The 55,870-nt window shown below is 68.4% G+C and carries 52 protein-coding genes and 3 pseudogenes (1 of these 55 cut by a window edge); 23 read left to right on the top strand and 32 right to left on the bottom strand.

Annotation, left to right across the window (positions count from 1 at the left end; genetic code table 11):
• Positions 1-155, bottom strand: partial view of an O-acetyl-ADP-ribose deacetylase gene (locus AB0K21_RS09540; RefSeq protein WP_343964425.1) — the 5' portion only. 364 nt of this gene lie to the left of the window's left edge; the window shows 155 of its 519 coding nt (coding positions 1-155); its start codon is at positions 153-155; its stop codon lies off the left edge, out of view.
• A 201-nt stretch (positions 156-356) separates the two neighbouring features.
• On the opposite strand from AB0K21_RS09540, the gene AB0K21_RS09535 reads away from it, so the two are divergent.
• Positions 357-1,367 (top strand): GNAT family N-acetyltransferase, encoded by a 1,011-nt coding sequence (locus tag AB0K21_RS09535; RefSeq protein ID WP_343964427.1) that lies wholly within the window; start codon positions 357-359, stop codon positions 1,365-1,367.
• A 25-nt stretch (positions 1,368-1,392) separates the two neighbouring features.
• Here AB0K21_RS09535 and AB0K21_RS09530 read toward each other — a convergent pair whose 3' ends face one another.
• The gene (locus AB0K21_RS09530; RefSeq protein WP_343964429.1) at positions 1,393-1,749 is read right to left on the bottom strand and encodes a helix-turn-helix domain-containing protein; all 357 of its coding nucleotides are present in this window, start codon (positions 1,747-1,749) and stop codon (positions 1,393-1,395) included.
• A 96-nt stretch (positions 1,750-1,845) separates the two neighbouring features.
• Here AB0K21_RS09530 and AB0K21_RS09525 point away from each other — a divergent pair, with 96 nt between their 5' ends.
• Complete coding sequence (locus AB0K21_RS09525; protein ID WP_343964431.1) at positions 1,846-2,727, top strand: NAD(P)-binding domain-containing protein; 882 nt, start codon at positions 1,846-1,848, stop codon at positions 2,725-2,727.
• Between the two features lie 126 nt (positions 2,728-2,853).
• Here the strand turns inward: AB0K21_RS09525 and AB0K21_RS09520 are convergent, their stop codons facing one another.
• From AB0K21_RS09520 to AB0K21_RS09510, 3 genes are all read right to left on the bottom strand, one after another.
• On the bottom strand, positions 2,854-5,394 hold the full coding sequence (locus AB0K21_RS09520; protein WP_364149026.1) for a PEP/pyruvate-binding domain-containing protein: 2,541 nt from the start codon (positions 5,392-5,394) through the stop codon (positions 2,854-2,856).
• The gene (locus tag AB0K21_RS09515) at positions 5,391-6,140 is read right to left on the bottom strand and encodes a helix-turn-helix domain-containing protein (protein WP_364149024.1); all 750 of its coding nucleotides are present in this window, start codon (positions 6,138-6,140) and stop codon (positions 5,391-5,393) included. Before AB0K21_RS09515 ends, AB0K21_RS09520 begins: the two co-directional genes overlap by 4 nt.
• Before the next feature lie 385 nt (positions 6,141-6,525).
• A complete protein-coding gene (locus AB0K21_RS09510; RefSeq protein ID WP_364149022.1) occupies positions 6,526-7,458 on the bottom strand; it encodes an NADP-dependent oxidoreductase in 933 nt (310 codons plus the stop codon).
• Positions 7,459-7,565: 107 nt separating this feature from the next.
• Between AB0K21_RS09510 and AB0K21_RS09505 the strand changes: the two genes are divergently transcribed.
• Complete coding sequence (locus tag AB0K21_RS09505; RefSeq protein ID WP_343964439.1) at positions 7,566-8,240, top strand: helix-turn-helix domain-containing protein; 675 nt, start codon at positions 7,566-7,568, stop codon at positions 8,238-8,240.
• A gap of 123 nt (positions 8,241-8,363) precedes the next feature.
• Here the strand turns inward: AB0K21_RS09505 and AB0K21_RS09500 are convergent, their stop codons facing one another.
• Together AB0K21_RS09500 and AB0K21_RS09495 are read right to left on the bottom strand one after the other, a co-directional pair.
• On the bottom strand, positions 8,364-9,275 hold the full coding sequence (locus AB0K21_RS09500; protein ID WP_343964441.1) for a MerR family transcriptional regulator: 912 nt from the start codon (positions 9,273-9,275) through the stop codon (positions 8,364-8,366).
• A 214-nt stretch (positions 9,276-9,489) separates the two neighbouring features.
• The gene (locus AB0K21_RS09495) at positions 9,490-10,005 is read right to left on the bottom strand and encodes a DUF4240 domain-containing protein (RefSeq protein WP_343964443.1); all 516 of its coding nucleotides are present in this window, start codon (positions 10,003-10,005) and stop codon (positions 9,490-9,492) included.
• 299 nt (positions 10,006-10,304) lie between these two features.
• Between AB0K21_RS09495 and AB0K21_RS09490 the strand changes: the two genes are divergently transcribed.
• Positions 10,305-10,679: a hypothetical protein gene (locus AB0K21_RS09490; protein ID WP_364149019.1), complete on the top strand. Its 375-nt coding sequence runs from the start codon at positions 10,305-10,307 to the stop codon at positions 10,677-10,679.
• A gap of 239 nt (positions 10,680-10,918) precedes the next feature.
• Here the strand turns inward: AB0K21_RS09490 and AB0K21_RS09485 are convergent, their stop codons facing one another.
• From AB0K21_RS09485 to AB0K21_RS09465, 5 genes are all read right to left on the bottom strand, one after another.
• Positions 10,919-14,722, bottom strand: a complete 3,804-nt coding sequence (locus AB0K21_RS09485; RefSeq protein WP_364149017.1) for a beta-ketoacyl synthase N-terminal-like domain-containing protein — start codon at positions 14,720-14,722, stop codon at positions 10,919-10,921.
• A 21-nt stretch (positions 14,723-14,743) separates the two neighbouring features.
• The gene (locus AB0K21_RS09480) at positions 14,744-15,787 is read right to left on the bottom strand and encodes a ketoacyl-ACP synthase III family protein (RefSeq protein ID WP_364149015.1); all 1,044 of its coding nucleotides are present in this window, start codon (positions 15,785-15,787) and stop codon (positions 14,744-14,746) included.
• Positions 15,788-15,806: 19 nt separating this feature from the next.
• On the bottom strand, positions 15,807-16,058 hold the full coding sequence (locus AB0K21_RS09475; protein ID WP_364149013.1) for a phosphopantetheine-binding protein: 252 nt from the start codon (positions 16,056-16,058) through the stop codon (positions 15,807-15,809).
• Positions 16,055-17,065 carry a ketoacyl-ACP synthase III family protein gene (locus AB0K21_RS09470; RefSeq protein WP_343964453.1) on the bottom strand — a complete coding sequence of 337 codons (1,011 nt, stop codon included), beginning with the start codon at positions 17,063-17,065 and terminating at the stop codon, positions 16,055-16,057. Before AB0K21_RS09470 ends, AB0K21_RS09475 begins: the two co-directional genes overlap by 4 nt.
• Before the next feature lie 394 nt (positions 17,066-17,459).
• A complete protein-coding gene (locus AB0K21_RS09465) occupies positions 17,460-18,746 on the bottom strand; it encodes a cellulose binding domain-containing protein (RefSeq protein WP_343964455.1) in 1,287 nt (428 codons plus the stop codon).
• A 583-nt stretch (positions 18,747-19,329) separates the two neighbouring features.
• On the opposite strand from AB0K21_RS09465, the gene AB0K21_RS09460 reads away from it, so the two are divergent.
• The 3 genes from AB0K21_RS09460 (at position 19,330) to AB0K21_RS09450 (ending at position 20,545) form a co-directional block, all read left to right on the top strand.
• Positions 19,330-19,548: a hypothetical protein gene (locus AB0K21_RS09460; RefSeq protein ID WP_343964457.1), complete on the top strand. Its 219-nt coding sequence runs from the start codon at positions 19,330-19,332 to the stop codon at positions 19,546-19,548.
• Between the two features lie 108 nt (positions 19,549-19,656).
• On the top strand, positions 19,657-20,259 hold the full coding sequence (locus AB0K21_RS09455; protein WP_343964459.1) for a GtrA family protein: 603 nt from the start codon (positions 19,657-19,659) through the stop codon (positions 20,257-20,259).
• Positions 20,260-20,383: 124 nt separating this feature from the next.
• Complete coding sequence (locus AB0K21_RS09450) at positions 20,384-20,545, top strand: DUF6879 family protein (protein ID WP_343964461.1); 162 nt, start codon at positions 20,384-20,386, stop codon at positions 20,543-20,545.
• 151 nt (positions 20,546-20,696) lie between these two features.
• Here AB0K21_RS09450 and AB0K21_RS09445 read toward each other — a convergent pair whose 3' ends face one another.
• A complete protein-coding gene (locus AB0K21_RS09445; protein ID WP_343964463.1) occupies positions 20,697-21,602 on the bottom strand; it encodes an alpha/beta hydrolase in 906 nt (301 codons plus the stop codon).
• 113 nt (positions 21,603-21,715) lie between these two features.
• Between AB0K21_RS09445 and AB0K21_RS09440 the strand changes: the two genes are divergently transcribed.
• A complete protein-coding gene (locus AB0K21_RS09440) occupies positions 21,716-22,405 on the top strand; it encodes a winged helix-turn-helix transcriptional regulator (RefSeq protein WP_343964465.1) in 690 nt (229 codons plus the stop codon).
• Between the two features lie 143 nt (positions 22,406-22,548).
• Here the strand turns inward: AB0K21_RS09440 and AB0K21_RS09435 are convergent, their stop codons facing one another.
• A complete protein-coding gene (locus tag AB0K21_RS09435) occupies positions 22,549-22,896 on the bottom strand; it encodes a hypothetical protein (RefSeq protein WP_364149010.1) in 348 nt (115 codons plus the stop codon).
• Positions 22,897-23,302: 406 nt separating this feature from the next.
• Between AB0K21_RS09435 and AB0K21_RS09430 the strand changes: the two genes are divergently transcribed.
• A complete protein-coding gene (locus AB0K21_RS09430) occupies positions 23,303-23,920 on the top strand; it encodes a DUF6461 domain-containing protein (protein ID WP_364149008.1) in 618 nt (205 codons plus the stop codon).
• Positions 23,921-24,127: 207 nt separating this feature from the next.
• Positions 24,128-24,406: a hypothetical protein gene (locus tag AB0K21_RS09425; RefSeq protein ID WP_364149006.1), complete on the top strand. Its 279-nt coding sequence runs from the start codon at positions 24,128-24,130 to the stop codon at positions 24,404-24,406.
• Positions 24,407-24,570: 164 nt separating this feature from the next.
• On the opposite strand, the gene AB0K21_RS09420 is transcribed toward AB0K21_RS09425, so the two are convergent.
• The 3 genes from AB0K21_RS09420 to AB0K21_RS09410 are packed head-to-tail and all read right to left on the bottom strand — an operon-like array spanning position 24,571 to position 25,822.
• A complete protein-coding gene (locus tag AB0K21_RS09420) occupies positions 24,571-25,014 on the bottom strand; it encodes a hypothetical protein (RefSeq protein WP_343964473.1) in 444 nt (147 codons plus the stop codon).
• Positions 25,014-25,433 (bottom strand): helix-turn-helix transcriptional regulator, encoded by a 420-nt coding sequence (locus AB0K21_RS09415; protein ID WP_343964475.1) that lies wholly within the window; start codon positions 25,431-25,433, stop codon positions 25,014-25,016. The genes AB0K21_RS09420 and AB0K21_RS09415 overlap by 1 nt, the downstream gene beginning before the upstream one ends.
• 26 nt (positions 25,434-25,459) lie before the next feature.
• Positions 25,460-25,822, bottom strand: coding sequence for a hypothetical protein (locus tag AB0K21_RS09410; RefSeq protein WP_364149004.1), 363 nt, complete (start codon positions 25,820-25,822; stop codon positions 25,460-25,462).
• Between the two features lie 387 nt (positions 25,823-26,209).
• Here AB0K21_RS09410 and AB0K21_RS09405 point away from each other — a divergent pair, with 387 nt between their 5' ends.
• From AB0K21_RS09405 to AB0K21_RS09395, 3 genes and pseudogenes are all read left to right on the top strand, one after another.
• Positions 26,210-26,725 (top strand): DUF6879 family protein, encoded by a 516-nt coding sequence (locus AB0K21_RS09405; RefSeq protein ID WP_364149002.1) that lies wholly within the window; start codon positions 26,210-26,212, stop codon positions 26,723-26,725.
• Positions 26,706-26,906: pseudogene (locus tag AB0K21_RS09400) on the top strand (helix-turn-helix transcriptional regulator); the annotation flags it as partial. The gene AB0K21_RS09405 and the pseudogene AB0K21_RS09400, both read left to right, overlap by 20 nt.
• A 54-nt stretch (positions 26,907-26,960) precedes the next feature.
• Entirely contained in the window at positions 26,961-27,563 is a 603-nt protein-coding gene (locus AB0K21_RS09395; RefSeq protein ID WP_364149405.1) for a DUF5753 domain-containing protein, read from the top strand.
• A gap of 38 nt (positions 27,564-27,601) precedes the next feature.
• On the opposite strand, the gene AB0K21_RS09390 is transcribed toward AB0K21_RS09395, so the two are convergent.
• The 5 genes and pseudogenes from AB0K21_RS09390 to AB0K21_RS09370 all read right to left on the bottom strand — a co-directional run.
• Positions 27,602-28,777, bottom strand: coding sequence for a hypothetical protein (locus AB0K21_RS09390; RefSeq protein ID WP_364149000.1), 1,176 nt, complete (start codon positions 28,775-28,777; stop codon positions 27,602-27,604).
• Between the two features lie 185 nt (positions 28,778-28,962).
• Positions 28,963-29,136, bottom strand: a pseudogene (locus AB0K21_RS09385) (IS5/IS1182 family transposase); the annotation flags it as partial.
• Positions 29,137-29,168: 32 nt separating this feature from the next.
• Positions 29,169-29,576, bottom strand: a complete 408-nt coding sequence (locus AB0K21_RS09380) for a hypothetical protein (protein ID WP_343964485.1) — start codon at positions 29,574-29,576, stop codon at positions 29,169-29,171.
• A gap of 242 nt (positions 29,577-29,818) precedes the next feature.
• On the bottom strand, positions 29,819-30,124 hold the full coding sequence (locus tag AB0K21_RS09375) for a hypothetical protein (protein WP_343964487.1): 306 nt from the start codon (positions 30,122-30,124) through the stop codon (positions 29,819-29,821).
• A gap of 183 nt (positions 30,125-30,307) precedes the next feature.
• Positions 30,308-30,691, bottom strand: a pseudogene (locus tag AB0K21_RS09370) (ATP-binding protein); the annotation flags it as partial.
• Positions 30,692-31,137: 446 nt separating this feature from the next.
• Between AB0K21_RS09370 and AB0K21_RS09365 the strand changes: the two are divergent.
• Both AB0K21_RS09365 and AB0K21_RS09360 read left to right on the top strand, forming a co-directional pair.
• Entirely contained in the window at positions 31,138-31,995 is an 858-nt protein-coding gene (locus tag AB0K21_RS09365; RefSeq protein ID WP_364148998.1) for a helix-turn-helix transcriptional regulator, read from the top strand.
• The gene (locus tag AB0K21_RS09360) at positions 31,992-32,228 is read left to right on the top strand and encodes a DUF397 domain-containing protein (RefSeq protein ID WP_343964493.1); all 237 of its coding nucleotides are present in this window, start codon (positions 31,992-31,994) and stop codon (positions 32,226-32,228) included. Before AB0K21_RS09365 ends, AB0K21_RS09360 begins: the two co-directional genes overlap by 4 nt.
• 149 nt (positions 32,229-32,377) lie before the next feature.
• On the opposite strand, the gene AB0K21_RS09355 is transcribed toward AB0K21_RS09360, so the two are convergent.
• The gene (locus AB0K21_RS09355) at positions 32,378-33,346 is read right to left on the bottom strand and encodes a hypothetical protein (RefSeq protein ID WP_343964495.1); all 969 of its coding nucleotides are present in this window, start codon (positions 33,344-33,346) and stop codon (positions 32,378-32,380) included.
• Between the two features lie 194 nt (positions 33,347-33,540).
• On the opposite strand from AB0K21_RS09355, the gene AB0K21_RS09350 reads away from it, so the two are divergent.
• Both AB0K21_RS09350 and AB0K21_RS09345 read left to right on the top strand, forming a co-directional pair.
• Positions 33,541-33,843 (top strand): nucleoside triphosphate pyrophosphohydrolase, encoded by a 303-nt coding sequence (locus tag AB0K21_RS09350; RefSeq protein ID WP_343964497.1) that lies wholly within the window; start codon positions 33,541-33,543, stop codon positions 33,841-33,843.
• A gap of 219 nt (positions 33,844-34,062) precedes the next feature.
• Positions 34,063-35,610 (top strand): SDR family NAD(P)-dependent oxidoreductase, encoded by a 1,548-nt coding sequence (locus AB0K21_RS09345; RefSeq protein WP_343964499.1) that lies wholly within the window; start codon positions 34,063-34,065, stop codon positions 35,608-35,610.
• A 206-nt stretch (positions 35,611-35,816) separates the two neighbouring features.
• On the opposite strand, the gene AB0K21_RS09340 is transcribed toward AB0K21_RS09345, so the two are convergent.
• From AB0K21_RS09340 to AB0K21_RS09330, 3 genes are all read right to left on the bottom strand, one after another.
• Positions 35,817-36,548 carry a hypothetical protein gene (locus tag AB0K21_RS09340; RefSeq protein ID WP_364148995.1) on the bottom strand — a complete coding sequence of 244 codons (732 nt, stop codon included), beginning with the start codon at positions 36,546-36,548 and terminating at the stop codon, positions 35,817-35,819.
• Positions 36,549-36,608: 60 nt separating this feature from the next.
• Positions 36,609-37,139 (bottom strand): hypothetical protein, encoded by a 531-nt coding sequence (locus AB0K21_RS09335; RefSeq protein WP_364148993.1) that lies wholly within the window; start codon positions 37,137-37,139, stop codon positions 36,609-36,611.
• Positions 37,140-37,320: 181 nt separating this feature from the next.
• Complete coding sequence (locus AB0K21_RS09330) at positions 37,321-37,854, bottom strand: GNAT family N-acetyltransferase (RefSeq protein WP_364148991.1); 534 nt, start codon at positions 37,852-37,854, stop codon at positions 37,321-37,323.
• Positions 37,855-38,123: 269 nt separating this feature from the next.
• Here AB0K21_RS09330 and AB0K21_RS09325 point away from each other — a divergent pair, with 269 nt between their 5' ends.
• Positions 38,124-39,089 carry a GNAT family N-acetyltransferase gene (locus AB0K21_RS09325; RefSeq protein WP_364148989.1) on the top strand — a complete coding sequence of 322 codons (966 nt, stop codon included), beginning with the start codon at positions 38,124-38,126 and terminating at the stop codon, positions 39,087-39,089.
• 87 nt (positions 39,090-39,176) lie between these two features.
• Here the strand turns inward: AB0K21_RS09325 and AB0K21_RS09320 are convergent, their stop codons facing one another.
• The 5 genes from AB0K21_RS09320 to AB0K21_RS09300 form a co-directional block, all read right to left on the bottom strand.
• Positions 39,177-39,596 carry an ester cyclase gene (locus tag AB0K21_RS09320; protein WP_343964507.1) on the bottom strand — a complete coding sequence of 140 codons (420 nt, stop codon included), beginning with the start codon at positions 39,594-39,596 and terminating at the stop codon, positions 39,177-39,179.
• A 367-nt stretch (positions 39,597-39,963) separates the two neighbouring features.
• Entirely contained in the window at positions 39,964-41,382 is a 1,419-nt protein-coding gene (locus tag AB0K21_RS09315) for a S28 family serine protease (protein ID WP_364148987.1), read from the bottom strand.
• A gap of 224 nt (positions 41,383-41,606) precedes the next feature.
• Positions 41,607-43,922 (bottom strand): M64 family metallopeptidase, encoded by a 2,316-nt coding sequence (locus AB0K21_RS09310; protein WP_364148985.1) that lies wholly within the window; start codon positions 43,920-43,922, stop codon positions 41,607-41,609.
• Positions 43,923-44,081: 159 nt separating this feature from the next.
• Positions 44,082-45,503, bottom strand: coding sequence for a S28 family serine protease (locus tag AB0K21_RS09305; protein WP_364148983.1), 1,422 nt, complete (start codon positions 45,501-45,503; stop codon positions 44,082-44,084).
• 124 nt (positions 45,504-45,627) lie between these two features.
• Complete coding sequence (locus AB0K21_RS09300; protein ID WP_343964516.1) at positions 45,628-46,530, bottom strand: putative sugar O-methyltransferase; 903 nt, start codon at positions 46,528-46,530, stop codon at positions 45,628-45,630.
• Between the two features lie 729 nt (positions 46,531-47,259).
• Between AB0K21_RS09300 and AB0K21_RS09295 the strand changes: the two genes are divergently transcribed.
• From AB0K21_RS09295 to AB0K21_RS09275, 5 genes are all read left to right on the top strand, one after another.
• The gene (locus AB0K21_RS09295) at positions 47,260-50,022 is read left to right on the top strand and encodes a LuxR C-terminal-related transcriptional regulator (RefSeq protein WP_343964518.1); all 2,763 of its coding nucleotides are present in this window, start codon (positions 47,260-47,262) and stop codon (positions 50,020-50,022) included.
• Positions 50,023-50,049: 27 nt separating this feature from the next.
• Complete coding sequence (locus tag AB0K21_RS09290; protein WP_343964521.1) at positions 50,050-51,276, top strand: class I SAM-dependent methyltransferase; 1,227 nt, start codon at positions 50,050-50,052, stop codon at positions 51,274-51,276.
• Positions 51,269-52,267 (top strand): NAD-dependent epimerase/dehydratase family protein, encoded by a 999-nt coding sequence (locus tag AB0K21_RS09285; RefSeq protein WP_364148980.1) that lies wholly within the window; start codon positions 51,269-51,271, stop codon positions 52,265-52,267. The genes AB0K21_RS09290 and AB0K21_RS09285 overlap by 8 nt, the downstream gene beginning before the upstream one ends.
• Positions 52,268-52,416: 149 nt before the next feature.
• Positions 52,417-53,022: a dTDP-4-dehydrorhamnose 3,5-epimerase gene (rfbC, locus tag AB0K21_RS09280; RefSeq protein WP_343964525.1), complete on the top strand. Its 606-nt coding sequence runs from the start codon at positions 52,417-52,419 to the stop codon at positions 53,020-53,022.
• Between the two features lie 71 nt (positions 53,023-53,093).
• Positions 53,094-54,581: an NDP-hexose 2,3-dehydratase family protein gene (locus tag AB0K21_RS09275; RefSeq protein ID WP_343964527.1), complete on the top strand. Its 1,488-nt coding sequence runs from the start codon at positions 53,094-53,096 to the stop codon at positions 54,579-54,581.
• Here AB0K21_RS09275 and AB0K21_RS09270 read toward each other — a convergent pair.
• On the bottom strand, positions 54,547-55,656 hold the full coding sequence (locus AB0K21_RS09270; protein ID WP_343964529.1) for a DegT/DnrJ/EryC1/StrS family aminotransferase: 1,110 nt from the start codon (positions 55,654-55,656) through the stop codon (positions 54,547-54,549). The two genes, AB0K21_RS09275 and AB0K21_RS09270, sit on opposite strands and share 35 nt — an antisense overlap.
• Positions 55,657-55,870 lie beyond the last annotated feature (214 nt).

The raw sequence follows: 55,870 nt of genomic DNA, 5'->3' as shown, positions 1-55,870 counted from the left end.
CGCAGGTCGCGGCAGGCGGCCAGGATCGCGGGACCACCGCGCCGGTGGATGGCCCCGTCGACTCCGCCGCCGCCCAGCAGCGAGGAGTTGGCGGCGTTGACGACGGCGTCGACATCCTGAGCGGTGATGTCCCCCCGGACCAGCGTGATCTCCATGAGGTCGAGTCTGCCGGAAGAACTCCGACCTCGGCCGAAACAACCGAACTCCTCGGTCGTTTCGGTACTGCTCGGCCTTCGTGATTCCAGGAGAGGTCAGGGGCGCGACGTTGCCGGGATGGCGGGCCTGTCCGGGGAGTCTGGCCAGGTGGGCGGCATTTATCCCGTTGAGTTCTCGGAGACGATCTGTAGGTTGTCAGCATGTCTTCGTCGCTTCGCCTGGAGAAGGTCACCGCGGACAATGTCGAGGCAGCGTGCCGGCTGAAGGTGCGCCCCGACCAGGAGGAGTTCGTGGACCCGGTCGCGTGGTCACTCGCCGAGGCGTACGCGCGACCTGAGGTCGCCTGGCCTCGACTGATCTTCGACGGTGAGCAGCTGGTGGGCTTCGTCATGGGCTTCTTCATGGTCCGTTTCAACCCGGACGACCCGGATGACACGCCCCGCTGCGGAATCTGGCGGCTGAACATCGCCGCCGACCAGCAGGGGCGGGGATATGGCCGCTTCGCGGTGGAGTCCGTGTGCGAGGAGGTCCGCGGACGTGGACAGAACCGCGTGACGGTGACCTGGGCTCCGGGAGAGCGCGGGCCCGAGCGCTTCTACCTCCGGCTCGGCTTTCGCCCGACCGGTGAGAAGAGCGGCGATCAGGTCGTCGGCGAGCTGGCCCTGACCGGGCGCCGAGATGGATTCCAGACGGGGCCGGCCGAGGTTCGTCGTCTGACGACCGAGGACTGGAGGACGTTCCGTGATGTCCGGCTCGCGGCACTGGCGGACGCACCGGAGGCCTTCTCCTCCTCGCTCGGGCGGGAACAGGCGTACGACGAGGCACGGTGGCGTGCCGGGATGCTGCCGGAGCGCGGGGTGAAGGCGGTCGCGGTCGTTGACGGCCGGGTGGCCGGGGTCGTCGGCGGCTGGGTGCCCGAAGGCCGGGGTGGGGCGGTCGAGGTGTACGGCATGTGGGTCGATCCGGCCGCGCGGGGCGCCGGGATCGGTGCCCTGCTCGTCGAGGAGGTCGTCGCGTGGGCCGCCGAGCACGGACATCGGAGGATCCAGCTGTGGGTGGTGGACGGCAACGACGGGGCTGACCGGCTGTACCGGCGCCTGGGTTTCGAGGCCACCGGCGAGTCCGAGCCGCACACCAACGACCCCGGCCTCCACGAACGGCTGATGGTCCGCATGCTCGCCGCCCGGCCTCAGGTCCATCACGGCACCTGAGGGGCGAGGGCGGAACAGACGCCGCCTAGTGCGGGACGTGCTGAGGGTCCTCCACATTGTCGAGTATGTGCTCCCGTCCCCATGCGCCGAGCGGCGCCAGCGCCCCGTTGAGCGAGACGCCAAGCGAGGTCAGCGAGTATTCGACGCGGGGCGGCACCTCGTCGTACACCTCGCGGTGCACGATGCCGTCCGCCTCCAACTCCCGCAGATGGGAGGCGAGCACCTTCTCGGTCACTCCTGGCACCAGCCTGCGCAGCTCACCGAAGCGGCAGGCCCGTTCGTCGAGCGCCCAGAGGATCAGCACCTTCCACTTGCCGCCGATCACGTCCATCGCCGCGTCGATCCCACACACGTACGCCCCCGGCCTCCGCGCGACCACCATGGTTCACCTCTCCCGCCTGCTCACTCACCCCAGAGTAACCACGCACCTCAAAGTGCGTACTTGATCGATTCGGCGCGTGCGGCAAGTCTGACCTGCATGAACGACAACACCTCTGAGAAGTCCCGGCTCACTCTCCTCGGGCTCGGCGCCATGGGCACCGCGCTCGCCCGTGCCTGGCTCGCCGCCGGGCATCCGCTGACCGTCTGGAACCGTACCTCCAGCCGGGCCGAGCCGCTCGCCGCCGAGGGCGCGACGGTCGCCGTAACGGTCGCCGAGGCGGTGACCGCGAGCGATCTCGTGGTCATCTGCCTGCTCGACGACGCCTCGGTCGGCGAGGCCCTGGCCGACGCCGATCTGACGGGCAAGGACCTGGTCAACCTCACCACCGGCACCCCCGCCCAGGCCCGCGCTCGCGCCGAGTGGGCCGAGAGGCGTGGCGCCCGCTTCCTGGACGGTGGGATCATGGCGGTCCCGCCGATGATCGGCGCGCCGGAATCCGGCGGCTATGTCTTCTACAGCGGATCCCGTGCCCTCTTCGATGCCCGCCACAGCGCACTGGCCATCCCGGCCGGCACCGTGTACGTCGGTGAGGATCCCGGCTTCGCCGCCCTCCACGACGTGGCGTTGCTGAGCGCGATGACCGGGATGTTCGCCGGCATCTCGCACGCCTTCGCACTGATCCGCAAGGAGGACATCGCACCGAAGGACTTCGCCCCTTTGCTGGTCGATTGGCTCACCGCCATGGCCCCCTCCGCGTACGAGATCGCCGGCCACCTGGAGAGCGGCGACTACACCAGAGGCGTGGTCTCCAACCTCGCGATGATGGTCGAGGGCAACTCGACGCTGCTGCGCACGGCCGAGGAGCAGGGGGTCAGCGCCGAGCTACTGACCCCGTTCACGGCCTTGATGGAACGCCGCCTCGCCGGCGGCCACGGTGATGAGGGCACTACAGGCGTGATCGACCTGCTCACTCGCTGAGGTGCTTCGCCTCCCCGCGACGGGGAGACGACCTCCACGGGGCCGGGCGTGTCCGGCGAAGCACGGGGCGGACCAGCTGGAACACCCGCTCGGCCACGGAGCAGGCGGCGCCGGCGACTCCGGAGATCACGGGGGCGGTGCCAGCAGTTCGACCGTGCCGCGCTCGCCGTCGACCCGGATCCGGTCGCCGTCGCGCAGGCGCATGGTCGCGTTGCCGGTGCCGACCACGGCCGGGATGCCGAGCTCGCGGGCGACGATCGAGGCGTGCGACAGGGGCGCGCCCATGTCGGTCACGACCGCGGCGGCACGGGGGAACATCGGTGTCCAGCCGATGTTGGTCAGCGTCGTCACGAGGATCTCGCCCGGGGCGAGCCGGTCACCGTCCTCGGGACCGGAGATGACGCGGACGACCCCCTCGACGATGCCGGGCGCACCGGGGAAGCCGGTCACCGTCTCGCTCACCGGGGCGCCGTCCCCTCGGGCGTCGAAGATGTCGCCGCGCCGACCGGGGTCGGCGGCCCAGCGCTCCGGATCGAAGCGGCCGACGATCAGCGTGGGGTAGGCGGGCAGCGCGGCGTACCGCTGGTACGTCGCCCGCCGGACCGCCACCTTCTCCAGGGGGGACGCGTCGCGGCGCAGCACGGCGAGGATCTCCTCGATCCGCAGGAAGAACAGGTCGTCACCGTGGCCGGTGAGCTCCCCGGCCCGCAGGACGAAGGCGCGCAGCGCCCAGAAGGCGCGCACCACCTCCGAGCGGGCCGTCTCCCGGTCGCGGACGATCGCGTTCCACCGTGCCACCCGCTCTCGCGTCCTCGCCACCTTGTCGGGGTAGCGCTCTCCGAAGCGCTTCCAGGCCGCCTCGCGCGCCTCCCGCTGCCGGTCGAGCAGCGTGCCGGCGTGTCCCCGCGTTTCCGGCATGGCCGCGAGCTGCGCGTCGATCCACCCCGGGTCCTCGCCGGGACGGGCGGTCGAGACCTCGAACTCGTGCGCGCCCCGGTGCCCGTAGACCTCGGCGAACGTCTCCCGGTCGATCTCTTCGGCGGCGAGCCTCTCCAGGCCGACGATCGTGCCGAGACTGGCCAGTTCCCCGTCGACGTTGGCGCCGGTGAGCATGGCCTCGGCGTCCCGCTCGCCCACCAGTTCGCGCAGCCTGTCGCGGGTCATCACCAGGGCGTTGCCACCCTGGCGCCCGGCGGCCTCCAGGACCTGGCAGGACTCCACGAAGTACGGCAGCAGCTCGGCCTCCCAGAGCCGGGCCAGCTCGTCGGTGGTCGCGGCGGCGGCGACCCGCCCGCGCAGCGCCGTGCAGCGCTCCCGCGCCGTGGCCAGGAAGGGGCGCATCCTCTCGGTGTTGACCGCCACCCGCCTGCGCAGGGTGAAGGCGAGCGGCAGCACGCCCTTGACGATCCGCCAGCGTGAGGCCGGCAGCAGCGGCACGTCCAGGCCGGGCGGCAGCTTGCCGAAGACCTGCTCGATCGCGCCGAGCCTGCTCCGCATGCCCAGGGCCCGCGCCACCGAGAACGCGATGCTCAGGTTCATGTAGAAGCGGCCGCCGATGTTGCCGACCACGTTGAAACCGGGCATCTTCGAGGCCGACATCGCCTCGCCGATGAAGATCTGCACCAGCGACCAGGTACACGGCGTCATCACGTCGGGGATGGCCTCGCCGAGGTTGGCGCCGGTCCACAGGTAGTCACCGGCCAGGCTGTCGTTCCACTCCTCGACCGGCTGCCTGAGCCGGGTGATCGGGCGGGCCTGCAGGACGAGGAACACCCCGTCGCGCCTGGCCCACTCCACGTCCATGGCCGTCCCGTACAGCTCCTCGATCTCCGTCGCGAGCCGGGCGAGCCGCAGGACCTGCCCGCGGTCGAGCACGCGGCGGCGGCGCAGCTCCTCGGGCACGGGTTCCTCACGCGTGCCGCCGGGCGTGCGGACCGTCATGACGGTCTTGTCGCCGACGCGCTCCTCGACGATCTCCCCGCAGTCCCCGCCGTCCCCGGCCGCCCTGCGGACGACGACGGTGTCGGGCGTCACCTGCCCGCCCACGACGGCCTCGCCCAGCCCCCAGGAGGCGTTGATCACAACCTGGTCGCGTGCGCCGGTGACCGGGTTCGCGGTGAACAGGACGCCCGCCGCGTCGGCCTCCACCAGCTCCTGCACCACCACGGCCAGCGCCACACCGTCGTGCGGTACGCCGTTCGCCGTCCGGTAGGCGATGGCGCGCGCGGTCCACAGCGAGGCCCAGCAGCGACGGACCGCGTCCAGCAGGGCGTCGGCGCGGACGTTGAGGTAGGTGTCCTGCTGACCGGCGAACGACATGTCGGGAAGATCTTCGGCGGTGGCCGACGAGCGCACGGCGACCGGCACGTTCGCGCCGAGTCTCGCGTGGGCCGCGCGGATCTCGGCGGCGGTCTCCGCGGGCATCTCCCGGGCGGCGAACAGCGCCGCGATGTGCCGGGACGCCTCCTCGGGGGGCGTGCCCGAGACGGCCGCCATGATCTGGTCGTTCAGGCCGTCGCGTGAGACGAAGTCGAGGTAGGCGTCGGTGGTGACGTGGAAGCCTCCGGGAACCGGCAGGCCCGCGCGGGCCAGCCGGGCCAGCGAGGCCCCCTTGCCGCCCGCCAGGGCGAGGCGGGCCGCTTCGTCGTCAAGGGGGAGGGTCTTCAAGGCGTACTCTCCTCAGAGCCAAGGGAGACGCGCAGTTTCCGCTGCGCGGCCTCCACGGCGGCGTCGACGTACTCCAGGGTGGCCCGCGCCACCGCGCGGGCGTCGGCGGGCGGGATCGGGCCGCCGGGCTCCAGCGCTCTGCCGCCGGCGTCGGCGATCAGCTCCGCCAGGCGCTCGTCGGCCGGCCGGTACCCGGCCGGCATCATCGACGGGGCGCTCAGGAACCCGTACAGGATGGAGACGAGCGTGGTCACCTGCTCGGCGGGCGTCAGGTCGCTGCGCAGGGCGCCGTGTTCGAGCAGCGTGCCGAAGTAGCCCTGGAAGCCGGCGTCCAGTTCGGCGCCCGCCGTACGGTCCCGCTTCTGGCGGGTGAGCCTGCCCAGCACCTCCGAGTCGCCCAGGACACTCGCCCGGATCAGGGGCCTGCCCAGGATCCCGGAGGCGAGCAGCCTGAGCAGCTCTCGGAGGGTGGCGGGGCCTTCGCCGATCCGCCTGCGCACCTCGGTGATCATCTCGACCCGCTCACGGCGCAGCAGCGCGGCGAACAGCTCCTCGCGGGTCTTCCAGTGCAGGTAGATCGTGCCCTTGGCGACCCCGGCCCGCCGGGCGATGTCCTCGACGGTGGTCTTGTCGTATCCCCAGCGCAGGACGAGGTCACCGGCGATGTCCAGGATGTGGTGCGCCCGCGCGAGCCGCTGCGAGGCGTCCTGCGGCGGCCGCCCCACTCTTCTGGTCCGTGACTCCACGACCCCTACCATTTCCCAAAAACTTGACCCTATGGGCTTATCTGGTCATTTAATTGATAGCACATCGTCGGGGTGGCGGGCGAGCACGCCCGCCACCCCGAACCGACGCCCCCGCTGCCGAGCCCCTGACCGGCTCGAACGCGAGATGACCTTTTGCTCGGGCGGGAACCGGAGTGTGACGAGGTGCGGTGGCGTCAGTTCGAGGGGACGGAGCCCTTCCTTCTCCGGGGCCCGGCTGAGGCCGGGGTCGGACCAGGAATACGCGCAGTGCGGCGACCCTTCGCCGGTCAGGTGAACCTGAGTGTGATGGCGTCGCTGTGTCCGGACCAGTTCACCGTCAGACGCCGGTATCTGCCCTGATGGGCGTGGGGGCGGGCCGCAGAGGTCACGGTACGGACAGGACGATCTTTCCGCGGGCGTGACCGGTGGCGCTCAGTTCGTGGGCCTTCGCGCCGTCCTTGAGGGGGAGGACCGCGTGCAGTGGCACGGTGAACCGGCCCTCGGTGGCGAGGGCGGCCGCCACGGCCAGCCCGGCGTAGCCGAGCTCGTGTTCGCTGTTGCCGGGGCCGAGGGAGAGCCGTACGCCGTGTTCGTGCGCGTTCGGGTCGGCGATGGACACGACCCGGTTCGCGTCACCGGCGATGGTGACGAGATCGGGCAGTGAACCCGAGCCCGCGGTGTCGAGCACCGCGTCGACACCGTCGGGTGCCAGGGCGGTGACCCGCTCGACGAGGCCGGGGCCGTAGGTGGTGGGCGTCGCACCGAGGCCGGCGAGGAACTCGTGGTTGTGTTGACCGGCGGTGCCGATCACGGTGGCCCCTCGGGCGACCGCGAGCTGTGTGGTGACCGTGCCGGTGCCTCCGGCGGCGCCCTCGATCAGCAGTATCGTGCCCGCTGTGACGCCCAGGGCGTTCAGGACTCGGGTGGCCGTCTCGACATCGGCCGCCGCGCCGCCGGCCTGTTCCCAGCTCAGCGCGTCCGGCTTGGCCGCCCACACGGTGAGCACGGCGAACTCGGCCGCCGCGCCGCCGTGGCCGGCGACGTCGACCAGCCCGAAGACGGCGTCGCCGACCGCGACACCGGTGACGCCGTCCCCGATTTCGTCGACGATGCCCGCGGCGTCCACGCCGGGGATGTGCGGCAGGTCGAGGGGCAGTAACCGGTGGAGCATGCCAGAGCGCAGTTTCCAGTCGGAGGGGGTGACGCCGGCGGCCCGGACGGTGATGCGGATCTCGCCGGGACCGGCGTGCGGCTCCTCGGCATCGGCGACGGTGAGCACGTCAGGGGAGCCGTACTGGGAGAACTGAAGAGCGAACATGTCGGTGCCTCTCCCGGATGGAAGCAAAAGCGGACGGGGTGTTCCGTTTGTCTCGGACCTTAACATGAAATCGGAACACCCCGTCCACTTGCGCTAAAGTGAGAGACATGATCGCCAACGCCTCTCGGATGCCGAGCGACACCGCCGAATCGCAGGGGCTGCGCACCGATGCGCTGCACAATCGCAACCGGATCGTCGAGGCGGCCCGCGAGACCTTCGCCGCACTCGGACTCGACGTGACGATGCGCGAGATCGCCCGGCGTGCCGACGTCGGGGTCGCGACGCTCTACCGCCGCTTCCCCACGAAGGAATCGCTGATCACCGAGGTGTTCGCCGAGCAGATAGCGGAGTGCGCGTCGGCCGTCGACGACGCCCTCGCGGACCCCGACCCGTGGCACGGATTCTGCACGGTCATCGAGAAGGCGTGCACCATGCAGGCCGTCGACAGGGGTTTCACCGCGGTGTTCCTCTCGGCGTTCCCCGGCGCGATCGGCTTCGAGCGGGAACTCGACCACAACGTACGCGGCTTCGCCGAACTGACGCGGCGCGCGAAGGAGAGCGGGCGGCTACGCGCCGACTTCGCGTACGACGATCTCAAGCTCCTGATCATGGCCAACGGAGGCGTCAGCGCGGAGTCCCCCGAGGCGACGCTGGCCGCGTCCCGCCGGCTGGTGGCCCTGCTGCTCCAGTCCCTCCACGCCCACCCGGCCGACCCGCCCGCCCCCCTTCCACCGTCCGTCGCCCTCGGACCGCATCACCTGGTGAACCCGCCGACGGTGTGAAAGGTCCGGCTCCTCGTCAACAGGCCGTCGGCGCGAAGACCATGAAATACGAGGAGCAGGTCGGCGCCGACCGCTCGGGGGAGTGGGACGGCTTGGGGCGGCCCGGCTGAAGCCGGGGTCGGATCAGAACACGCGCAGCGCGGTGATGAACCATTCGAAGTCAGGGACCCTGGGCGGAAACGGCGGCCTGCCGTTGAGCACACCCACGAGCTGCCAGTATCGCTCCACCCGGCGGTCGGTGAACGTCTCCACCTGGTCGGCCACCCGGATACGGTCTTCGGCGGGCAGCTCCGGATCCACGATCCGATCCAGGATCGCCCTCCCCTCGGCCGACTCGGGGCTGATGCCGGCGGCCACCGCTCTCCCGGCGTGCTCAAGGACCAGAGCGGGATCGTACGGCTGCGGCCCGGACTCTTCGCCGGGTGCGGCGCCGGCCACCGCCATCTGGCGCACGCGCTCCTGGAAGCCGGCGTCACCGATGAGTTCGGCGAGTTCCAGCCAGGCCTCCACCTGCTCCGGGGTGGGTTCGTCCGGCAGCTCCGCCGGGATCTGGCGCATCGAGGCCGCGATCTGGGCCCCTGGCGCCTGCGGGTCGATGCCGTCGAACGTGCGGTCGACGAAGTCGTCGATCATTCGCTGCCGTTCCTGAGCGGACAGGCGGATCAACTTGTGCATGAGCATCATCTCCTCGGTCGTGCTCTCCTGCTGGGCGATCGACCGCAGCACTGCCCGGCGCAGCCGGAGGGAGCGGATCTGGGTGTCCAGCGCCCGCATGTGCGCCCGCGCGACGTCGGCCACCGTGCACTGCCTGGTAAGGACCTGCTGGACGGTGTCGAGGTCCAGCCCCAGTTCGCGTAGCGTCCGCACCAGGTCGAGCCGGGCCACCGCCTCCATGTCGTACAGGCGGAAGCCGCCCGCCGACCGGCGCGTCGGCGGGATGACGTCGATATCGGACCAGAAGCGGATCGTACGCACCGACAGGCCCGTGCGGTCGGCCAGCTGTCCGATGGTGAGCAGTCGGTCGCGGTCGTTCATCACAGCAGCATCGACCCTCCAGTCGCTGGAGAGTCAAACCGAATTATGTGCTTCCTCGGGGCAACGGCCGGCGGGCGCCGCGAACCTCTGACGGCCACCGGGCTTCCCCCGCCCGTACGTCAGCTGGGAAAAGCGCTTCGTGCCCGCACCCTCAGCTCCACGACCCCCGGTTTTTCTGAGCTCTGTGTCGTACGCGAGCCCCACGGGTGGCAAGTCAGCTGGGCCAGCCGACCGGGTTCGAGCATGACTCGCGGGAGATTCCCGATCCGGTGTCCGGGAAAGTGCCGTAGCGCTCGTGGTGCAGGTGGGCGAAGAAATAGCACATCCTCTCGCACTCGGCGTCCGGCACCGCCTTCTTCGGATCCTCGGCCACCGCGGCGTAGAAGTCGCGGCCCAGCGCGACGATGAAGCCGCGCGCGTAGAGGAAACCGTCGTCGGAGCCGTCGGTGACCGCGTGGACGTCCGCGCGGTCGATGTCATGGAGCTTGGCCTCGACCACCCGGTCGAGGTCCGTCAGTTCGTCCGCCGACAACCCCTCGCTGAGGGAGCCGAGATTGCTCAGGAACTCCTTCAGAGCGGTGTCGACCACGGTGAACGGCGGATTGTCGTAAGGGTCCTCGCCGGGGGCGGGCGTCCGATGCGCCAGCTCCCGTCGCGCCTGGTTGACGTCCACCCCCAGCGGTGCCCAGGCCGCCTCCACCAGGTCCCAGAAACCTGCCTCGTCCTTCATGCCCGTCGCCGCCTCTCATGACCAACCCTGCGATCTGTGCCGCTCACCCAACCAGAAGGCACCGACAGTCAGCCGCCGTCCGGGCGGCTCGCCGGTCACCGACTCTCCTGCCGCGCTGGTTGTAGTGCCGATTACACCGGACGCGGTAGGAGATCGATCCCGTTGGTTGACGACCTGAAGTACGCAGTCACTTACCGTCGGGGTGCGGATTCAACGGTCATGCCGGATTTTCGAGGCGATCGTGTCCCTGGGGGTCGGCAGTTGTTCCCGTGTCACCGGTCGTGATGAAGGAGTCGTGCATGCGCGTACAGCGGATCAAGCAGAAGACGGCGGCGGTCCTGGCCTCGGCGATCGTGATGGCCGGCTTGGGGGGTGTCACCGGTGTCTCGTCCGCGTCCGCCCAGGCGGCGGAGTGTCATCAGAACTCGGTCCAGAACAACTCGGACCAGGTCCTGAGGATGAAGGGCAACTACAACCTCAAGAACGGCATCGGCTCGGTCTGCGGGAACATCACTCTTCTCAGCGAAGGCACCATCTTCTACGTCTGGTGTTTCGTGTTGAACCCGGATTCCGGGAAAGTCTGGAACTACGGCCGGGTAAAGGGCACCCAGACCAAGGGGTGGATCTCCAACGACAACGCGACACACGTGAGCGGCACCGCGAACTGGTGCTGAGGCCCGTCCTGCGCACGGCGGGGGCCGGCCCATGACGGTGATCAGCAGGCGGGGAGGTCCTTGAGGGCCGCCGAACAGGGACATCGCAAGATCGAGCTATGGGTCGTGGACGGGAACGACGGGGCCGAACGGCTGGGACGCGGCGGGTGGTGCGGCCGAATCCAGCCGGGAGCGACAGCCGAACGCGACAGCCGGGTGGCCCGAGGGGATCGCCCCCTCGGGCCACCCGGCCGACGGCCTCAGCCCCCGATCGCGGGCATGCTCTCGGGAACGGTCTCCGCCGCCGCCTCAGGCCTCGGGGCCGTGAGAAGCCCCACCAGGTGGTCCGCGATCGCGGAGATGGTCGGCTGCTGCCACAGCAGGGTCGCGGGGAGACGGCAGCCGAAGCGCTTCTCCAGGCGCCGCCGGACCATGACGGTCATCACCGAGTCCAGCCCCTGCTCGACAAGGGGACGCCGGGGCGCCAGGTCCTCAGCGGCCAGCCTCATCACGGCCGCGATCTCCGCGCGGACCTCGGGCAGGACGCGCTCGCGCAGGTCCTCGGGCGTCAGGCCGGCGAACGCCTCCGCGGGCCCCCGGAGATCCTCCTCGGCCGGGGCGGGCGCGTCGATCACCGGATAGCGGAGTCCCGTGAGGTGTCCCACCACCCGGCCGTCCACGTCGGCCAGGAGCGCCCGAACGGTGTCGTCGGCGTCCGGGTCGACGGCCGCGTCGATGATCACTGTCGAGGGTGGCGTGCCGATCAGCACCATCTCGTCGATGTGCACGACCATGCGCAGCACCGGATCGCCGGGGAACACGCAGGGCGCCACGGACATCGTCGCGTCCAGTGCCGGCGCCCAGCTCCCCGGTTCCCCGGTGCGGACCGTGGCCCGCAGCACGCCGTCTCCGCTCAGCAGCGTCTCGATCCTCCAGTCGAAGCCCGTCGAGGGCACGCCGACGGTGGCCAGCCGCCTGTGCACGAACCCGGGGTCGATCGGGGTGAGAGCACCGGCGTCCGGCAGCACGTCTGGTTTCACCTGGCCCGGAGCGGCCACGTCCGCGGTGACGTGCACCAGCCAGGCGGGTTCGGGCTCGTCGGGGCCGGCCGGTGTACGGGCCGCGAGCCGTACCACCGGAGGCTCGTGCACGACCTGGATCTGCCTGCGCTCCGCGGTCATCAGCGGATGCATCATCTCCACGTCGGTGAGCGTGACGTCCTCGTCCTCGACCGCGTGCAGGAACGTGTTGACCAGCACGGCGGCGGGCACGATCTCGACCCCGTTGAGGGTGTGGCTGCCCGGGTAGGGCCGGTTGGCGTCCTCCAAACTGGTCCGCCACACCCGGGTCCGGCTGCCCGCGAGGCTGGTTCCGGCTCCGAGCAGGGTGTGGGAGTGCACGTCGTGCCCTCGGTTGTCGTCCTCAATGTACGATTCGCGCCAGTGGCGGCGGTGCTGCCAGGCGTACGGCGGCAGCTCGGCCAGGCCGCCGGACGGCTGCAGCCGGCTCCAGTCCACATCGACGCCGTGACAGTGCGCCGTGCCCAGCGCGACGAGGAAGGTCTGCGGCTCCGGCTGGTTCCGGCGCAGCGACGTGCCGACGAACACGTCCTCGAACCCGTTCTCCGAGAGCGTCTCGGTCACCGAGTGCGCGACCACGGGGTGAGGGGAGATCTCCAGGAACACGCGGTAGCCGTCCTGCGCCGCGGCCGTCGTCGCCGCGGTCAGCCGCACCGGGTCCCGGAGGTTCGCCGCCCAGTACGCGCCGTCCAGGACGGGCGTCGACCGGGGGTCCGCCAGCGCGGTCGTGTACATGGGGACGCGAGGCGCCCCGAACGAGAGATCGGCGGTGGCGGCGGCCAGTTCGACGGCCAGAGGCTCCATTTGCGGGCTGTGGAAGGCGACATCCGACGCCACCCGCCGCACCACGATGCCCTCGGCCGGCCACTCGTTCAGCACCGCCTCGACCGCGGCGACGTCGCCGGACAGCACGGTGGAGCCGGGTGCCGACGAGATCGCGGCCACCAGGTCGGTACGGCCGGCCAGCCTCTCCGCCGCCTCCTCGAAGGACAGGTCGACCATCACCATGGCCCCCTTGCCCTCGGCCTGGCGCAGCAGCCGGGAGCGGCGGCAGATCAGGCGGGCGCCGTCGGCGACGGTCATCGCGCCGGCCGTCACGGCCGCCGCGATCTCGCCGACGGAGTGACCGATGACGGCCTTCGGAGCGACCCCGTACGCGTTCCAGAGCCTGGCGAGGCCCAGCTGCATCACGAAGATCATGGTTTGCACGCGGTCGATGGTGTCGAGGTCACCGTCGGCCAGAACCTGCCGGGGAGAGAAGCCGATCTCCTCGGCGAAGATCGGCTCCACCTCGTCGACCAGGGACGCGAACTCCGGCACGGCGAGCAGCTCCCGCCCCATCCCGCGCCACTGGCAGCCCTGACCGGAGAAGACCCAGACCGGCCCGGGGCCGAGCTCGGGCAGCACGTCACCGGTGAGGACGGCCTCGGCCGGCACGTCCTCCGCGAGCCTGCGCAGGCCGGCCGCCAGCTCGTCCCTGTCCGCCCCGATCACGACGGCACGACGGGCCAGATGGGTGCGCCGGAGCGCCAGCGTGTGCCCCGCCGACGCCAGGTCGAGCCCGTTGCCGAGGTGATCGGCGAGCCTGCCCGCGTACTGTCGCAGAGCCTGCTCCGACGCGGCAGACAGCGGGAACAGCTCTCCGGTCCCCTCACCCCGGGGCGCCTCCCGGGCTGAAGGAGCCTGCTCCAGCACGATGTGCGCGACCGTGCCGCCGTACCCGAAGCTGGAGACGCCCGCCCGGCGGGGGTGGTCGCGCTCCGGCCAGGCTGATCGTTCGGTCACCACGCGAAGGCCCGAGGTCTCCCACGGGATGGCCGGGTTCAGGGTGGTCAGCACGCTCGGGGGGATCTCACCGCGGTCGAGGGCGAGCACCGCCTTGATGACGCCGGCGATGCCGGCGGCGCCTTCGAGGTGACCGATGTTGGACTTGACCGAGCCGATGAGGCACGGGTCGCCGGGGGACCGCCGCGTGCCGTACACGGAGGAGAGCGCCCCCGCTTCGAGCGGGTCGCCAAGCCGGGTCCCGGTGCCGTGCGCCTCGATGTAGTCGACGGTGGACGGCGCGACGCCCGCCTGCCGACAGGCCCGGGTCATCACGTGTTCCTGAGCCTCCCCGCACGGCGCCATGATGCCGTTGGTGTGCCCGTCCTGGTTCACGGCGCTGCCGATGACGAGCGCGAGGATCCGGTCGCCGTCGCGCTGCGCGTCGGACAGCCGCTTGAGCACGACCACGCCGCAGCCCTCGCCGCGCCCGTAGCCGTCGGCCGACGCGTCGAACGACTTGGACCGCCCGTCGGGGGCCAGGGCTCCGGCTGTGCCGAGCGTGAGGGTCTGGCCCGGGGTGACCAGCAGGTTGACGCCGCCGGCGAGGGCGATGTCGCTCTCGCCGAGCCGCAGGCTCTGCGCGGCCAGGTGCAGCGCGACCAGCGACGCCGAGCAGGCGGTGTCGATCGCCATGCTGGGTCCGCGCAGGTCCAGGGAGTAGGAGATGCGGTTGGCGACGGCGCAGGTCGCGGCGCCGATCCCGGTCCACGCCTCGATCTGGGGCAGGTCCTCCAACAGGCGGCCGCCGTAGTCGGCCGTGCAGACCCCGATGAACGCCCCGGCGTCGGTGCCGGCCAGCCGGTGCGGCGGCAGGCCGGCGTTCTCCAGGGCCTCCCACACGGTCTCCATCAGGATCCGCTGCTGCGGGTCCATCAGCTCGGCCTCGCGGGGCGACAGGCCGAAGAACTCCGCGTCGAAGCCCTCGATGTCGCTCAGGAAGCTGCCGTGACGCACGGCGTCGCGCAGCGCGGCGGCGTATTCGGGGCTCCGGTTCTCATACCGGCGCCAGCGTTCGGCGGGCAGCGGCCGGGTCGTGTTCCGGCCGGCGCACAGCAGGTCCCAGAACTCGTCCGGTGAGCGGACGTCGCCGGGAAGGCGGAATCCGATCCCGACCACCGCCACCGGTTCCGCCCGGACTCCGCGCGGGCTGTCGACCATCTGCTTTCGTTTCCCTTCGGTTCAGACCCATTGAGGATTTTCGATGATCTTGATCACGGCGCCGGAGACGGTCACCCCCGGCCCGGTGCCGAGCATCAGCATGTGGTCGCCGGGACCCAGCTGCCCGGTCATGAGCAGGTGGTCGAGGGAGAGGACCTGGTCGCCGGCCCCGCAGTGGCCGATGGTGCGGCCGTAGTCCCAGGTCGAGCGGGACATGGGCAGGTCGAGCGCGGCCATGCACCGCTGTTCGACGATCTCCTCGGAGTAGTTCATGAACGCCACCCGGGCGAGATCGCGGGCCTCGATCCCGCTCTCGGCCAGCACGCGCTCGATGACCTCCAGCAACGCCCGCTGGATCTTGAACAGCGCCGCGGTGGCCTCGCCCTTGGGCATGACCTGCTGCCGGAACTGCTCGTTCCTGGCCGCGAAGCTCATCCGGCGCCCGACCGTGACGCCCGGGGGGAACAGGGGTTCGCTGCCCCGGTGCAGTTCCTCGGCTTCCACCACCGTCGTCGTGCAGACCGACGTCAGGCGCGCGAAACCCCGCTCCTTGGTGAGCACGAGCGCGCCGGCTGCGTCCCCGCCGATGTAGCCGGGGCCCATCCGCCACCGGTCCATCAGCGGGGTGCCGTAATTGTCGGCGGAGACCAGCAAGGCGGCCTGCCGGCCGGGAGCGGCGCCCAGGTAGCCGGCCGCCAGTTCCAGGGCGATGAACATCCCGTTGCAGCCCTGCCGGATCTCGGCGGCCAGGACGTCCCCGCCGACGAGGTGACGCTGCAGGTAGGAGTGCGGAGGCCAGCCGTCCGGTCCCTGGTGCCACGTCGAGGCGTACAGGAGAAGATCCAGGTCGGCCGGCGCCCGACCGCTGCGCTTGAGCGCGCTCCGCGCCGCGTGCAGGGCCATCTCCGGAGCCGGTACGTCACCGGCCACCGCCGCCCCGGCCAGGTTGTGCAGCTCGGCCTCTTCGGCCGGGTACCAGCCTTTGGCGACGGCTTTCTCGACGCTGACGACGGTCCGGGGGAGGAAGGCTCCCACTCCGCTGATGTACGTGTCCGCCAACTGCATGACTCTGCCCTTGCCCCGGCTAAACGGATTCGAGTTCTCTGACCATCGCCACGATGGTCACGACGTCCCGGAAGTTCTCGGGGTCGAGCTTCGCGGCGGGGATCGGGACGCCGATGTCCCTCCGGAGGAAGTTCAGCAGCCGCGCCGTCCGCAGGGAGTCCAGGAGACCCGACAGCAGGAGCGGGGTCGTCTCGTCGACCTTGATGTCGTCGCCGTCCAGGACGAGGTTCTCCTGGATGAAGTCGACCAGCCTTCGCGTGAGCTCGGTCATGCGCGTGCCCCGCTCGTGACGGGAGAGGTGGCCAGGACCCTGAACGCCGCCGCGGCGACGGACGTCCCGGAGCCGAACCCGACCATGAGCAGATGATCGCCGGCCACGAGCCCGCCGGTCGCGATCAGATGCTCGAAGGCGATGAACTGGTCCACCGCGCCGCAGTGACCCACGCGCCTTCCGTAGTCCCAGGTCGTCTGATCCTCGTCGATGCCCAGCCAGGACATCTGCCCGTCCAGGTCCTCACGGCGGCCGTGCGGCAACGCCACCCGGGTGATGTCGGAAAGTCCGATCCCGGCCTCGTCCAGGGTCTGTTCGACCTGTTGCATCATCGTTTTTTGGATCGTCAGATGAATACCGGTTCCCTGCGCCTTGAGCAGCCGCTGACGGAACTCCTCGTGCCGGTCTCCGAAACTCAGCCCTCTGCCGATGGTGGCGTCCGGGGGGAACAGGGGGTAGGCGCCGTCGTTGACCGCGTCGGCCTCCGGGATCACCGTCACGTTCACCGACAGGAGCTCGGCCATGCCGTACCCCTTGCCGAGGATGAGCGCGGCCGCGGCGTCGCCGATCAGCGCCCCGGGGGTCATCCGCCAGCGGTCCACCAGCGGGGTGCCGTGGTTGTCCGAGGAGACGACCATGGCCGTCTCCCGGTCCGCGTCGGCCTGCAGGTAGCTCGCCGCCAGTTCGAGCGAGCTGATCATCCCTACGCAGCCGCTCCGGATCTCGAACGCCGGCACGTTCCCGCCGAGGAGGTGCATTTGCAGGTAGTGCTGGGGCTGCCAGCCGTTCGGGCCCTGGTGCCAGACCGACGGGTAGAGCAGAAGGTCGAGATCGCGCGGGGAGGACTCCCCCCAGCGGTCGTACGCGTCCAGGACCGCGAGACGCGCCATCTCGGGCGCGGGCATGTCGCCGGCCACCGCCGCGCCGATCTGCTGGAACTTCTCGGCCTCCTCGCCCGGGTACCAGCCCTCGCGAACCGCCTGCTCGACGCTCACACTCTCAGGCACATAGACGCCGAGACTCCTGACGAACATATTGGATGTACGCACACGTTTCCTAACTCATAGACGATCCCGGACAACGGCCTTCAGGCAGCGGAAGGCGGCTTATCCGATTTATTTTGGGTCCGGGATATCAAGCGGCCCCCGGCCGGCCAATGAAAACAACAGGAAATAGGCCGGCGAGCCGTCCGGGGCAAGACTAGGGGCGGACCGTCGGATAAAGCAATATGAACGCCGGCGTCCCGGTCCGCGACATTCCGTGACCGGGATTCGACGGAGCGTGTTTAATTCTGGAAATGCGCCTTTCCGCTCCACGCCGCGTTTTCCCGAATGTAATTCCGGACGACGGGAGAAAACGGTGCCGGGCCGTCGCCGTTCAGCTCAGGCCCGGTGCGTCATATCAGGCGGGCACTCTCGTGCAGACGATGTTGTTGAGTTTGAACTGGGCTGGAATGTCGTTCGTCCCGGTGGCGGTCGCCGAGAAGCCGAAGCTCTGACTGGAGCCGGGGCCGACGTAGGAGTTGTGGCCGGCGTCACGGACGGTCACCTGGGTGCCGGTCTGGGTCACCGTGGCGTTCCAGGCGGTCGTGATCTGCTGGTTGCCCGGCCAGGTCCACGTCAAGGTCCAGCCGTCGATGGCGGTCGTGCCGGTGTTCCTGATGGTCACGCTGCCGTTGAAGGCGCCGTTCCAGACGCCGGTGGAGTAGGTGACCTCGCAGGAGGTGCCCATCTTGAGCCCGCCGCGCAGGAAGGTCGCGAAGTTGGCCCAGGTGGGGTTCAACGTGCCGGTGCCGACGGTCTCGGCGCAGTTGGAGGTGGTGCGGACGGTCTGCATGCCGTACTGGGCGGGGTCCATGATCTGGGGCACCATGTGATCCGCCCCGGGTACCGAGACGAACGTGGCGTTGCCGCACTGAGCCTTGATCCTGTTGTAGAGCAGGACGCTCTGCCCGTGCGGTACCAGGAAGTCGGCCTGGCCGTGCAGGAACATCAGCGGCGGGTCGTTGCTGTCGACGTAGGTCATCGGATTGGCCTGGGCCACCTGGGCCGGGCAGGTCTGGATCGGGCAGCCGACCAGGAGGGATTCCGGGGAGGCGGGAGAGTTGTGGTCAAGCCCGCCGGTCGGCAGGTTCTGTGCGTTCATCTGCAGGAAGTCGGTCGGGCTGTAGAAGGCGAGTCCTGTCTGCACGGCGCTGGAGACGCCGGTCGTGCCGACGGTGCCCTCCAGTGCCGCCACGCCGCCGGACAGGGTGGCCATCTCCGTCAGCCAGCCGCCCGAGGAGTCGCCCATGATCGCGAAGCGGTTGGGGTCGATCTGGTACGTGGCGGCGTTCGCGCGCAGCCAGCGGATGGCCGCCTTGATGTCGTGCACCTGGGCCGGGAAGATCGCCTGAGCGCTGGACCGGACGCTGACGCCGGCCACGGCGAAGCCCAGCGGGTTGAAGATGTTCGCGATCGCGTCCGTGCCGGCCTTGCCGTCGTCGCTCGTCCACGCCGAGCCGGTGTGCCAGATCAGCAGCGGCCGGGGCGTGATGCCGGTGGACGGCAGGTAGAGGTCCAGTAGATGTCCCCTGCTGCCGGCCGGTTGTGCGGGCGCGTAAGCGATATCGGTGATCACCTGCGTGGCGTGAGCCGGCGGCGCGGAAGCAGCTGACACACCGACGGTGGCCAGCACGGTCATCGCCATGCCGACAATCATGGCCCTGCAGATTCGAGCTTGCATGGTGCGACTCCGGTTGGTCGGATGATCGCCGCTTCCCCGGTGACCGTCCGTGTCTTCTCCTGTGCCGGGGCAGCCACGATCAGCACGCCGACCGTAGCGCATGCGAGAACAACGTCCTGCTCGAGTGTCGCGGCTTACATCGATATGGGCGGGGAGACGATATGACAGGTAAGTGACGATGGTCAAAGTTTTCTGCACATCGTGCCAACCGAACAGGAAGAGCGGTATAAATCGTACTTTATAGATCACATAGTACGAAGACAGTCCAGATCATCCATGGCATGCACAGGCGGTCGGATACCCGCCCACGAGGTCTTTCAAGGCCGCCACGTCTGGAATTGGACAGCGGCTGGAACCCCGAGAACAGGCGACCCGGGAAGAGACGCCGGCTTTACCGGCGGTAAACATCCGTGAAACATGTGCCGCCCGCGACAACGCCGATGAAAGTTTCAGCGCCTTCCCGCGCTGATTCGAACGTGACAATCGTCATGGCGCGCGGTGAGTGATAATGTCCACCGTCATGATCACCCCAGTCACAGGAGGACGAATGCGAAAGGTACGCGCTGTTCTCGTCTCGGCCGTCATGGTTCTCGGCGTGTCATTGACGATCGGCGCCACCCCGGCGCACGCCGAGAGGCTGGCCGGCGTCTTCAAGGACCACTCGGAGTGCGAGCGGATCGGAACCTCCGGCATCACCCAGGGCTGGTGGGACGGCTATTCATGCGTGTGGGAGGGCGACTACCGCTATTACTTCCTCTACGCGTGACCCCGTGAGACGCACGCGTCCCCGGCTCTGCGGGATCGAACCGGGGGCGCGAGCCCGTGACCCACGGGTCGCGGCTTCAAGCCCCACCCGCCCTGCTGAGCCGATCAGGTGTTGTGGGCGCCGGTGGGGTTGAGTGCGGATGTTCTTCTGGTGAGAAGATCGGGGGTGCTCCGAATAGCGAACGCAGTACTCACAAGATCACCGGAACCGCTGCACGCACTTGCGCTGAAGCACCGTGAACTGCTGAAGTTCGTGGTGGTGGGTGGAACAGCGTTCTTAGTGGACAACACGGTGTTCTACGGGCTGAAGCTGACCATTTTGGAACCGAAGCCGGTGACCGCGAAGATCATCGCGGTGCTGGTGGCGACGATCGTGTCCTACGTGTTGAACCGCGAATGGTCGTTCCGGACCAGGGGCGGCCGCGAGCGCCGTCACGAGGCGGCGCTGTTCTTCCTGGTCAGTGGCGTCGGTCTGGTGCTCAGCTCCGCGCCGCTGTGGATCTCCCGGTACGTGTTTCGCCTGGAGACCCCGGATGTGAGCCTGGTGACCCAGGAGATCGCCGACTTCATGAGTGCGCAGATCATCGGCACGCTGATCGCCATGGTCTTCCGCTTCTGGGCGCTCCGGAAGTGGGTCTTCCCCGACGAGAAGGTCCAGTCCGGCAGCGTGCGGCTGGCTCCCACTCCCGATTCCACGGATGAGGCGGCTTGATGGCGGCGAATGTTTCGGCATTTGGGCTGCTTCATGCCGCTGCTGCGCCCCACGAGCCCGGCCCCGCGGATGACCGCCGAAGATCATGATCAGCTGCACTTGCTCACGGAATCGCGGATCCTGCATGTTCGACGATCGCCTGGCGGTGTTCCTCCACTACGCCGGCAGCGGCCTGGGAAAAGCGAAGGTGACCTCTACCGATCCAGGCGACATGGCGTGGTGCAAGAGCGCTTTCGAGACCGTCTGGAAGTTCGCGATCCCGCACATTGAGTACACGCCGACTTAGCCCCGCCCAGTGTCAATGGCCAAGGGCGTGTGGTTCTGGTGCTTGTTGTGTGGAGTCGTAACGGAGCGTCGACTGGGTGAGATGGTGCGGTCGCGAGGGGGGCGGTTCGGCCGGACGAGTGGCCTGGATCAGGCATCGCAACCGCGGCCGGTCACCGCACGCGGGGTCCGGTGTGTCCGACGATCGCCAGGATGACCGTGTCCCACACCTGGTACGGCGGCATCTGGTGGCCCACGCCGGGCAGCGGGACCAGCGATGTATCGGGGATCTCGCGGGCCAGGGCCTCGGCGTGGCCGTAGGGGAAGAGCGGGTCCTCAGTGCCGTGCAGGACCAGGGTCGGTGCGGTGATCTCGCCGAGGCGGGGGCGGATCGGCTCGCCGCCCTCGATCATCCAGTGGTTCGACGCGGCGGCCGGGACCGGGCTGCGGTCAAACGCGCGCCCGGCGGTGCGGCGTACACGGTCCTCGTCGACCGGGATCGTGCCGGAGAAGGCGTGCTCGGCGGCGAGGAAGTACGCGATGACCGCGTCGCGGTCGGACCAGTCGGGGCCGGAGGCCGGCTCCTCGAACATCTTGGCCAACGCCTCGCTCATCGGCGGCAGGTCAGGATTGTCCGGACCACCGGGTCCGCCGGGGCTGGTGGACATCAAGGTGAGCGACAGGACCCGTTCCGGGTACTCGATGCCGAGCAGCTGTGCGAGGCCCCCGCCCATCGAGATGCCCACGATGTGCGCTGCGGCCAGGTTGTACGCGTCGAGCACACCGACCGCGTCGGCGAGCAGGTCGTCTTGTGTGTACGTCGGCGCGCCGACCGGGAACGTCGTGGAGCGGCCGGTGTCGCGGGTGTCGTAGCGGATCACGTACCGGCCGGACGCGGCGAGCCGGGCGGTGAAGTCGTCGTCCCACCAGTCCATCGACGACTCCGCACCCGAGATGAGCAGGATCGCGGGGGCGGCCGGGTCGCCGAAGGCCTGTACGGCCAGGTCGACACCGTTGGCGTGCACTGTCTTTTGCGGTGTGGCCTGGGACGGGCTCGTGGCCTGCCGGCTGTCGTGCATGGTGTGCCTCCTGGGTCGGGGCCGAGTGCGCCTCGTCGTGACTCTACTTCGATAATCGAAGTAGATGCTACTGTTTTCATAGTTAAAGTTGACCGTCTACGGACGAGGTGGCGATGGCGAACGTGAAGACCCCCGAGAAGGCCGGTGAGAAGTCCGGGAAGCGGACGTATGGACAGGCGTGCCCCATCGCCCACGCGCTCGACATGATCGGCGAGCGCTGGGCGCTGCTGGTGGTGCGCGAACTGCGCCTCGGGCCACGCCGCTACGCTGATCTGCAGGCCGCCCTGCCCGGACTCGGCCCCAGCGTGCTCGCACAGCGGCTGCGTGATCTCGAGGCAGTCGGCGTACTGCGCAGGCGTACGCTGCCACCGCCTGCGGCCAGCAGGACGTACGAACTCACCGAATGGGGCACCGAGTTGGAGCCGGTGTTCGCGGCGCTTCGGACCTGGGGCATGCGCTCACCGGTCGTGCCGCTGACCGGAGGGATCAGCGCCGACACCGTACTGCTCGGCTTGCGGGCCTTCTTCGTGCCGCAGTTGGACGCGCCGTGGACCGCGACGTATCGGATCGCCCTGGAACGCGACGTCTACCGCGTCGAGATCGTCGACGGCGAACTGGCCACCGTCGCGCGCGACCAGGGTCCTGCCCCCGCGGACGTATACCTCGAGAGCGACCACCTCACGCTGCAGTCCGTACTGAGCCACGAACGCTCACTGGCCTCGGCAATCGATGACGGCGCGCTCACGGTGACCGGCGACCTCAAGGCAGTCAGGCGACTGATCGGCGCAGTCCCACCACGCTGACGGCGATCAGTGCACCCCAGGCCAGGAAAGGCGAACTCGGAGTCGCGGACATGGACGGTGCCGGCGCAGCGAGAAACCCCCGGGTGACCGTCAGCCGTATCGTGTGGTGCCTGCGCTGCAAGGCCTTGACGGCCGCCGCTCATTCAGCCTTCCTCGTCGTCTCCGCACCGACGGAGCGCTCGCTCGGCAATCCCGCTGGAAAGCCTGTCCGTCACCGATCTGGCCCGGTCGAAGGTCTCGTTACCGACGCGCCTGGCGGCATCGACGCCCGCTGTTCCTGTCTCGAACACCTTGTCCCGCACCTCCGTGGCCGCGTCCACCCATCGTCTCGCCTCCAATGACTGCCGACCGCGCTCGATCCCGAGCCGCCCTTGAAAGTCAACGACGGCGGTCGCGACCTGGTTGCTCGAATGCATCACGGTCCGGGACGTGGTCGGGTGCAGCAGCACTTTGGTGTTGGCCGTGTCGGCGGCCGCATCCATGCGGGCCATCAGATGGTCGGTGCTCCGTGAGATGAGTTCCAGCCGATGACAGCCAGGCCATCGCCGTCACTGATCAGCTGAATCTCGCTGTCCATCGTTGGCTCCTGGGGGCGGGCAGGGAGAGCCCTGCGATGGATGGGGACTCTGCGTAGCGCGCGGGCAGGCACGTCGGAGTCTTCCAGGATGGAGGTTCCCACGCTCGCCATCCGGAAAATCTCGACGTGCCCGACGCCACCCCTGGACTGATCATGTCGATCCCAACCACCTGCCCGCACCAAGCTCGGTTGACCGGCCTGGGTGAGGCTTGCCCTTGCTGCGGTGCGCCCAGGTGATCAAGATATAAGCTCCCCGGACGCGGGTCCGGACACGCAGTGCGGGGCGTCCTGCGAGATACCCCCTCCTTCGAGAGGCGACCATGCAGTCACCGAACTACCTGCACGACCTTCTGGTCTCGACCATCTTCACCGAGGGGCTGGATGCCGAGATGGACCTGTGGGCGCTGGGATTCAGTGCCATGTGGATCAAGGGCGCGGACCTCAACGCCCTCGCCCGAACCTTCCACCTGGACCTCGCCACCCGGACCCCGTGCTACCTGAGCGAGATCCTCGACCACGCCATCGACGACGAATCCCGCTGGGTGGCCGAGGTCAACGGCTGGATCGGCATCGTGCCGGCGCACGGCCACGGCGAGTTCCTGCGCTCCGTCACCGAAGGCGGCCGCCAGGCTCTCGGCCTCCTCATGGACATCAACGGCAACGCCTACTTCGACTACGCCCGCGACGGGCGCACGGTCGTCTCCTTCGACCCGCTCTCGCCCGAGAACTGGAAGCGGTCCGGCGACGACCCGCACGCGCTCGATCACCTGATGGACGGACTGCGCTTCCAGATCAGCGATGACGACGTCCTCGACAATCCCGTGGAGGATCCAGAGAGCATCAGCTCGGCCTTGGCGCTGATCGGGCGCATCACGGAAACCGACATCGCCACCGACTGGTTCCTGGCACAGCACTCACGCATCAGACCCACCTCCTGAGGGCTCGCGCCCGGGACAGGAGTGCACCGTTGGCTGGCCGTCGTGACCTGCTGGAGGCGGGAGAACAACTGACCGCACCAGTCAAGGAGGGGGCAGCCCAGGTAAGGGTTTCGGTCGGTGTCCGAGAGATCTCACTGCTTGCCATGAAGTCCGATTCCGCCGGAAATCGTCAGGAATTCAAGCGACACCCGCGTATAGGCTTATGAGGTGGTGCTTTCCGAGCTTCGACGTGAGATGGTGCTCGCCGCCATCACCGAGTTCGACCGGCTGGGCCGTGACACCTTTCTTGAGAAGTACGGCTACCGCCGGGCCATCGGCTACTTCCTCGTCCACGACGGCAAGCGGTATGACTCCAAGGCGATCGCCGGAGTCGCCTATCGGGGAGTCAGCGGCAGGCCGCTGCGTCCTGACGAGTTCTCCGGCGGGAACGCCACCGTTGCCCGGGTGCTCGGTGGCCTGGGCTTCGAGGTGACGAAACCGGGGTAAGCCGCCAAAGTGCCCTGATCGTCGCGAGGTTGCTCAGCGCCTACTTTCCCCCGGCGTTGACCACAAACCGAGTCGGGTCAGCCGTCGATGTCCGGTGAAGTTCAACGTGCCAGGGTGCCGCACTTAGCGGTCAGGGTGGGATGAGGCGGGCCTGTGATGCGATGTCAGTCTTCTGGAAGCGGTCGTACGCTGAAAGGGATGCTGGACAGCTCTTCGTCGTTCATGGTGAAGATCCACTTGTAGTGATGGCCTGGCTTCAAGGGCGGGGGCGGCACGTTCACCGTAAAGCTGGTTTGCAAGCCCGTCTTCTGTAGGATTTCATCGACTTCCGCCTGTGCTGCCTTGTCCAGGCCGACACTCCCACCGAACTGAATCGGCCTGTCCCCTTCCGGGGACGGTGCCTTGACTGATTTACCGTCCTCGTCGACCAGGTAAAGGTTGAATTCGTGCGGCGAACTTGCCTCATCCCAGGACAGCCGAAGGAAGACGGCAATCGTCATGGCTGGAACAACGGGACCGGTTACCGACCATCCTGCGCCAAGCATATGGATTTTTCCGGTGACCGAGTCGGGCTGAGCGGAATCGCATAGGAGAAGGAACGCCTGCACTATGCGCTCCTTCGATTAATATTGACGGCCATGATGCCTGTTGTGCCATTTTGCGCCGTTGTCGTCGATGTTTCTCCTCCGGCACCCTTCATGCGAACTATGAGCGAGGAAGGCGCCTGGGTCGCGGGCTCCTTGGCAGTGGTCACGCAGACCATGTGGCGAACTTCGGCTCCGATGGCAAGGGCGTACCGGCGAATCGTGGAAAGATGTGGATCTCCCCCGATGCGCTCGAAGTCGGAAACGGACGGCTGGCTGCGCCCCATGCGGCTCGCCACATCCGACTGAGAGAGGCCGAGTTGCTTGCGCGTCGTGACAAGAGCCTCGATCAGCTGCATGTCACGCTCGATGGCAGCGCTCTCCCGGCGCACGGCAGGGTCGTCTAGATCGATGCCCAGCAGATCGGCGATGTGCTGATCCATCATGACCTCCTCATATCGGGTTCACCTTATATCCTGCCTCGCCACTCGGCCAGCCGATCCCGAGCGACTTCCATGGCTCGGTCTTGAGCTCCAGAGCTTCCCTTCATGTGGAACTTGAGACCGAGAAGGATGTGTTCCCCTTGAGGGTTGACGGCGTAGTACAGGCGGTACTCGTTCCTCTCGTAGGTAAGCCGAGCCTCGTGTAGCCCTCTGCCCAGGTGCTTGGTGTCGCGTCGAAGCGTCGTGCCATCCGCGATGCGCCGCATGAGGTTCCCTAGCTCCAGCCTCGGCGGCTTGCCCTGCAAGACCTCGTGGATCTCCTTGCTGACCACATCAGATCCAGAAACCGTGGTATAGAACTGCCACGTTGACCTCGGCCTGTCCCGCACGCGTGCACCTTTGCCTGCGTTTGGCTATCGATAGTGAATGAACCTACATGGCTTGAAGTGCAATTGCTCCCCAACTTGGGGAGTCCACTTCGGTAGATGTGGATCGCGCGGCTGAGCTGCTAGGAGCTGAGGTCTGAATTGTGTCAAAAATCCGACAGTGAGGTGATTACTGGGTCGATCATAGGTTTTGGTGCGTTTAGGGCGGAGCTGGGAGTATGGCTAGAAAAGGTGGTGGAGTGACGTTCGAGGAAAAGGCCTTCGCCCTTGCGGTTGCTGGAGCAGGGCATGTCACCGACCTTGGAAGTCCTCGCCCAGATGAACACCTCCGGAGGAGATTGCCGGTGAGATCCCCGACCGAATGCTTCAGTTCTTCACGTCGGCAGGCCCATGAACATCTCTGACGACGCGTTCGAGGAGCTGTTGGCCGGCTTCGAGCGCAGCGCCGTTCACCTGGAGATGCGGGATGCCTACGGCACCGCGGTGGAACTGCCCTACATGGCCAGGTGGGCTGCTGGAGAACCGGATAACCTGGAGTGGCTGCAGGGCTGGTGTTCCACACTGCGCGAACACGTGAAAAGCGGCAGGACGGTACGAAGAGCGCGTATCGTGTCGGAGCCGCTGAGCGACTATCAGCGCTGGTCGTACAGCATCGCTCAGCCGATGGTGGAAGCCGGTGAGGACATCCGCTGGGTTCCTCGCCGTCTGGTCTCGTCGATCCCCCTGCCGGGCAACGACTTCTACCTGTTCGACGATCGCCTGACGGTGTTCCTCCACTACGCCGGCAACGGCCTGGGAAGAGCGAAGGTGACCTCTACCGATCCAGGCGACATAGCGCTGTGCAAGAGCGCTTTCGAGACCGTCTGGAAGTTCGCGATCCCGCACAGTGAGTACACGCCAACCTAGCCCCGCCCAGCGGGCCGCCGAAGCTCTCGGACAGCGCCTTCGTGAGATTCGTACGGGTGCCAACCTCACCGGCCGCGTCCTGGCGGCCGAAGCGGGTTGGCACTACACCAAGGTCAGCCGCCTGGAGCACGGCGGCAAGACCCCCACCGAGGAAGAGCTCCGGACCTGGTGCCGGATCTGCGACACCGAGGACCAGATCCCGGATCTGATCGCCACTCTTCGGTCGATCCACTCGATGTACCAGGAGTTCCGGCGTCAGACGCACGCCGGAATGAAGCGCCTGATGCAGGTACACGTCCCCCTGTACGAGCGAACTTCGCTGTTTCGGATCTATGAGCACAATGTGATCCCGGGCCTGTTCCAGACGGCCGACTACGCAGCCGCGATGCTCTCGTTCTGGATCTCGTTTCTCGGCACCCCGAACGACCTGGAAGCCTCCGTGATCGCCCGCATGGAGCGTCAGCGGGTCATCTACCAGGCGGGCAAACACTTCAGCGTGCTCATTGAGGAACAGTCCCTGCGGACCTGGTTCGGTACGGCCGAAGTGCAGGCCGGACAGCTTGACCGCCTGCTCACCGTCATGTCGTTGCCGACGGTCTCGATCGGCATCATCCCGATGATGATCGAGCGGCCCTGTGTGTCCTCCACCGGCTTCTGGATCTTCGATGACGAACTGGTGTGCCTGGAGACACCGACCGCGAACATCGAAGTCACCCGCCCTTCCGAGGTCAAGCTGTACTTGCGCATGTTCGGTCACCTCGCGAGCGTCGCCGTCTACGGGAAGGCCGCGCGCCAGATCATCACTTCGGTCGCCGAGGAACTACCCTCCACGAAATAGCGCAACATTCCGCAGCCAGTCCTCTTCGGTATCGCCGTCTAGCGCTTATGGGCGATCACCCGCTCGCTTGCTCCGGGAAACACCATAACCAGGATGTGCTGCGGCAGGTCCTGCGCCCAGACGGGCTCGCGGTAGTGCACTCGCACCCGGTAATGCCCTTTGCCGAGGAAGGCGAGATTGGATACGGTGCCCGGCCCTGACATCGGATTCACGATCACGAAGTCTCCCGTAGGGCTCTCATAGCCGATCTCGACCACCTTGTCCCAGGCCTTGACCTCGACGGGTGGCCGACGCCGGTAGGTCTCCGCGGTCAGGCAGATCTGGGACTCGGCGCTGGCGCCGATCACCAGGTGCCCCGGTGTGCTGCCCACCAGATCGTGACGCAGGGCGGGATCATCGTCCGAAGTGAGCTCATGATCCTCGAACGCCGCCAGACCGATCTCGGACCATAGGCGATCGCGGGCCACAGCGACGGGTGTGATCAGCGGCCGGTGTCTGGCCTCGTCACAGGCGACCTGGTTCGCCGCGTCCCACCGCTCGATCTCGGCCTCCTCGGCGGCGATCTCCATGTCCCACTGGCGCGCGGCCGCCGGGCAGATGGGCACGATCAGCGAGACGTCCACGCGGATGTTCGGATACGCCTCGCACTGCTTACGCCCGTAGGCGAGCAGGTGATGGTCGGGCATGGTGGGAAAGTAGAGGCGCGCGTTGCAGAGGAAGGGCAGCTCGCCCCGGAGCGACAGGGGCTCCTCGGACCCGCACGCGTCGCGGCCGGTGACGGGCCCGGACCCGAGGTCGGCGACGGGCAGGAAGCACAGCAGGCCGCTCACCGTCGCGGTCGCCGCCGCGCGCTGGAACCACCGGCTCCGGGCAAGCCTGCGCAGCCGGTGCCGGGGCATCCGCACCGCTGCCAGCGCGCAGAGCGCGGCCAGTGCAAGCGCGACATCGGCGATGAGGAAGGCCAGCACGCCGCGCAGGAAGCCCACCTCGTCCAGAGTCGTCCGGCAATACCGGTCGGCACCCAGCTCCAGGGCCAGGGTCAGGGCACCCGAGCCGTGGGTCAGCAGGGCGGCCACCATCGGCACTCGCGCGATCGTCCGCCCGACCGGCTCGCGCCCTCGCCTGACGCCTGCCCAGTGCGCCCCGAGGGCCAGAACCAGCGCGGAAACGGCCGCGTACCGCAGCGGCGTCCTCCACCGAAGCGTCGCCCACACGCCGGAATCGATCTCAAAGCCCGAACAGAACCCCACCAGGAGCGCGAGGTTCCCTCCCGGTCGGGTGACGACGCCCCACATCCCGGCGGTGGCCAGGACTACAGCGGCGGCCCACCATAAACGCGATCTTGCAGACACGAACCGTCAACCTATCGTGCTGTCAGGCGGACTGACAGAGAGGCCTTTCATCCTGAGTAGCGGCCCTCTTCAAGGGCTTGCAGGACGAGAATGGCCTGGACGATCGCGGTGGCGCGGCGCGGGCAGCAACGCGGCTTGGTCAAGACCTTCCAGGTCTTCAACGTGGCGACGGCTCGCTCACCGAGGGCGCGGATACGGGCGCGGGAGCGATTGATGTCCCTACTGAAGGAAGCCGCACTGACCAGCGGGGATATTACCGGAGAGGCCTTTTCGAGCGTACGTTTCGACGATCGATGGCCGCTTGATGCTTTGGGGAGAGTGCGGGAGTGCCGCCGTCAGGGGGCAGGGTCGCGCCGAAGCGCCGGTAGCACTCCAGCCGAGCGCGAGCGGCGTGCCAATTGAGATCGCGATCGTCGTCCACTGGTGGTTCCCCGGTAACCTCAAGAACCCTTTTGTAGCCCTTTCCTACCTTGCCGTCATCGCCGTGCACCACCAGAGCGGTGAGCTGCGGGTCACCGCTTTGATGGCTTTCATAAGCCACTTTGTCCAGAGTGGCTCCGATCCAGTTGGGGAGAATAACCCTGGTGCGGATCCCTGTGCTCTCCTGAATCTTCTCGGCGAGCTCCTGGTAGGTAATGGTCGCGTGATAGGTCCCTGCCACGCCAACGAGCAAGGAGTAGGCCTCATGGGCCCAGATCTCCAGGGCCTCCGTTCTCGTTACGGGAGTGTCGTCAGATACGCGCCAATAGCCATGTCGTGACATGCTCGGCCCCCTGAAGTCCACGGTGCATCTAGCCGTCCAACATCACTTTTCCGCATTTCACGCATATATGCCATGAGTTTGCTTGGGCTGTATTGGTACCGGTCACTTGGTGCAGGTCATCGGAATTTTCCGTGCGCGGGTTAAACGTTGCCGCTTCGTGGTGAGTGCTGGACGCCGAGGTCGTTCATCTGGGTCAGCAGGTCCTGGACGTTTCTGGCTTCGATGGGGCCGGGGGTGTTGGGAAGCCAGGTCGGGAAGGCCCAGTATCGGCGGGCCCAGCAGCGCCAGAGGATGACCCAGCCGGGGTGGCGGGCTTCCAGGTCGCGGGCCAGGTCGGTGGCGTTGTCCGTGCTCGCCGCAGGCTCCGGATCGGGGAGGTCGGGTACGGGGTCCGCTCCGCGACGGCGGCCTTTTGGGCGGAGGGATTCGTTTGCTGGTTCGGCCATGAGAACCGGTGCTTTCCGTCGTGGTGGGAGTGGGAAGGCCGGCGTCCCGGACGAGGGGGATCAGATCCGTGGACGCCGGCCTTTTGTTCGGTCCACGCTCGGCCGGGGAAGCCACTGGCGTGGACCGACTCCGGGGTCAGGGTGATCGGGGGACGATCCTGGCTGCCCGGAGGTCAGGGGGGATCAAGTCTGGGTCGGTAGGTCGAACCAGACACCGGTGCCGAGTTGGCCGGTGCCGCATAGCCGGGTCCATTGGGTGCCGCAGTGGCCGTGGGTGAGTTCGGTGACGATGCGCAGGCCCCGGCCGCCGAGTTCGAGGTCATCGATGCGGTCTGGGACGGCCGGTGGGCGGTGCAGGAGGTGGTCGATGAGGGTGGTTCCGGCTCCGGCGTCGACGACCTCGGCTCTGACCGGCAGGCCGTGGTCGTGCAGCAGGCGCAGTTCGTAGGGGCCGGGGGCGTAGCGGGTGGCGTTGGTGACCAGTTCGGAAACCACGATCTCCAGCTCGTCGAGTACGTCGGCGGCCAAGGGCAGTTTGGCCAGCCGGTCGCGGAACACTTCTCGGGCCCGCCGGTGCCGCGTTGCCGGGAGGCAGACACCAGGCGGTCATCCGGAAGCGGTTCTGGGCTCTGCCGTACTCGCCGGGGTCCGGGACGGGAACGTGCTCGATGAGCATCGTCGCTCCTAACGGGTGGAACTGGGGGCAGTCCTGCGATCAGGTCGGCAGATGCTCGGCGGGCTCGCTTGGTTTCGCCCCGGTGGGAAAGCCTGAGGTCAACGCTGCTTCCAGGACCGGCGGCGCACATGGGGCGTCTCCACGAAGGCGTACAGACAAAGCCAGCGGTCGTGTCTTTCTGTGACTGTGCGAACACTGCTCGCTGTCACGCCTCGATGATGCAGTGCAGGCCGCCTCTCGGGCAAGTCATTCCTGGAAGAAAGTCTTTCCTCTAGAGAGGATGGCGTTTCCTCAAGCTGTCCCGAGCACTACGCTCCCCACGAGGAAGGAGGTGACCATGCCCGTCGAACCCACCCCGCGACGTCGGCGTCTGGGTGCGGAACTCAGGCGCGTCCGCGAAGCCCTCGGCTGGACCCAGGAGGAAGCGGCCGGCCACCTCGGATACCAGTCCCTCTCAACGGTCAGCAAGATCGAGAATGGACTGCAGGGGCTCAAGATCCAGCAGCTTCCGCACTTCTTCGAAGTCTTCGGCATCACCGACCCCGCCCTGCGGGAAGAACTCCGCGACCTCGTACGCCGGGCCGGCGAAGCCGACTGGTGGCAGCGCTACGAAGGCGTGGTCGACGACCCCCTCGGCGACTACCTCTCCCAGGTGGAGAGCGCCAGCGGCCTGTTCGTCTTCAACCCCCTCGCCGTTCACGGACTGCTCCAGACACCCGGGTACGCCCGCGCGGTGACCGAAGGCAGCAGAGTCTGGAAGACACCAGGAGACATCGACCATTTTGTGGCGCTACGGCTGGAACATCAGCGCACCATGCTGGAGCGCCGATCCCCACTGAAGATCTGGACGGTGCTCCCCGAAGGGCTGCTGCGCCAGGAAGTCGGCGGAAGGTCCTGCATGCGCGCCCAGGTCGAGCACCTGATCCACCTCGCCCGCACCAACCCCACCGTCACGATCCAGGTCCTGCCGTTCTCCGCCGGAGCGCACGCGGGAATGGACGGCCCCTTCATGCTCATGTCCTTTCCCACGGGTCGGGACCTCGTGTGCATCGAGTCCCTGCGCGCCTCCCTGCACCTGAACGAGCCCGAGACCGTCGAGCTCTACCGAACCGCCAGCGACCTGCTGAAGTCCGACGCCCTGTCGCCGAAGGCATCGCTCCCCCTTCTCACCACGATCGCCAAGGACCTCGCATGAACAAGAGCACCCTCGACCCCGAATGGATCGAAGCCCAACTCCACAACGCCCGCTGGCACACCAGCAGCCTCAGCAGCGGCGGCACCAACTGCGTCCAGGTCGCCTTCCTGGACCGGGGCATCGTGGCCCTGCGCGACTCCAAGAACCCGGAGAAGACTCCGCACCTGTTCACCGACGCCGAGTACGACGCCTTCACCGGTGGCATCGAACGCGGGGAGCTCCGACGCCCCTGAACGCGCGAACTCATTTGAACGAAATGACTGACCGCGATCCTCGTGTCATCGTTGCTGTTTCGGACATCTACGCACGAGCTGGATGTCGCTTCCCGGATGGCGAGGTTCGCTGTTTCGTCAACATCGGTGTTCTGATGAGACGGAGCGACTCAAAGCAGGTCACGTACATGCTGGATGAACGTGAACCACTCGCCTGGCCGAGTGCTGCTGTGCTTGTTGCGCTTCAGAGTCAGTTCCAGAGTCTTCCTGAGGGGGACCGGCGACTGCATGATGGCTTCGTTCCGCTGTGCGAGTCTGAACGTCTCCTGCTCCGTGGGGAGTCGGTTGCTCTTCTGGCCGTTGCATCCCGCGTGGGTGGGAGCCAGGTTCCAGACCGCGTCCAGGTCGGGTGTCGTCCCCTTGCCACCGGTGGGAAGAAGCCTCCTGAACGAGAGGGGGAACACGTGGTCGACGGCGACGCTGTCGATGCCCAGTGTGATGAGGTCCGCGCAGATCAGGCAGAGGCCGCGCTGGAAGCCGATGACCGCGTCCGTGACACCTGCGACCGATCGGCGACGCTGCCTGTCGGTGAGTTGCAGGGTGCTCATGTCCACGACGACCCCCTCACGGATCAGGCTCTGGCCGATCCCGATGGCGAAGGACGTCTCCACGATGCTCCAGCGGGCTGACAGTTCGCCCCGCAGGGTCGGGGCCTGCTCCGACTGGGCGATGTCGCGGAGTTCCTTGCTCAACCGGACGACCCGTTCGTGGGAGCGGCCGGTCACCTCGTAGAAACGGTGCGGCACCTCCGCTCCTTCGCCACGCAGGTTGTGGAACTTCTGCATCACCATCCTGGGCATGGAGTCGACAGCCGCCGCCAGTAGTTCTTCGGTGGGACTCCCGAGTCTGAGGGACTCCGCGGCTTCTCGCTCAGCCACCGAGAGGAAGTCCTTCTCTCCCCGTTCGCCCTTCTGGGATACCTGCGGTGCCTGGCCGAGATGCCGTACCAGCCCCATCGCGTACGGCACCGCCAGGTCCCGGAGCAGGATCTCCGAGCGGCCTTCGGCGGCGGCGTCCAGGAGGGCGGCGCCAAGGGCGAACTTGTAGGTACGGGTGTTCGCCCCTATCAGTACGGCCATCCGCCACGAGGACCGCGCGCTCTGTTCCCAATGAGAGAGATCCAGCCCCATATGACGACCGCCACCCTTGGTGTGTATTTGCCGAAATACAGGCCATTTTCACCGCTTGTGTCGGGGAACGCGCACGGCGGAGGAGCCCGGTAGTCTCTGGGCTTTCCGAAGGAGGCTGTACGTGCGCGAAGGAGTGCTCTGAGGTGGGGAAACTCGTGCGGGACAGGATTCCGGAGATCATTCGGGAGCATGGCGGGGAGCCGGTGGTGATCGTGCTCGGGGAGGCCGACTATCGCGCGGCGCTGCTGGAGAAGCTGTTCGAGGAGTCGGCGGAGCTGCGCGAGGCCGCGGTGACCGAGGTGGCGGAGGAGATCGCCGACGTGCTCGAAGTGCTGCGGGCCATCGCCAAGGCGCACGGGCACGAGTGGGCGGACATCGAGAAGGTCGCCGAGGCCAAACGAGCCGAACGGGGGGCGTTCCTCGGACGCGTCTACCTCGAAGGATGACGGCAATCGGGGCAATCTACGGTCTTTCCTCCCATCCCTAACGCGGCCCTCTGGAGTCCGGCGAATGATCAAAAATGGGTTGATCTTCTCGGTAGGGTGAACGCAGGTGCCGGTTCGAAACCGAGCTGTTCTGCGTGGGGGCTGTAGCGCAGTTGGCCGTCGCGCTTTCTCTGGCAGGGGAAGAGGGCGCTGGTTCGAATCCAGTCCCGGGAGGATGACGTGGACTCCGAGACCGTCTGGACGGTCCTGCGAGCGCTTGGCGAGGCCAGGCGGCTCCCGCTGGACGATCCGGATCGCAGGTGGATCGCGCACGCGGCGCTCGCACTGGTCCGTGACGGGCAGCAGCGCCGCAGGCAGGACCGAGATCGTGCCGCGAAGGAGGCCGACGCCGCGGTGCTGGCGGCGACCGCGATGGGCAGTCCGGACCGGGTGATCGACGCTCCCCTCTCGGAGAGACCGGTGGGCGAGCCGGCCGGAGAGCTGCGCAGGGCGCGGTGTTGCTACGTCTGCAAGGGGAAGTTCACTCGGGTGGGCAGTCTGTATCACCTGCTCTGCCCCTCGTGCGCGGCATTCAACACCGCGCGCCGTACGGCCCGTACCGATCTGTCGGGGCGGCGGGCGCTGGTCACCGGGGGACGGACGAAGATAGGGCATCAGCTCGCGCTGAAGATGCTCCGCGACGGCGCCCACGTCACGGTGACCACCCGCTTTCCGGCCGACGCGGTCAGCAGGTTCGCCGAAAGCGGTGACTGGGGCGGGCGCCTGGAGGTCGTGGGGATCGACCTGTGCGACCCTCGCCAGGTCATCGCGCTCGGCGAACGGTTCCTGGTGGCCGGGGATCCGCTGGACATCCTGGTCAACAATGCCGCACAGACCCTGCGCCGGCCGCCGTCGGCCTACGCCGCGCTGGTCGAGGGGGAGCGGGCCGGGCTTCCGCCGGGGGCGTCGGCGGTGCCGGGGTTCACGCCGGGTCCTACGGTGCGACTCTCCGGTGACGGGAACCGGGGTCCGTCGGGTCTTCCACTGCCGCCTTCCGGTGATGAGGGCTGGGGTCTGCCGGGTCTTTCACTGCCGCCGCCAGGTGCCGGGCTCCGGGATCTGGCGGGTCTTCCGGTGCCGTCAGGTGACGGGGCTTGGGATCTGCCAGGTCCCCCGGTATCCCCTTTCGGGGATGAGACCCGGGGCCTGCTGGTCTCGACTTCCGTGGGCGAGGCCGAGCGACTGTCGGTCTCGCCTTCCGGGGATGTGAATCCGGGGCTGCCGGACGCGTCCGGTCTGCTGCCGGATACGTCGGCGGGTAACTCATGGTCGGTGCGGATCGGTGAGGTGGACCCGGCCGAGCTGCTGGAGGTCCAGCTCATCAACGCGGTCGCGCCGTTCCTGCTGATCGACCGGCTGCTGCCGTTGCTGCTCGCCGCGCCCTTCCCTCGCAGATACATCGTGAACGTGTCGGCGGTGGAGGGACAGTTCGCGGTGCCGAACAAGACCGGCCGTCACCCGCACACCAACATGGCCAAGGCCGGACTTAACATGCTGACCCGTACCAGCGCCGCCGATCTGGCGCGGCAGGGTGTGTACATGTGCAGCGTGGACACCGGCTGGATCACCGACGAGAACCCGGTGCCGGTGCGGGAGTGGCTCGATCGCCGGACGCCGCTGGACGTCATCGACGGTGCCGCGCGGGTCTACGACCCGATCGTGCGCGGCGAGGCGGGCGACCCGGTGCACGGCGTCTTCCTCAAGGACTACGCGGAGGCCCCATGGTAGGCGGACCTCATGACCGGGATCGTACGGAGGCGCCTATGGACGCGGGCGGGCTCGCGATGCTCGTTGACCGGGTGCTGCCCGCCGGAGGTATCGGGCGACTGTTCGTCAGTGGCAATCCTTCTCGGTCCGGCGGGTGCCGAGGAGCCGGCGAGGCTGATCTCGGCGGACGGCTGCGGCGGCCAATGAAGCGGAGAGTCAGGTAGGTTTCAGCCGGGTGGTGTCTCGCGCGCCCACCGGGGCGGTTCGCGTCTGGCGGCTTCGATCGCCGCGCGGGTGGGGCGCCCGACCGAATCGGGGATCCGGTCGAGGGGGACACCGAGCGCCTCAGCCCAGAGGCTGCGCCAGGAGAGTCGCCGGGCGGCCTTCCGCTCGGCGCGGTGACGGCGACGGTCGGCCTCCGCCCGGGCAGCGGACTCGTCCCGCAGCCACGGCGGGGTTTTCCGGAGCAGTCTCGCGACGTGGTCGGCCGCCCAACGGCCACTTGCCGGGCGGAGCCGCCGGATCACGTCGGCCGGTATGCCGAACATCTCGGCCACGGACTCGTCGGACAGCCGGGAGGCCGCTCGGGTGGCCTGGTCGACGGCGGCTCGCTCGGCTCGGCGCCGCTGGGAGACTTCTTCGGCGGCACGCCGCTTCTCCGCCTGGACGGCTCGTTGCAACTCCACCTCCGCCCGTGCCCGCAGTAGCCAAGGAGGAGGTGAGGAGATCGCCTCGCGGAGGAGGGGAGCCAACAGGTGGCCGCCGAACTGGGGCAGCTCGGCTGGGACCATCTCAACGGGCACACCCAGCTCCTGTTCCGCGTCCCGGGGCGAGACCAGGAGACGCACAAGTTCCACTGATCTCGGAGTGAGTTCGGCGAGCATCGCCTCCAGCTCGGCGCGAGAGAGGCGGGCATCCCGCAGGATCTCGGTGAGCGGTGGGACGCGGGGGTCCGCCATGCGGTGAAGGGGTCTGAGCGGCCCCGGCCAGACGCCGGCGGCGGCCATCAGTGCAGCGGTCTACAGGAGGACCCGCACGCCGTCCGCGTCGAGGGTGGGCTTGGTCGCCTCTATCTCCGCGCGGGCCGCGACGGCGCGTGCGAGGTTCAGCTTGCGGGTCTGGACGGCCTTCCTGGCGGCCTCGGAGCGAGAGACCGCCCGCGCGGCGGCGCGTAGCTCGGCGTCCGCGTGGACGTGGTCGGCCAGAGCGTCCACGTCAGCGGCGCGGTAGTAGCGGACGGTGAGGGTCCGGCCGTACTTCCGGATCTCCTCGGTGGCCACGGGTGCCAGACCGGCGACGGCGATGATCCGTTTGAAGCGGTCGGCCGAGACACCGAGCCTGGCCGACGCCTCGGTGATGGTGCAGCGGCGTTCCGCGGCGAGTAATTGCCGGAAGTGCTCGATGTCGGCTTCGGCCGCCCTGACGGAGACGGGATCGAAGGTCCGGTCGGGAAGGCGCCGGAGCAGGCCGGTCGTGACCGCGAGCTCGATCTCCCATACGCTGAGCCCGAGCGACTGCCGGACCGCGTTCCTGCCCAGGCCCCGTGCCATGGCCTCACCTCCCGTGTCGGACGTCAGTGTGCCGGGCCGCTACGACATTTCAGTGAGTCGTCACCTGGAATCGGAGAGTGATCGGGGCATCGTCGTGGTTGTCGTAGACGTCGTCACTTCGTGGATCGCCGCTATCGGCGACGGCGGCTTCGCGCCCGGGGGCGGATCGTCGCCACCGGTTTCACTGACGAACATCACCGGGGCGGCTGCCTGCTCGCCACCGGTAGTGGGCGTCGGGGAGGTTCTCCTCGTTGTCGGTGCCGTCTCCCAGTGTCACCAGGGTGAAGCCGTGTCGTTCGTAGAAGCGGCGGGCGCCGGTGTTCCGCTGGAACACGTGCAGGTCGAGCAGGCCGGGCCGTACCTTTCTGACCTGGGCGAGCAGGGCTGAGCCGATGCCGTGGCCCTGGGCCTCCGGCGCGACGTACAGGTGTTCCAGCCACTGGCCGTCCAGGGCGGCGAACCCGGTGACCTGGCCGTGCAGTTCGGCCACCCAGGTCTCCTGGCGGGCGACCACGACCCCGGCGATCCAGGCCCTGGTCTCCTCGTCGGTGTGCGATTGCGGCAGGTAGGTCATCTGGCCACGCGCGGCCAGGAAGACGTCCGCGATCCGCTCCGCGTCGCCGTGCCATGCCCGGCGTACGAGAGGCAGTGCGTCGTGTGCCGTGAGTTCGGCCATCTTGCGCAGCCGAAGGAGATAGGTGAACGCCTTGGACATCGTCATACAGTGACATGTCCGGATATGAACGGGCCATCGGATATCGCGGCATCCTTTGATGTCAGCGCAGGCCGAGCGTTTGGTGTGGCCGTGGGGCGTGAGAGCGAACGGTGCGCCGGGCGGGCGCGCGAGGTGGTGGCGGTCGAGTGCCCACGGCCGGTGGCGCGTGGTCACTCGCTCGTCAAGGATCGGTCTGCGTCTCCGACTTGGGGGAGAGCCGCGGAAAACCGGTCGCTGTCCGAGGTGGTCTGCTTCTACGCTCAATGACCATGACTGTCGAGTGGGCTCCGCTGAGCAAGGCCGATGTCGAGGCGTGGGCGGAGTTGCTGGTGGCGATCGACGAGGTCGATCAGGTCGGGGGGCGAGAGGACGCGGACGATCTCGCCGAGGAGCTCGTCAACCCGCTGCTCGATCCCGTCGCGGGCACGCTGGGGGCGTGGGAGTCCGGCCGGCTGGTCGGGTACGGGGTGATCATGGCTCGGGCCGCGGCCGAGCCGGTGCATCGGATGAGTTTCTGGGGCGGGGTGCGTCCGGAGTATCGGCGCCGGGGGCTGGGGGGTCACCTGCTGGAGTGGGCGATCGGCAACGCCCCGGTGCTGCACGAGCGGCGGTTCCCCGGACGGCCGCTCGAACTCCACGTCGAGGTGGACAGTCGCAACGAGGGCCTGCGGGCGCTGGTCGCCGGGGCCGGGATGGAGCCGGCCCGATGGTTCTACGGGATGGCCCTCGACCTGGGCGCCGAGCTGCCGGAGGTCTCGCTACCCGATGGGCTCCAGATTGTCACCTACCGGGACGAGCTGGAGGACGCCGTCCTGCAGGTGCGTAACCGCTCGTTCGTCGACCACTGGGGGAGTGTCCAGCACACCGCGGAGTCCTGGCGGAACACCGTCGTCGGGGTGAAGGTGTTCCGGCCCGAGGGGTCCTTCGTCGCGCTGGACGCGTCGGGGCAGAGCGTGGGCGTGCTGCTCACCCACTACTTCGAGGCCGACACCGAGGCGACCGGGGTCCGCGAGGCGTGGATCCAGATCATCGGTACTCTGCGCGAGTGGCGCGGGCGCGGGGTGGCGAGCGCGCTGCTCGCGCACGCGCTGCGCGAGTTCCGCACGCAGGGGTACGACAAGGCCGGGCTGGGGGTCGACGCCGACAACCCGACCGGGGCTTTCGGCATCTACACCCGCGCCGGGTTCGAGATCGCGCACCGGACGGTCGCCTACGGGCTCCCGCTGGTTTCCTAGTGTGAGGAAGCACGGATCCGCACCGGCCCAGGAGGCCGGGGCGGCCGCCCTGACAGTCTCGGGGGTGCGCCTTCCGTTGAGGAAAGGTCACTCACATGGGAGACCGAGTTGGGCGCGCAACTCCGACTGGTCGAAGTAGAGGCGCAGGCTCACGATGAGCCCGTTCTCGATCGTGCAGATGTAGCAGCAGCGTAACGATATGGGGCGACCCGACGCCGTGATCACCTGGCCATCGGGCAACATGTACGGTCCCGTATGGGTGCCCACCATCAACAGCTCGTCAATCGCCACATCGCCGACGTCGAACGACTCCATGATCACTGCGTGAACGTCCGGAAAGGCCTCCCAGAACTGTTCCAGGTATGAGGCGAGTTCTTCGTGCCCTTGGGACAGGCCTTCCGGACTGACGGTCACCCCGATCGGACTGACGGTGCGCAGCAGCGCGTCTATGTCATGGGCGTTGAACGCGGCGGTGTACCTGTCACGTACTTTCCGGGCATCGGTCATGGTGTCGCTCCCCTCGCCGCGAGTGGATGCGTACGACGCGGCGTTTTCTCCTCAGGCCGGCCGCCTCTTAAGGGAGGCCTGCCATGTAGATTGCCGCGACGACTGGGGCGAACACCTGAGTGAAGGGTGCGAACGCGCGGCCGAAGACCTGAGGCTGTCAGGGCGGTCTACCCGGCCCCTGGGCCGGGGAGGCCGGTGCTTCCGAAGGAACGTCGCATTAGAGATCCCGGCAGTACATGATCATGTCGCGGCCCTGCACGGTCGGGTGGTGAGCGTTACTTCAGGCGCTTCTCCACCGGATCGGCCGGTACTTCGGGTCACGCGTCGACCCGGTACGGCCGTGGGCCGGCCGCACCGGGAGGGGAGATCAGCGCTTCCCGCGAGTGGGGAGCATGTCGTCGGCGGGGAGGGGCGGCGGGGTGGGGCTGTTGACGGTGACGCCGTCCGACAACCCGGCCCAGCGTTCGAGCGTCGCGATCGCCGCGGCACGATCGGCAGGGCTCAGCCAGGAGATGTTCGCGCTGTGGCCGATGCGGGGGGCGACATACAGATGGGAGTCGTTCTGGCTGGGTGTGAACCGCTCCGCGCTCCACGGGTCGTTCTCGCCGTAGATGAACATCATCCGGCTTGACTCCTTACGCACCCAGCGGTCCACGTCGAGCATCGGTTTCGGGTCGTGCTTGGGGCGCAGTTCGGGAGGGAGCACCGAGTTGGGCTGGTACAGCTTGGGGTACCTGGTCAGGTGGCGCAGGTGCGCGAACTTCAGCTCGGGCCAGCCGAGCTGGCTCGCCGCCTGGTAGTAGTACGGGATGTAGCGCGCGATGCCCTGATCCGTGTTGAACGAGAAGTCGGCGAGGTCGTCGATCCAGTCGTAGATCTCGTCGTCGGAGGCGGCGGTGGCCGGTACCTCCGAGCAGTCGGTCCCCCGGGAGTAATGCCAGAACACCCAGGCCGTGTCGAGGACCGTCAGCTCGAACGACCGGTCGGGGGTGCCCAGTGACCTTCTGAAGGTGAGCCCGTCGAGCGCGGCGGCCCTCACCAGCTTCGGAACCAGCCGCTTGCGCCGCTTGAGCGCCTCGATCTGCACGTTCTCCAACGCGGTACGGCAGGCCCGGGTGGCCACCTTCGCGAAGAAGTCGTCGTAGGCGCGGTCGGACGGGTTGACCCGGTCGTTCGGCGTGACGTAGGCCACGACGCCGTCCACGTCGTCGGGGTAGAACCGCCGGTGGTAGACCGAGGCCATGCCTCCCTTGCTCGCGCCGGTCTGGATCCACCTCCCCGTGTAGATCGTCTTGAGTGCCTCGACGATCCGGTGCTCGTCGTCGGCCTCCTGCCGGATGTCGAGCTTCTTCCAGTCCATCGGGTCCGGCCGGGAGGTCCGGAAGAAGCGGTGCTCCACCGAGACCTGGTTGGCGTCCAGCAGCCGGGTCGGCTCGGTCTGGGAGGGACGGGGGGTGATCGGCAGACTGTACCCGCCGGTGGAGAGCACGGTCGGTGCGTCGGCGGACCGGTGCAGCAGGGTGAGCCGCTGCTGGTATGTGCCCCTGCCAGGATCACGATGGTCGACCGGCTGGGTGAGCCGCAGGACGAAGAACCGGTAGCCGATCGACCGGGTCTGCGATACCACGGTCAGCCCGGGGATGGCCGTGAGCTTGCCGAGGAGCTCGTCCTCGACCGCCGCGGCGGAGGACACGGGGGCGGGTTCCGCCGCTGCGGGGATGACTCCGGCCATGCAGGCCGATCCGGCGGTGAGGACCGCCAGGATGAGGGCGGAAGGTGCTCGCACTGATATGTCTCCTTCTGACACACAAGGTGTTGAAAGAGGCTATCGATCATGTTTTGTCGGTGGTGTTCCTCGGTTCCAGCGTTACGGAAGTGTTCGTGATGGTCGGCTGTGGACGGCCGTACGCGGCGTGGCTGGAACGCCTGCCAGACCAGGGGGAACCTGGCGACCCCCTGAGACATGAGGGCGGGGACGCCCCTGTGGGCCGTCCCCGCCGGTCACGCGTGTCAGTTGTGGTTGTGCTCGTACATGCCCTTCTCCGGGATGGTGCTGGAGACCACGGCCTCGTAGGACTTGCCGCGGGGGTTGGGGCGGGGGTCGACGAGGCCGGCGCACTGGCCGCTGCCGGTGACCTGGTTGGACACTCCGGCGTTGGACGGCGCGGGCGTGTTGCCGCGGCAGGAGAGCGCGCCGCGGACGCCGGTGCCCGCCATCACGAGCGCGTCGACGGTGGTGTTGTCGTTCAGCACCGCCGCGCCCCTGAGGTCGGAGCCGGCGACGATCAGCCGGCCGGTGGTGCCGGAGATCGAGACCGCACCGTTGACCTGGGCCTTGAGCAGGTGCACCTCGGCGGCGCCGGTCGCGGTGACGGCCCCGTTGATCGTGCCGCCGGTCACCACCAGGGACGCGCCCGAGGAGACGGTCACCCCGCCGTTGATCCGGGCGTCGTTCAGGCAGGTGACGCCGGAGTGGGCGACGAGGGTCCCGTTCCTGGTGCCGGTGACCGTGGTGGTGCAGGCGGGCGGCGGCGCGAGGGTGGTGACCGTGAAGCTCCTGGCCGTGCCGTGGTTGCCGCTGGGGTCGATCGAGCGGTACTCGACGGTGTGCCTGCCGCGCGGCAGCTTGCCGAACGTGAGGCTGTCGATGACGGTGCCGCTCTCGCTGAACGTCCACGGCAGGTCGGCGGAGGTCGGCCAGCCGAAGTAGTTGAACCAGCCGTCGCCGTCCACTCGGGACTCGCTCACCACGTAGCCGTCCTGGTCGTCGTCGCCGGTGAGCTTCATGGTGAAGGGGCCGTTGTAGACGTGGACGTCGCCGGAGGCGACCAGCGGCTCGGAGAGTTCGTAGCCGGTGGTGGGCGGTGTGTTGTCGACGGTCCAGGACCGGGTGTCGCCGCCGGAGACGGCGGTGAGGGTGTGGTTGCCGGGGGTGAGCGTGAGCGCGCCCAGGTCCAGGTCCCCGTCGCTGTCGTCGAGCCGCGTGCCGTCCAGTGTCCAGGTGACGGCGGGGACGCCGTCGTCGGGGTGGGTGGTCTCGACGTAGACCACCTCGTCGTGGCCGACGGCCTGGTTGGTGGGTGTGGAGGAGAGCAGGCCGGCGCCGACCTCGGCGGGGACGGTGGTCACGGTCGTGTCCACGGTCCAGGTGCGGGTCGCGGTGAGGGCGCCGGAGCGGATGGCCGGGTCCCGTACGAAGTCGGTCGGGTCGGTGACGGTCGCCTTCACCGTGTGGGTGCCGGCCGGCAGGTTCAGCGTGCGGAGGTCGAGCGCGGTGCCCTCCCCCGGCAGTTCGGTGCCGTCGACGCTCCAGACGGTGGTCAGCGAGTGGCTGTTGGGGTGCAGCGGTTCCACCCAGAGCACCCGGTCGGCGCCGACCGGCGACGTGGTGGGCGTGCCGTCCTGGATGAGGCCGGTCTTGGCGGAGATCCTCTGGGTCATGATCTCGCGGCTGACCTGGTCGTAGTAGTAGCCCAGCGTCCTCATGATGGAGTGCTCGCTGGGCCGCCAGACGCCTTTGCCGAAGTACAGGCCGCCCTCGTGGCGGCCGATGGTGCCGCCCGCCTCGCTGGGCTCGCCCAGCCAGCGCCACCACTTCTTCCGCTGGTCGGCGATCTGCTGCTCGGTCAGCAGGGTGTGGTGTACGGAGCCGGGCTCGGCTCCGGTGTAGGTACCGCCCTCCACGCCGCGCGTGTAGTAGGTGTACTCGTCCTGCAGGCCGCCCAGCGAGTGGCCTATCTCGTGCGGTGCGATGAGGGCCGACATCGAGTTGTGGCCCGAGGAGGTGGCGTAGGCGCCGCCCGCTCCGCCGTAGGTCCCGCTGTTGCCCAGGGCCAGGATCTGCCGGTTGGCGCTGCTGGTCCCGGTCACCAGGTTGGCGTACGAGTTGGCCGCCGAGTTGCTCATGGTGATCAGGCGTTGGACGCTGGCGGGGTTGCAACCGCCCCAGAAGGCCATGCTCAGCGGGGTGTTCTTCTTCCCCGAGGCCAGGTCGGGGTCACAGCCGATGCCGGACTCGCCGGAGACGATGTCCACCCGGTAGACGTTGAAGTAGTTGCGGTAGGACTTGTACGGCTCGATGGACCACATCACATTGAGCTGCTGGTCGGTGTCGGCGGCGAACGCGGACTGCTCGCTCTCGGTGTAGCCGTCACCCATGATGATCAGATTGAACCGCTTGGACGGGGCTCCGGTGACCTGGAGCGGCACCACGGTGGCGCTGCCGACGGCGGCGTCGGCGGCGTTGGCGGGTGCCATCGGAACGGTGAGCAGGGCGGCGGTCATCGAGACGGCCGCCAAGGCGGTGAGCGGCCTGGTGATACGCATGGCGGGGGGAACCTCCAGGGGGTGACCGGGGCGTCGACGCCCCGGGTACCTATTTCAAAATTTGCGGGCTCATTTGGTGGAGCGCCCGGGGCCTGGCCTGGGCTGGGCTCCACCGGAAGCTCCCGGCAGGGCCGAGGGCCGGCCGCACCGGGAGGGCGATCAGCGCTCCACGCGAGGGGGGAGCATGTCGTCTTCGGGGAGGGGCGGCACCGCGCGGTTGTTGACGGTGATGCTGTCGGACATCCCGGCCCAGCGCCTGAGCGTCGCCGTCGCCGCGTCACGATCGGCGGGGCTCAGCTGGGAGATGTTCGCGCCGTGGTTGGCGCCGGGGGCGACGTACAGGTGGGAGTCCTTCCGGCTGGGCGTGAACCGCTCCGCGCTCCACGGGTCGTTCTCGCCGTAGATGAACATCATCTGGCTCGCGTCCTTGCGCACCCAGCGGTCCACGTCGAGCATCGGCTTCGGGTCGTGCCCGGTGCGCAGGCCGGCGGGGAGCACCGAGTTGGGCTGGTACAGCTTGGGGTATCTGGCCACGCCGCGCAGGTGCGCGAACTTCAGGTCGGGCCAGCCGAGCTGCTTCGCGGCCTGGTAGTAGTACGGGACGTAGTACGACATGCCCTGGTCGGTGTAGAACGAGAAGCCCGCGACGTTGTCGATCCACCGGTAGATCTCGTCGTCGGAGGCGGTGGCGGCCGGCACGTCCGCGCAGTCGGACACCCTGGAGTACTGCCAGAACGCCCAGACCGCGTCGAGGACCGTCATCTCGAACGAGCGGTCCGCGGTGCCCAGGGAGTCGTCGAAGGTGAGCCCGTCGCGGGCGGCGGTCGCCTCCAGCCGGGGAACCAGCCGCTCGCGCCGCCTGAGCGCCTCGGCCTGCACGTTGTTCAGCGCGGTACGGCAGGCCCGGTCGGCCACGTTCGCGAAGAAGTCCTCGTAGGTGTGGTCGGACGGGTTGACCCGGTCGTTCGGCGCGACGTAGGCCACGACGCCGTCCACGTCGTCGGGGTAGAACCGCCGGTGGTAGACCGAGGTCATGCCGCCCTTGCTCGCGCCGGTCTGGATCCACTTCCCCGAGTAGACCGTCTTGAGCGCCTCGACGATCCGGTGCTCGTCACTGGCCTCCTGCCAGAGGTCGAGCGTCTTCCAGTCCGCCGGGTCCGGGCGGGAGTTCCGGAAGAACCGGTGCTCCACCGAGACCTGGTTGGCGGTGAGCAGCCGGGTCGGCTCGGTCTGGGAGGCGCCGGGGTTGACCGGCAGGCCGTACCCGCCGGTGTGCAGCACGACCGGCGCGTCGGCGGACCGGTGCAGCAGGGTGAATCGCTGCTGGTACGTGCCCCTGCCCGGGTGGCGGTGGTCGATCGGCTGGGTGAGGCGCAAAACGAAGAACCGGTAGCCGGTCGGCCGGGTCTCAGAGACCACGGTCAGCCCGGGGATGGTGGTGAGCTTGCCGAGAAGTTCGTCCTCGACCGCCGCGGCGAGAGAGGCGAGGCCGGGTTCCGCCGCGGCGGCGGGGGTGACCCCGGCCACGCCGATCGAGCCGGCGGTGAGGGCCGCCAGCATGAGGGCGGGAAGTGTGCGCACTGATATGTCTCCTTCTGGCACACGAAGTGTCGAAGGAGGCTATCGATCATGTTTTGTCGGTGGTAGTCCTGATTTGTATCATTTCAGTGTTATGGGAGTGTCTGTAGTGATTGGTCGGGGCCGATCATGACTTCGTGTACAGGGCCTGCCAGTAGTAGCTCCACGGGGTCCCCCAGCCGTCCGCGACGAGTCGCCAGTCGTCGCCGGGCTGGTACACCTCGACGAAACGCTCGGACTGCGCCTGGACCGCCTCGCTGTCGTGCACGTCGATGATCTCGCGGAGCAGGCCGGATTCGAGGGCCTGCTGGACCACGGCCTGCCCCTCGTAGTGCCCGTCCAGGTCCGGGTCCAGGTACTTGCCGACCGGGTTCTTCGTGTAGAAGCGGGTGGCGACGCCGTCGATGAGGGAGAGGTAGTTCCTGACCGTGTCCGCGGGCATCTCGGCGAACGAGTCGATGTTGACGCACAGGTCGAAGGGCTCACCGCCGGTGAGATCCTCCACCTCGTCGATCCCCAGGAATCTGATCTTCTCGAACTGCTCGCCGTCCAGCACGGCGCGCAGGTACTCGCGGGAGAGCCTCAGGCAGTTCTCCAGGTCGATGATGTGGTATTCCGCGACATCATGGTTCGACAGGATGGCGTGGCAGGACCGGCCGTACCCGGCACCGATCTCCAGGATCCGCGCGCCGTCCAGTTTCACGGACCGTGCCATGAAATCGAGTTCGAGAACCGCCTGCAGATAGTCCAGGCAGATCGGCTCACCTTTCAGGGTGACCGCGATGGGCTCTCCCAGCTGGCGGTTCCTGATTCGGAGCAGTCGCTCCCAGTTCTCCGGCGACAGCTGGAGGCCAAGATTGTGGATGAGCGTCTTCAGATATCTCCGGCCATTGACCTCGGGATTCCAGAGCGCGAGCTTGTAGTTCACCCGGCTGGATTTGAAACGGCTCAGATCGGGGGTCTCCGCCAGCGCGAGATTGGTCTCGTTAATGTGCGCCCACTGACTGCTCTGGCCATATTTATGACTCATTTGTCTGCTCTTTCCTGGAGCTCGGCGATTCAAGGTCCGCAGGGCGCCGCACCCACGTCCGCACGAGTATCGCGCACCGAACCGGCTCGCGCCTAGATCACTTCTCCGGCTCTCCCGGGGCCGGGAACCCCGGCACGCGGAGGCCATCCGGAGGGGGCGGTGCTCGGGCACGGTGTTGATCGTGGACATGATCATTACAGAGGGTCAACAGCGGTGCCGTCGAAAGCCCAGGTCAGCGCGTGGGCGTTACCCCTGGGACAACTGGATGTACGCGCAGTTCCACAGGTTGTTGTCAATAAATTTATCCAATTGTGACCTACCGACTATAAGATCACGTTTCATGATCACGAATCTCGCCGTACCGGACGGGCCATCGGTTTGGCCGTGGCATAAGGCTCCGGGCGTCGCGGCGCCGGACGGGCGGTTACCCACGGTTACCCGCTGACACGGCGGGTCTCGGTGGGCTAGGAATGATGTCTGAACGAGACGCTCGCCGACCGATTCGGAACGTGAAGGAATTCGGGATTGTCGATGCTTTTGCCGTTGGGTCAACGGACTTGCCGTGGCGCAGGACCCGATACGATCGCCAGTTTTTCACGAACAGCAGGCCGCCCTCTCACCACAGCCCCGTCGAGAACGACCCCCGTCTGAGAACTCCACGAAGTGCGGAGTGGTTCACTCTGCCACCGCGTGGGACCCGGGTCGCCAGACTAAACGAGGATGTAGTAAATGCTGGCATCGCAGCATCGCAGCGTACTTGATGTCCTGAAGGGGTTGCTCGCCGAGAGTGGCGCGGGGAACGGCCGGTTGGTGCTGGTCAGTGGGGGGCCGGCGAGCGGGAAGACCGAGTTGCTGCACGAGTTCTCGCGGGTCGCGGCCACCTCCGGCGCGTTGCTGCTCAGCGCCACCGGGTCCCTGGGGGAGAACACCCTGCAGGCGGGCATGATCGACCAGTTGTTCCACGGCGCGGGGCTGCCGCCGGAGGTCTCGGACCAGGTGTCACGGCTGATCCGGCGGCACACCGTGACACCCGGCGCCACCCGGCACGCCGAGGCCGAGGTCGTCCGCGAGATAGGCGATGTCCTGCTGGAGCTGTCCAGGGAGCGCCCGGTGGTCGTCGGCGTCGACGCCGTCCACCTGGTGGACGGCCTCTCACTCCGGCTGCTGCTCTATCTGTGCCGCAGGATAAGCTCCGCCCGCATTCTGCTGATCATGAACGAGTGGGATCTGCCGCAGTCCACGGTCCCGTCCTTCTCCGCCGAGGTCACCCGAGGGTTCCACCACCGGATCTGGCTGACCCCGCTGTCGGTCGGTGACATCGCCGAGGTGCTGCCCCCGCCGATGGATCCGGCCGCCGCCGTCGCGATCCACCGGCTGAGCGGCGGGAACCCGATGCTGGTCGACGCCCTGATCGAGGACCGGCGCGCCGACCCCGACGACCCGGTCGCCGCCGGGGCGGCGTACGCCCAGGCGGTGATGGCGTGTCTGCACCGGTGGGAGCCGGAACTGCTCCGGGTGGCCCGGGCCCTGGCGGTCCTGGGGGAGCCGAGCTCCGCCGGGCTGACCGGCGGCCTGGCGAAGATCAATCCGAAGGCCGCCGAGCGGGCGGTGGAGGTCCTGACCGAGGCGGGCCTGCTGGCCGACGGCTGGTTCCGGCACCCGGTGGCCGCCGCGGCGGTGCTGGACGGCATCGGCGCCGAGGAGCGTTCGTGCCTGCACGTCCGCGCGGCCGTGCAGCTGTACCGGCGCGGGGTGTCCACCACGAAGGTCGCGGGGCATTTCGTCGCCGCGGACCGGGCGCCGGAGGACTGGGCGACCGGGGTGCTGCGGGACGCGGCCGAGCAGGCGCTGGCCGGCAACGAGGTGGCCGTGGCCGTGCAGTGCCTGGAGCTGGCCCTGCGCTCGGTCCGCGACGAGGGCGAGCGTCTGGTGATCACGAAGGTGCTGGTCCGGGCGCTGTGGCGGGTCAACCCCTCGGCGGCCGCGCCGCATCTGCCGCTGCTGCGGGAGGCCCTGGAGAAGGGATGTCTGTTCGGCCAGGACGCGGCGGCCGTGGTGCGGCACTCGCTGTGGAACGGCGACGTGCAGACGGCGTCGAGGGCGATGGAGGCGCTGACCGCGACCCCTGACCTGCTGAACGTGCAGACCGCCGCCGAGCTGCACCTCACCTACCAGTGGTTCTACGGGACGTCGCGGGGTCCGCACGGAAGGTTCGACACCGCCTCCGCCTGGGGCGACGAGGCCCGCAGGATGACCTCGATCTGGACGCACGGCGACGGCGAGGTGGCGCTGGTGAGCGCCGAGAACATCCTGCAGAGCTGCCGGCTCGGCGAGACCACCCTGGAGGTGGTGGCCATCGCCGTGCTGACCCTGATGTACGGGGGCAGGACGGAGCGGGCCACCCACTGGTGCGACGAGCTGATCGACGAGGCGGTCCGTAGCGGCGCGCTCACCTGGCAGGCCGTGCTCGGTGCGGTCCGGGCCGAGATCGCGTTCCGGCAGGGGGAGGTGGTGGTCGCCGCGGCCAGGGCGGAGGCCGCCCTGGAGCTGATGCAGGCGCAGAGCTGGGGCATCCTGATCGGCTACCCGAGGTCGACGCTGCTGCTGGCCCACACCGCGATGGGGCAGTACGAGGAGGGGGCCGAGCTGCTGCAGCAGCGGGTGCCCGACGAGATGTTCGCGACCCTGATCGGCCTGCGTTACCTGCACGCGCGCGGTCACTACTACCTGGCCACCGATCGGGTGCTCGCCGCGATCAGCGACTTCCAGACCTGCGGCAGGCTCATGCAGGACTGGGAACTCGACCGGCCGATGCTGGTTCCCTGGCGCAGCAATCTGGCCGAGGCGAACCTCCGGCTCAGCCGCTGGGGGGTGGCCCGCGACCTGGTGACGGAGCAGATGGAGCGGCTCAAACCCATCGACCTGCGGACCCGGGGCATCTCCCTGCTGATCCTGGCCGCCGCCAGTGGGCTGGCGCGGCGCACCGAGCTGCTGCGCGAGGCGGCGGAGTGCCTGCGGACGGCGGGCGACCGGCTGTTGCTGTCCCGGGCGCTGGCCGATCTGGGCGCGGCCCTGCAGCAGCTCGGAGAGGCCGACGAGGCCAAGCCGCTGATCTGCCGGGCGATGCGGGAGGCCGAGATCTGCCACTCCGGCGTGATGCCCCTGCGGCTCGGCAGGAGCTGGACCACCGGCCCCGTTCTGCCGGACGCGGGGGAGCCCGCCGAGGAGCCGAACCCGCTGGGGCTCAGCGACTCGGAGTGCAGGGTGGCGGAGCTGGCCGCGCTCGGGCACACCAACCGGGAGATAAGCCGGACGCTGCACATCACGGTGAGCACCGTCGAACAGCATCTGACCCGCGTCTACCGGAAGCTGGGAGTGAAGAGCCGGGCCGATCTGCCCCCGGAACTCGCGCCCCCCGACCGGCGGGTGTCCGCCAGGCCACCCGATACGGGATCGAGGGCCAGGCCGGGCATGCGGGGAATCGCACAGTGAACAGTCTGCCAATCCCAGGAGTCACCTATGCCAGTCACGTCGTCGTGCCGGATCTGCTCGGGCACGGTTCGCGAGTTCCTCGACTTCGGAAGGCAGCCTCTCTCCGACGCGTTCGTGACGCCTGAGGACTTGGCGGAGGAGTTCTTCTTCACCCTCGCCGTGGGGATCTGTGAATCGTGCACGATGGTGCAGCTCATGGAGGAGGTGCCGCGTGACCGCATGTTCCACCAGGGCTATCCGTACCTCTCCTCGGGCTCGGCCGTCATGCGCGAGCACTTCCAGGCGATCGCCAAGCGCTTCCTGGCCACCGAGTGCACCGGCCCCGACCCGTTCATCGTCGAGCTCGGCTCGAACGACGGCACCATGCTCGGAGTGATCGCCGAGTCGGGCGTCCGGCACCTGGGGGTGGAGCCGTCCGGCGGGGTGGCGGACCTGGCCGCGGCCAAGGGCGTCCAGGTGCGCAAGGACTTCTTCGAGGAGGAGACCGCCGCCGACATCCTCGCCGACGAGGGACCGGCCGACGTCATCTACGCCGCCAACACCCTGTGCCACATCCCCTACATGGAGTCGATCCTCCGCGGGGTCGACACGCTGCTGGCGCACAGCGGGATCTTCGTGTTCGAGGACCCGTACTTCGCCGACATCCTGGAGCGCACCTCGTTCGACCAGATCTACGACGAGCACTTCTTCTTCTTCACGGTCCGCTCGGTCCAGGAGATGGCGCGGAGATTCGGATTCGAACTCGTCGACGCGGAAAGGCTCCCCGTGCACGGCGGCGAGGTCCGCTACACCCTGGCGCGCCCGGGGGCGAGACCGGTGAGTCAGGCCGTGACCGACCTGCTGGCCGAGGAGAGCGCGGCCGGGATCACCGAGCCGGCGACGCTCGCGGGCCTCGCCTCCAGGGTCGAGCTCATCCGCGAGCGGTTGCCGGCGCTGCTGGGCGAGCTGCGGGAGCGGGGCGAGCGGGTCGTCGGATACGGCGCCACCGCCAAGAGCGCGACGGTGACGAACTACTGCGGCATCGGCCCCGAGCTGGTCCCCTTCGTCTGCGACACGACCGTGGGCAAGCAGGGCAGGCTCACCCCGGGGGCGCACATCCCGGTACGGAGCCCCGAGGCGTTCCGCGACCCCTACCCGTCGTACGCGCTGCTCTTCGCCTGGAACCACGCGCAGGAGATCATGGAGAAGGAGAAGGAGTTCCGCGAGGCGGGCGGCAAGTGGATCCTCTACACCCCCGAGGTGCACGTTGTCTGACCGACCGTTGCTCGTGGTCCTGGGCGCCTCCGGTTTCGTGGGCTCCGCCCTCGTGGCGGAGCTGGTCCGGCGCGACGTCCGGCTGAGGCTGGTGGCACGGAGGCCCGCCGTGGTCGGCTCGGGCCACCCTGCCGAGATCGAGATCCGCACCGCGGACCTCACCGTCGAGGGCCAGGTCGCCGAGGCGATCGCCGGCGCGGACGCGGTGATCAACCTGTTGCTCTACACCGGCGGCGACGGGACCTGGCGGGCGGCGGAGGACGAGTCGCCGGGGGAGCGGGTGAACGTCGGCGTGGTACGCGACATCGTCTCGGCCATGCGGGCGGAACGCCGGGACGGCCCACCCCCCGTGGTCCTCTTCCCCGGCTCGACCTCCCAGGTCGGCCCGAGGACGGAGGCCAGGGTCGACGGCACCGAACCGGACGCCCCGGTGACCGCCTACGACCGGCAGAAGCTGGCCGCCGAGCGGGAGCTGAAGGCCGCCACGGAGGAGGGCCTGCTGCGCGGGGTCACGCTCCGGCTCGGCACGGTGTTCGGCGGCCGGGTCTCCCCGACCGCCACCGACCGGGGGGTGGTGACCACCATGGCGCGCCGCGCGCTGGCGGGTGAGCCGCTGACCGTGTGGAACGACGGGAAGGCCGAGCGCGACCTGCTCTACGTCGAGGACGTGGCCGGCGCCTTCCTGGCCGCGCTCGACCACGCCGACTCCCTCGCGGGCCGGCACTGGCTGGTGGGTACGGGCGGCGGTCGCAGCGTCCACGACATCTTCACGACCATCGCGGAGACCGTGGCCGCACGCACGGGCGCCCCGGCGGTCCCGGTCGTCTCGGTGCCGGCGCCGCCGGACGCCACCGGAATGGACTTCCACAGCGTCGTCGCCGATCCGGTCGCCTTCCACGCGGTCACCGGATGGCAGGCCCGGGTGCCGTTCCGCGAGGCGCTGGAGCGCACCGTCTCCTCGCTGATCCGCGGTGACGAGGTGCCGCTCTGACCCGACCCCTATCTTGCTCGCGGGCGACCCCTACCTTGTTGACCCCGCCCCGGCGGCCCGAGCATGCTGGACCGCGCTCCGTGAGCGTCCGTCATCCTTGACCGATTGGCGACTGTTGTGACCGAACACCCCCCGGCGGCGCAGCCGTAATGAGATCCCGCGCGCTCGCCGTCACCGGCGCTTTCGAATTCACTCCCGAGGTGTTCCCCGACGAGCGGGGCCTCTTCGTCTCCCCGTTCCAGGAGGCGGCGTTCGTCGAGGCGGTCGGGCACCCGCTCTTCCCGGTCGCGCAGACCAGCCAGAGCGCCTCGGCACGCGGTGTGCTCCGCGGGATCCACTTCACCCTCGCCCCGCCGGGGACCGCCAAGTACGTGCACTGCGCGCGGGGAAGCGCGCTGGACATCGTCGTCGACCTCCGGGTCGGCTCCCCGACGTTCGGGGTGTGGGACCAGGTGGTGCTGACCGGTGAGAGCTTCCGCTCGGTGTACTTCCCGCCGGGGCTCGGCCACGCCTTCGTCGCGCTCCAGGACGACACCGTGATGTGCTACCTGCTCTCGCAGCGGTACCGGAAGGAGAACGAGCTCGCGCTCTCGGCGCTCGACCCGGAGATCGGGCTGCGGCTGCCCGGGGACCTGGCGCTGACCAGGTCGGAGCGGGACCTGGAGGCGCCCACGCTGGCGGAGGCGCGGGCGCTCGGCAGGCTGCCCGACTACAAGGAGTGCCTGCGGATCGAGGACACCTTCCGGCGGGTGTGACGGCGGCGTGCGCGGGCCGGCCCCCGGGCCGCGGCCCTGGGAAGATGAGATCTCGTATCAAGGGAGCCAGCATGGCCGTATCCCCCCGGCGGCAGACTCGTTCACCGTTGCAGGTGCGGCTCGCGGAATCCGTGCTCTCCCCCGGCGGGTGGTTCGCGACACTCGACGAGTTCCACCGATGGCTGTCCGAGACGGCGAGCCGTGCGTACATGAACGTGCGGAAGGTGCCGTTGAACGGGCTGTCCGGCTGGGAGGTGGAGCGGCACACCGGGAACATCCGGCATCGGACCGGAAAGTTCTTCAGCGTCGAGTGCCTGGACGTCCACGTCCCCGGCCGGACGGTCTCCCACTGGTCCCAGCCGATCATCAACCAGCCGGAGATCGGCATCCTGGGCATCCTGGTCAAGGAGATCGACGGGATCCCGCACTGCCTCATGCAGGCCAAGCACGAACCGGGCAACCACAACGGCCTGCAGCTCTCTCCAACCGTGCAGGCCACCCGGAGCAACTACACCCGGGTGCACCGGGGCAGGCCGGTCCCCTATCTCGACTACTTCCTCGACACCTCCGGCCGCGAGGTGATCGCGGACATCCGCCAGTCCGAGCAGGGCGCCTGGTTCTACCGGAAACGCAACCGGAACATGATCGTTGAGATCACCGGGGAGATCGAGGTCGCCGAGGGCTTCTGCTGGCTGACCCTCGGCCAGCTGCACACCCTGATGTCGGTGCCGGACCTGGTGAACATGGACGCGCGGACCGTGCTGGCCTGCATGCCGTTCTCGGGGGCCGGGCTGACGTCGGCCCTGATGTCGGCCCTGACCTCGGCGCCGTCCGCGGAGCCTGGCGACGGGTTCCGCGCCGCGCTCGTCCGCTCCTGTGATCCGGGCGAGGCCGGCCCGCACACCATGGGGGAGGTGCTGAGCTGGATCACCGACATGCGCACCAGGACCGACCCGCGGGTCAGCCTGATCCCCCTCAACGAGGTGCGGGGATGGCGGCGTACGGACGAGCTGATCTCCCACGAGACCGGCCGCTACTTCGACGTCGTCGGGGTGAGCGTGGAGGCGGGCGGGCGCGAGGTCGGCCACTGGGACCAGCCCATGATCGAACCTTCCGGGACCGGGGTCATCGCGTTCCTGGTCGGGGAGATCGACGGAGTGCTGCACGCCCTGGTGCACGCGCGGGTCGAGCCGGGCTACGCCGACGTGGTGGAGCTGGGGCCGACCGTGCAGTGCACCCCGGAGAACTACGAGCACCTGCCCGCCGGGGCCCGCCCGCCCTTCCTGGACGAGGTGCTGGGGGCCGGCCCCGGGCGCGTCAGGTTCGAGACGATCCTGTCGGAGGAGGGCGGGCGCTTCCACCGCGCCCGCAACCGCTATCTCATCGTGCACACCGACGCGGCCGCCGGGATCGACCATCCCGAGTACCGCTGGCTGAGCGTGTCCCAGCTCGGAGAGCTGCTGCGGCACAGTTTCTATCTCAACATCCAGGCGCGCAGCCTGCTGTTCTGCCTGACCACCCTGACTACAACGCCGCCAGCACCTCTCGCAGCGCGCTGATCACCCTGTCCTGGACGTCGGCGGGCAGGGACGGGTACATCGGCAGCGAGAAGATCTCACCGGCCAGTTCCTCGGTGACCGGCAGGCTGCCCCTGCGGTAGCCGAGGTGGGCGAACCCGGTCATGGTGTGGACCGGCCACGGGTAGCTGATGTTCAGCTGGATGTCGTACGCCTTCAGCGCCTCGATGATGTCGTCGCGGCGGGGGTGGCGCACCACGTAGACGTAGTAGACGTGGTCGTTGCCCTCGGCGAGCGCGGGAAGGACGAGTTCGGTGTCGCCGAGGCCGTCGGCGTAACGGGCCGCCACCGCGCGCCGGTCGGCGATGTACCGGTCGAGCCGGCGCAGCTTGCGGCGCAGGATCTCGGCCTGCAGCTCGTCCAGCCTGCTGTTGTGGCCGGGGGTCTCGACGACGTAGTAGGTCTTCTCCATGCCGTAGTAGCGCAGCCTGCGCAGGTTCCGCTCGACCTCGTCGTCGGAGGTGAGCGTCGCGCCGCCGTCCCCGTAGGCGCCGAGCACCTTGGTCGGGTAGAAGGAGAACCCCGCCGCCTTGCCCATCGACCCCGCGACGCGCCCGTGGTGGCGGGCGCCGTGCGCCTGCGCGCAGTCCTCGAAGATCATCAGGTCGTGCCTGGCCGCGAGCCGCTCCAGCGGCTCCATCTCGACGCACTGGCCGTACAGGTGGACCGGCAGGAGGCATCGGGTCCGCTCGGTGACGGCGGCCTCCACCTGGGCGGTGTCCATCAGCTGGTTCTCCCGGTGCACGTCCACGAAGACCGGGGTCGCGCCGATCGCGTCGATCGCGACCACCGTCGGCGCCGCGGTGTTGGAGACCGTGATCACCTCGTCGCCGGGGCCGATTCCCATGGCCTGCAGCCCCAGCTTGATCGCGTTGGTGCCGTTGTCGACGCCGACGCAGTGCCGCACCCCGTGGTAGCCGGCGAACTCCGTCTCGAAGGAGCGGACGCTCTCGCCGAGGACCAGCTGCCCTGACCGGAACACCGTCTCGACGGCGTCCATGATGTCCTTCTGCTCGCTGTCGTATTCCCGCAGATAGTCCCAGACGCGCGTGGTCATCGCAGTCCCTTTCTCGAAAGCTCGGCTCAGCATAATGACCGGCGGGAATCGGGGGAGCCCCTGTATCCAGGCGGAAACCGCCACTCTGGGGGGTGCCGCACGGGGGGTTAGGGGTTACCCCAGGGCGAAAACGGGACTCGCAGGCGAAGCAGGGGATCAGCATCACGGATCCTTTGAAACGGATGGCGCAGTTACCAAGAAGTACCGCCTCCCG

This window comes from Streptosporangium sp. NPDC049248 (assembly GCF_040678965.1).
Classification (GTDB): domain Bacteria; phylum Actinomycetota; class Actinomycetes; order Streptosporangiales; family Streptosporangiaceae; genus Streptosporangium; species Streptosporangium fukuiense.
The sequence above is the reverse complement of the archived record's forward strand: the minus strand, read 5'-3'. Positions and strand labels throughout refer to the sequence as shown.

Excerpts from the sequence above, each read along its gene's own strand:
- AB0K21_RS09530 (WP_343964429.1), bottom strand. The coding sequence starts at position 1,749 with ATGGTGGTCGCGCGGAGGCCGGGGGCGTACGTGTGTGGGATCGACGCG.
- AB0K21_RS09335 (WP_364148993.1), bottom strand. The coding sequence starts at position 37,139 with ATGGCACGGGGCCTGGGCAGGAACGCGGTCCGGCAGTCGCTCGGGCTC.
- AB0K21_RS09405 (WP_364149002.1), top strand. The coding sequence starts at position 26,210 with ATGAACATCTCTGACGACGCGTTCGAGGAGCTGTTGGCCGGCTTCGAG.
- AB0K21_RS09295 (WP_343964518.1), top strand. The coding sequence starts at position 47,260 with ATGCTGGCATCGCAGCATCGCAGCGTACTTGATGTCCTGAAGGGGTTG.
- AB0K21_RS09525 (WP_343964431.1), top strand. The coding sequence starts at position 1,846 with ATGAACGACAACACCTCTGAGAAGTCCCGGCTCACTCTCCTCGGGCTC.
- AB0K21_RS09490 (WP_364149019.1), top strand. The coding sequence starts at position 10,305 with ATGCGCGTACAGCGGATCAAGCAGAAGACGGCGGCGGTCCTGGCCTCG.
- AB0K21_RS09485 (WP_364149017.1), bottom strand. The coding sequence starts at position 14,722 with ATGGTCGACAGCCCGCGCGGAGTCCGGGCGGAACCGGTGGCGGTGGTC.
- AB0K21_RS09505 (WP_343964439.1), top strand. The coding sequence starts at position 7,566 with ATGATCGCCAACGCCTCTCGGATGCCGAGCGACACCGCCGAATCGCAG.
- AB0K21_RS09320 (WP_343964507.1), bottom strand. The coding sequence starts at position 39,596 with ATGACCGATGCCCGGAAAGTACGTGACAGGTACACCGCCGCGTTCAAC.
- AB0K21_RS09465 (WP_343964455.1), bottom strand. The coding sequence starts at position 18,746 with ATGGCGATGACCGTGCTGGCCACCGTCGGTGTGTCAGCTGCTTCCGCG.
- AB0K21_RS09330 (WP_364148991.1), bottom strand. The coding sequence starts at position 37,854 with ATGTCCAAGGCGTTCACCTATCTCCTTCGGCTGCGCAAGATGGCCGAA.
- AB0K21_RS09375 (WP_343964487.1), bottom strand. The coding sequence starts at position 30,124 with ATGGCCGAACCAGCAAACGAATCCCTCCGCCCAAAAGGCCGCCGTCGC.
- AB0K21_RS09395 (WP_364149405.1), top strand. The coding sequence starts at position 26,961 with ATGTACCAGGAGTTCCGGCGTCAGACGCACGCCGGAATGAAGCGCCTG.
- AB0K21_RS09435 (WP_364149010.1), bottom strand. The coding sequence starts at position 22,896 with ATGGCCCGCATGGATGCGGCCGCCGACACGGCCAACACCAAAGTGCTG.
- AB0K21_RS09275 (WP_343964527.1), top strand. The coding sequence starts at position 53,094 with ATGGCCGTATCCCCCCGGCGGCAGACTCGTTCACCGTTGCAGGTGCGG.
- AB0K21_RS09450 (WP_343964461.1), top strand. The coding sequence starts at position 20,384 with ATGTTCGACGATCGCCTGGCGGTGTTCCTCCACTACGCCGGCAGCGGC.
- AB0K21_RS09300 (WP_343964516.1), bottom strand. The coding sequence starts at position 46,530 with ATGAGTCATAAATATGGCCAGAGCAGTCAGTGGGCGCACATTAACGAG.
- AB0K21_RS09445 (WP_343964463.1), bottom strand. The coding sequence starts at position 21,602 with ATGCACGACAGCCGGCAGGCCACGAGCCCGTCCCAGGCCACACCGCAA.
- AB0K21_RS09290 (WP_343964521.1), top strand. The coding sequence starts at position 50,050 with ATGCCAGTCACGTCGTCGTGCCGGATCTGCTCGGGCACGGTTCGCGAG.
- AB0K21_RS09500 (WP_343964441.1), bottom strand. The coding sequence starts at position 9,275 with ATGAACGACCGCGACCGACTGCTCACCATCGGACAGCTGGCCGACCGC.
- AB0K21_RS09460 (WP_343964457.1), top strand. The coding sequence starts at position 19,330 with ATGCGAAAGGTACGCGCTGTTCTCGTCTCGGCCGTCATGGTTCTCGGC.
- AB0K21_RS09310 (WP_364148985.1), bottom strand. The coding sequence starts at position 43,922 with ATGCGTATCACCAGGCCGCTCACCGCCTTGGCGGCCGTCTCGATGACC.
- AB0K21_RS09480 (WP_364149015.1), bottom strand. The coding sequence starts at position 15,787 with ATGCAGTTGGCGGACACGTACATCAGCGGAGTGGGAGCCTTCCTCCCC.
- AB0K21_RS09535 (WP_343964427.1), top strand. The coding sequence starts at position 357 with ATGTCTTCGTCGCTTCGCCTGGAGAAGGTCACCGCGGACAATGTCGAG.
- AB0K21_RS09430 (WP_364149008.1), top strand. The coding sequence starts at position 23,303 with ATGCAGTCACCGAACTACCTGCACGACCTTCTGGTCTCGACCATCTTC.
- AB0K21_RS09270 (WP_343964529.1), bottom strand. The coding sequence starts at position 55,656 with ATGACCACGCGCGTCTGGGACTATCTGCGGGAATACGACAGCGAGCAG.
- AB0K21_RS09510 (WP_364149022.1), bottom strand. The coding sequence starts at position 7,458 with ATGTTCGCTCTTCAGTTCTCCCAGTACGGCTCCCCTGACGTGCTCACC.
- AB0K21_RS09360 (WP_343964493.1), top strand. The coding sequence starts at position 31,992 with ATGAACAAGAGCACCCTCGACCCCGAATGGATCGAAGCCCAACTCCAC.
- AB0K21_RS09340 (WP_364148995.1), bottom strand. The coding sequence starts at position 36,548 with ATGGCGGACCCCCGCGTCCCACCGCTCACCGAGATCCTGCGGGATGCC.
- AB0K21_RS09495 (WP_343964443.1), bottom strand. The coding sequence starts at position 10,005 with ATGAAGGACGAGGCAGGTTTCTGGGACCTGGTGGAGGCGGCCTGGGCA.
- AB0K21_RS09415 (WP_343964475.1), bottom strand. The coding sequence starts at position 25,433 with ATGGATCAGCACATCGCCGATCTGCTGGGCATCGATCTAGACGACCCT.
- AB0K21_RS09365 (WP_364148998.1), top strand. The coding sequence starts at position 31,138 with ATGCCCGTCGAACCCACCCCGCGACGTCGGCGTCTGGGTGCGGAACTC.
- AB0K21_RS09440 (WP_343964465.1), top strand. The coding sequence starts at position 21,716 with ATGGCGAACGTGAAGACCCCCGAGAAGGCCGGTGAGAAGTCCGGGAAG.
- AB0K21_RS09325 (WP_364148989.1), top strand. The coding sequence starts at position 38,124 with ATGACTGTCGAGTGGGCTCCGCTGAGCAAGGCCGATGTCGAGGCGTGG.
- rfbC (WP_343964525.1), top strand. The coding sequence starts at position 52,417 with ATGAGATCCCGCGCGCTCGCCGTCACCGGCGCTTTCGAATTCACTCCC.
- AB0K21_RS09475 (WP_364149013.1), bottom strand. The coding sequence starts at position 16,058 with ATGACCGAGCTCACGCGAAGGCTGGTCGACTTCATCCAGGAGAACCTC.
- AB0K21_RS09355 (WP_343964495.1), bottom strand. The coding sequence starts at position 33,346 with ATGGCCGTACTGATAGGGGCGAACACCCGTACCTACAAGTTCGCCCTT.